This window comes from Frankia nepalensis (assembly GCF_016786325.1).
Taxonomy (GTDB): Bacteria; Actinomycetota; Actinomycetes; order Frankiales; family Frankiaceae; genus Pseudofrankia; species Pseudofrankia nepalensis.
This window is the reverse complement of record NZ_JADWYU010000084.1, coordinates 18,279-75,949: the sequence shown is the minus strand read 5'-3', so window position 1 is coordinate 75,949 and position 57,671 is coordinate 18,279. Positions and strand designations below refer to the sequence as shown.

51 protein-coding genes are annotated in these 57,671 nt (G+C 73.4%); 22 read left to right on the top strand and 29 right to left on the bottom strand.

Features of this window, described 5'->3' with window-relative positions; translation table 11 throughout:
• Window positions 1-312: 312 nt before the first annotated feature.
• From I6A81_RS04555 to I6A81_RS04545, 3 genes are all read right to left on the bottom strand, one after another.
• Window positions 313-1,281, bottom strand: coding sequence for an ADP-ribosylglycohydrolase family protein (locus I6A81_RS04555; RefSeq protein WP_203001102.1), 969 nt, complete (start codon window positions 1,279-1,281; stop codon window positions 313-315).
• 249 nt (window positions 1,282-1,530) lie between these two features.
• Window positions 1,531-2,478: a PLP-dependent cysteine synthase family protein gene (locus tag I6A81_RS04550; protein WP_203001100.1), complete on the bottom strand. Its 948-nt coding sequence runs from the start codon at window positions 2,476-2,478 to the stop codon at window positions 1,531-1,533.
• 23 nt (window positions 2,479-2,501) lie between these two features.
• Window positions 2,502-2,774 (bottom strand): MoaD/ThiS family protein, encoded by a 273-nt coding sequence (locus tag I6A81_RS04545; protein ID WP_203001098.1) that lies wholly within the window; start codon window positions 2,772-2,774, stop codon window positions 2,502-2,504.
• Between I6A81_RS04545 and I6A81_RS04540 the strand changes: the two genes are divergently transcribed.
• Window positions 2,773-3,072 (top strand): hypothetical protein, encoded by a 300-nt coding sequence (locus I6A81_RS04540; RefSeq protein WP_203001096.1) that lies wholly within the window; start codon window positions 2,773-2,775, stop codon window positions 3,070-3,072. The two genes, I6A81_RS04545 and I6A81_RS04540, sit on opposite strands and share 2 nt — an antisense overlap.
• On the opposite strand, the gene I6A81_RS44695 is transcribed toward I6A81_RS04540, so the two are convergent.
• From I6A81_RS44695 to I6A81_RS04520, 5 genes are all read right to left on the bottom strand, one after another.
• Entirely contained in the window at window positions 3,057-3,179 is a 123-nt protein-coding gene (locus I6A81_RS44695) for a hypothetical protein (RefSeq protein WP_285222642.1), read from the bottom strand. The genes I6A81_RS04540 and I6A81_RS44695 overlap by 16 nt on opposite strands.
• A 211-nt stretch (window positions 3,180-3,390) precedes the next feature.
• Window positions 3,391-3,795 carry a Mov34/MPN/PAD-1 family protein gene (locus I6A81_RS04535; protein WP_203001094.1) on the bottom strand — a complete coding sequence of 135 codons (405 nt, stop codon included), beginning with the start codon at window positions 3,793-3,795 and terminating at the stop codon, window positions 3,391-3,393.
• A 53-nt stretch (window positions 3,796-3,848) separates the two neighbouring features.
• Window positions 3,849-4,439, bottom strand: a complete 591-nt coding sequence (locus I6A81_RS04530; RefSeq protein WP_203001092.1) for a DUF2017 domain-containing protein — start codon at window positions 4,437-4,439, stop codon at window positions 3,849-3,851.
• Between the two features lie 62 nt (window positions 4,440-4,501).
• Window positions 4,502-4,792: an ATP-dependent Clp protease adapter ClpS gene (clpS, locus tag I6A81_RS44690; protein ID WP_203001090.1), complete on the bottom strand. Its 291-nt coding sequence runs from the start codon at window positions 4,790-4,792 to the stop codon at window positions 4,502-4,504.
• A 312-nt stretch (window positions 4,793-5,104) separates the two neighbouring features.
• Window positions 5,105-5,782, bottom strand: a complete 678-nt coding sequence (locus I6A81_RS04520) for an NUDIX hydrolase (protein ID WP_307874476.1) — start codon at window positions 5,780-5,782, stop codon at window positions 5,105-5,107.
• 250 nt (window positions 5,783-6,032) lie between these two features.
• Here I6A81_RS04520 and I6A81_RS04515 point away from each other — a divergent pair, with 250 nt between their 5' ends.
• From I6A81_RS04515 to I6A81_RS04475, 9 genes are all read left to right on the top strand, one after another.
• Entirely contained in the window at window positions 6,033-7,382 is a 1,350-nt protein-coding gene (locus I6A81_RS04515) for a nicotinate phosphoribosyltransferase (RefSeq protein ID WP_238428498.1), read from the top strand.
• A gap of 571 nt (window positions 7,383-7,953) precedes the next feature.
• On the top strand, window positions 7,954-8,148 hold the full coding sequence (locus I6A81_RS04510; protein WP_203001089.1) for a hypothetical protein: 195 nt from the start codon (window positions 7,954-7,956) through the stop codon (window positions 8,146-8,148).
• Between the two features lie 204 nt (window positions 8,149-8,352).
• Window positions 8,353-9,846 carry a helix-turn-helix domain-containing protein gene (locus I6A81_RS04505; protein ID WP_203001087.1) on the top strand — a complete coding sequence of 498 codons (1,494 nt, stop codon included), beginning with the start codon at window positions 8,353-8,355 and terminating at the stop codon, window positions 9,844-9,846.
• Complete coding sequence (locus I6A81_RS04500) at window positions 9,847-10,890, top strand: NAD-dependent epimerase/dehydratase family protein (protein WP_203001085.1); 1,044 nt, start codon at window positions 9,847-9,849, stop codon at window positions 10,888-10,890.
• 80 nt (window positions 10,891-10,970) lie between these two features.
• Window positions 10,971-11,528: a hypothetical protein gene (locus tag I6A81_RS04495; RefSeq protein WP_203001083.1), complete on the top strand. Its 558-nt coding sequence runs from the start codon at window positions 10,971-10,973 to the stop codon at window positions 11,526-11,528.
• Between the two features lie 215 nt (window positions 11,529-11,743).
• Window positions 11,744-12,316: a hypothetical protein gene (locus I6A81_RS04490; protein WP_203001081.1), complete on the top strand. Its 573-nt coding sequence runs from the start codon at window positions 11,744-11,746 to the stop codon at window positions 12,314-12,316.
• A 4-nt stretch (window positions 12,317-12,320) separates the two neighbouring features.
• Window positions 12,321-14,537: an ABC transporter permease gene (locus I6A81_RS04485; protein WP_203001079.1), complete on the top strand. Its 2,217-nt coding sequence runs from the start codon at window positions 12,321-12,323 to the stop codon at window positions 14,535-14,537.
• Complete coding sequence (locus tag I6A81_RS04480) at window positions 14,534-15,301, top strand: ABC transporter ATP-binding protein (protein WP_203001077.1); 768 nt, start codon at window positions 14,534-14,536, stop codon at window positions 15,299-15,301. The genes I6A81_RS04485 and I6A81_RS04480 overlap by 4 nt, the downstream gene beginning before the upstream one ends.
• 2 nt (window positions 15,302-15,303) lie before the next feature.
• Window positions 15,304-16,110, top strand: coding sequence for an ABC transporter ATP-binding protein (locus I6A81_RS04475; protein WP_238428502.1), 807 nt, complete (start codon window positions 15,304-15,306; stop codon window positions 16,108-16,110).
• A 272-nt stretch (window positions 16,111-16,382) separates the two neighbouring features.
• Here the strand turns inward: I6A81_RS04475 and I6A81_RS04470 are convergent, their stop codons facing one another.
• The 4 genes from I6A81_RS04470 to I6A81_RS04455 all read right to left on the bottom strand — a co-directional run bounded on the left by I6A81_RS04470 (window position 16,383) and on the right by I6A81_RS04455 (window position 20,725).
• Window positions 16,383-17,738: an ABC transporter substrate-binding protein gene (locus tag I6A81_RS04470; protein WP_203001075.1), complete on the bottom strand. Its 1,356-nt coding sequence runs from the start codon at window positions 17,736-17,738 to the stop codon at window positions 16,383-16,385.
• A 287-nt stretch (window positions 17,739-18,025) separates the two neighbouring features.
• Complete coding sequence (locus I6A81_RS04465; protein WP_203001073.1) at window positions 18,026-18,817, bottom strand: MarR family transcriptional regulator; 792 nt, start codon at window positions 18,815-18,817, stop codon at window positions 18,026-18,028.
• A 218-nt stretch (window positions 18,818-19,035) separates the two neighbouring features.
• Window positions 19,036-19,557: a hypothetical protein gene (locus I6A81_RS04460; RefSeq protein ID WP_203001071.1), complete on the bottom strand. Its 522-nt coding sequence runs from the start codon at window positions 19,555-19,557 to the stop codon at window positions 19,036-19,038.
• A gap of 310 nt (window positions 19,558-19,867) precedes the next feature.
• Window positions 19,868-20,725, bottom strand: a complete 858-nt coding sequence (locus I6A81_RS04455; protein WP_203001149.1) for an ABC transporter ATP-binding protein — start codon at window positions 20,723-20,725, stop codon at window positions 19,868-19,870.
• 290 nt (window positions 20,726-21,015) lie between these two features.
• Here I6A81_RS04455 and I6A81_RS04450 point away from each other — a divergent pair, with 290 nt between their 5' ends.
• Window positions 21,016-21,714 (top strand): dienelactone hydrolase family protein, encoded by a 699-nt coding sequence (locus tag I6A81_RS04450; RefSeq protein WP_307874470.1) that lies wholly within the window; start codon window positions 21,016-21,018, stop codon window positions 21,712-21,714.
• Between the two features lie 33 nt (window positions 21,715-21,747).
• On the opposite strand, the gene I6A81_RS04445 is transcribed toward I6A81_RS04450, so the two are convergent.
• Window positions 21,748-22,236 carry a DUF2752 domain-containing protein gene (locus I6A81_RS04445; RefSeq protein ID WP_203001069.1) on the bottom strand — a complete coding sequence of 163 codons (489 nt, stop codon included), beginning with the start codon at window positions 22,234-22,236 and terminating at the stop codon, window positions 21,748-21,750.
• A 253-nt stretch (window positions 22,237-22,489) separates the two neighbouring features.
• Between I6A81_RS04445 and speB the strand changes: the two genes are divergently transcribed.
• Complete coding sequence (gene speB / locus I6A81_RS04440; protein ID WP_307874469.1) at window positions 22,490-23,542, top strand: agmatinase; 1,053 nt, start codon at window positions 22,490-22,492, stop codon at window positions 23,540-23,542.
• A 100-nt stretch (window positions 23,543-23,642) separates the two neighbouring features.
• Here speB and I6A81_RS04435 read toward each other — a convergent pair whose 3' ends face one another.
• Window positions 23,643-24,512: a TrmH family RNA methyltransferase gene (locus I6A81_RS04435; RefSeq protein WP_203001067.1), complete on the bottom strand. Its 870-nt coding sequence runs from the start codon at window positions 24,510-24,512 to the stop codon at window positions 23,643-23,645.
• Between the two features lie 35 nt (window positions 24,513-24,547).
• Here I6A81_RS04435 and I6A81_RS04430 point away from each other — a divergent pair, with 35 nt between their 5' ends.
• Together I6A81_RS04430 and add are read left to right on the top strand one after the other, a co-directional pair.
• A complete protein-coding gene (locus I6A81_RS04430) occupies window positions 24,548-25,999 on the top strand; it encodes an 8-oxoguanine deaminase (RefSeq protein ID WP_203001065.1) in 1,452 nt (483 codons plus the stop codon).
• A 45-nt stretch (window positions 26,000-26,044) separates the two neighbouring features.
• Window positions 26,045-27,133 (top strand): adenosine deaminase, encoded by a 1,089-nt coding sequence (add, locus tag I6A81_RS04425; RefSeq protein WP_203001063.1) that lies wholly within the window; start codon window positions 26,045-26,047, stop codon window positions 27,131-27,133.
• 10 nt (window positions 27,134-27,143) lie between these two features.
• Here add and I6A81_RS04420 read toward each other — a convergent pair whose 3' ends face one another.
• On the bottom strand, window positions 27,144-27,632 hold the full coding sequence (locus I6A81_RS04420; RefSeq protein WP_203001060.1) for a beta-class carbonic anhydrase: 489 nt from the start codon (window positions 27,630-27,632) through the stop codon (window positions 27,144-27,146).
• Window positions 27,633-28,245: 613 nt separating this feature from the next.
• Here I6A81_RS04420 and I6A81_RS04415 point away from each other — a divergent pair.
• Window positions 28,246-28,755, top strand: a complete 510-nt coding sequence (locus I6A81_RS04415) for a GNAT family N-acetyltransferase (RefSeq protein WP_203029991.1) — start codon at window positions 28,246-28,248, stop codon at window positions 28,753-28,755.
• A gap of 56 nt (window positions 28,756-28,811) precedes the next feature.
• On the opposite strand, the gene I6A81_RS04410 is transcribed toward I6A81_RS04415, so the two are convergent.
• Together I6A81_RS04410 and I6A81_RS04405 are read right to left on the bottom strand one after the other, a co-directional pair.
• The gene (locus tag I6A81_RS04410) at window positions 28,812-29,993 is read right to left on the bottom strand and encodes a hypothetical protein (RefSeq protein WP_203010110.1); all 1,182 of its coding nucleotides are present in this window, start codon (window positions 29,991-29,993) and stop codon (window positions 28,812-28,814) included.
• A gap of 13 nt (window positions 29,994-30,006) precedes the next feature.
• Window positions 30,007-31,053, bottom strand: coding sequence for a helix-turn-helix domain-containing protein (locus tag I6A81_RS04405; RefSeq protein WP_203002489.1), 1,047 nt, complete (start codon window positions 31,051-31,053; stop codon window positions 30,007-30,009).
• Window positions 31,054-31,586: 533 nt separating this feature from the next.
• Between I6A81_RS04405 and I6A81_RS04400 the strand changes: the two genes are divergently transcribed.
• Window positions 31,587-31,880 carry a hypothetical protein gene (locus tag I6A81_RS04400; protein WP_203002484.1) on the top strand — a complete coding sequence of 98 codons (294 nt, stop codon included), beginning with the start codon at window positions 31,587-31,589 and terminating at the stop codon, window positions 31,878-31,880.
• 146 nt (window positions 31,881-32,026) lie between these two features.
• Here the strand turns inward: I6A81_RS04400 and I6A81_RS04395 are convergent, their stop codons facing one another.
• Both I6A81_RS04395 and uraH read right to left on the bottom strand, forming a co-directional pair.
• Window positions 32,027-33,310, bottom strand: a complete 1,284-nt coding sequence (locus I6A81_RS04395; protein WP_203002483.1) for a DUF6986 family protein — start codon at window positions 33,308-33,310, stop codon at window positions 32,027-32,029.
• A 205-nt stretch (window positions 33,311-33,515) separates the two neighbouring features.
• Window positions 33,516-33,842, bottom strand: a complete 327-nt coding sequence (gene uraH, locus I6A81_RS04390) for a hydroxyisourate hydrolase (protein ID WP_203002482.1) — start codon at window positions 33,840-33,842, stop codon at window positions 33,516-33,518.
• A 375-nt stretch (window positions 33,843-34,217) separates the two neighbouring features.
• Between uraH and I6A81_RS04385 the strand changes: the two genes are divergently transcribed.
• A complete protein-coding gene (locus I6A81_RS04385) occupies window positions 34,218-37,487 on the top strand; it encodes an AAA family ATPase (RefSeq protein WP_203002481.1) in 3,270 nt (1,089 codons plus the stop codon).
• Between the two features lie 483 nt (window positions 37,488-37,970).
• On the opposite strand, the gene I6A81_RS04380 is transcribed toward I6A81_RS04385, so the two are convergent.
• From I6A81_RS04380 to I6A81_RS04360, 5 genes are all read right to left on the bottom strand, one after another.
• Window positions 37,971-39,521 (bottom strand): allantoicase, encoded by a 1,551-nt coding sequence (locus tag I6A81_RS04380; RefSeq protein WP_203002480.1) that lies wholly within the window; start codon window positions 39,519-39,521, stop codon window positions 37,971-37,973.
• 217 nt (window positions 39,522-39,738) lie between these two features.
• Window positions 39,739-41,133 carry an allantoinase AllB gene (allB, locus tag I6A81_RS04375; protein WP_203002479.1) on the bottom strand — a complete coding sequence of 465 codons (1,395 nt, stop codon included), beginning with the start codon at window positions 41,131-41,133 and terminating at the stop codon, window positions 39,739-39,741.
• The gene (gene pucD / locus I6A81_RS04370) at window positions 41,123-43,579 is read right to left on the bottom strand and encodes a xanthine dehydrogenase subunit D (RefSeq protein WP_238428879.1); all 2,457 of its coding nucleotides are present in this window, start codon (window positions 43,577-43,579) and stop codon (window positions 41,123-41,125) included. Before pucD ends, allB begins: the two co-directional genes overlap by 11 nt.
• Window positions 43,576-44,268, bottom strand: a complete 693-nt coding sequence (locus I6A81_RS04365; RefSeq protein ID WP_407661247.1) for a (2Fe-2S)-binding protein — start codon at window positions 44,266-44,268, stop codon at window positions 43,576-43,578. The genes pucD and I6A81_RS04365 overlap by 4 nt, the downstream gene beginning before the upstream one ends.
• Before the next feature lie 22 nt (window positions 44,269-44,290).
• Window positions 44,291-45,214 (bottom strand): FAD binding domain-containing protein, encoded by a 924-nt coding sequence (locus I6A81_RS04360; protein WP_203002478.1) that lies wholly within the window; start codon window positions 45,212-45,214, stop codon window positions 44,291-44,293.
• Between the two features lie 633 nt (window positions 45,215-45,847).
• Here I6A81_RS04360 and I6A81_RS04355 point away from each other — a divergent pair.
• Window positions 45,848-46,957 (top strand): aromatic ring-hydroxylating oxygenase subunit alpha, encoded by a 1,110-nt coding sequence (locus I6A81_RS04355; RefSeq protein ID WP_203002477.1) that lies wholly within the window; start codon window positions 45,848-45,850, stop codon window positions 46,955-46,957.
• Window positions 46,958-47,065: 108 nt separating this feature from the next.
• Window positions 47,066-48,406, top strand: a complete 1,341-nt coding sequence (locus I6A81_RS04350; protein WP_307874468.1) for an ATP-binding protein — start codon at window positions 47,066-47,068, stop codon at window positions 48,404-48,406.
• A 160-nt stretch (window positions 48,407-48,566) separates the two neighbouring features.
• Here I6A81_RS04350 and I6A81_RS04345 read toward each other — a convergent pair whose 3' ends face one another.
• The 5 genes from I6A81_RS04345 to I6A81_RS04325 all read right to left on the bottom strand — a co-directional run bounded on the left by I6A81_RS04345 (window position 48,567) and on the right by I6A81_RS04325 (window position 54,317).
• Window positions 48,567-50,213, bottom strand: a complete 1,647-nt coding sequence (locus tag I6A81_RS04345; RefSeq protein ID WP_203002476.1) for an adenine deaminase C-terminal domain-containing protein — start codon at window positions 50,211-50,213, stop codon at window positions 48,567-48,569.
• Window positions 50,214-50,414: 201 nt separating this feature from the next.
• A complete protein-coding gene (locus tag I6A81_RS04340) occupies window positions 50,415-51,317 on the bottom strand; it encodes an ABC transporter permease (protein WP_203002475.1) in 903 nt (300 codons plus the stop codon).
• Window positions 51,314-52,147, bottom strand: a complete 834-nt coding sequence (locus tag I6A81_RS04335) for an ABC transporter permease (protein ID WP_203002474.1) — start codon at window positions 52,145-52,147, stop codon at window positions 51,314-51,316. Before I6A81_RS04335 ends, I6A81_RS04340 begins: the two co-directional genes overlap by 4 nt.
• Window positions 52,148-52,214: 67 nt before the next feature.
• On the bottom strand, window positions 52,215-53,105 hold the full coding sequence (locus I6A81_RS04330; protein WP_203002473.1) for an ABC transporter ATP-binding protein: 891 nt from the start codon (window positions 53,103-53,105) through the stop codon (window positions 52,215-52,217).
• A gap of 153 nt (window positions 53,106-53,258) precedes the next feature.
• Window positions 53,259-54,317 (bottom strand): ABC transporter substrate-binding protein, encoded by a 1,059-nt coding sequence (locus I6A81_RS04325; protein WP_307874467.1) that lies wholly within the window; start codon window positions 54,315-54,317, stop codon window positions 53,259-53,261.
• A gap of 378 nt (window positions 54,318-54,695) precedes the next feature.
• On the opposite strand from I6A81_RS04325, the gene I6A81_RS04320 reads away from it, so the two are divergent.
• The 3 genes from I6A81_RS04320 (at window position 54,696) to I6A81_RS04310 (ending at window position 57,566) form a co-directional block, all read left to right on the top strand.
• Window positions 54,696-54,998, top strand: coding sequence for an urease subunit gamma (locus I6A81_RS04320; RefSeq protein WP_203002471.1), 303 nt, complete (start codon window positions 54,696-54,698; stop codon window positions 54,996-54,998).
• Window positions 54,999-55,349: 351 nt separating this feature from the next.
• A complete protein-coding gene (locus I6A81_RS04315) occupies window positions 55,350-55,691 on the top strand; it encodes an urease subunit beta (protein WP_238428876.1) in 342 nt (113 codons plus the stop codon).
• Between the two features lie 147 nt (window positions 55,692-55,838).
• The gene (locus I6A81_RS04310) at window positions 55,839-57,566 is read left to right on the top strand and encodes an urease subunit alpha (RefSeq protein WP_203002470.1); all 1,728 of its coding nucleotides are present in this window, start codon (window positions 55,839-55,841) and stop codon (window positions 57,564-57,566) included.
• The last annotated feature ends 105 nt before the right edge of the window (window positions 57,567-57,671 follow it).

The following is a 57,671-nucleotide window of genomic DNA, read 5'->3' as shown; positions in this document are numbered from 1 at the left end:
CCGTGCGCGCGGACACCGCCCTGTTGACCCAGGTCAGGGTCCAGCCTCCGTCGTTGACCTTGAAGTCCTGTCATAGCTGATCGTTTGGCGCGAGATCTCGCGGAATAGGCTGGCAGTCGAGACCGACTTTTCGCGGGGTTTGCGGGGCATGTGGAGGCGCGGAAACGCTGGTAGCGCGTCTTGATCTTGGACGAGACCTTCCTAGATCTGCCGCCCTAGGACCTGGGTTCACATCCCGCGCCCGGACACGGGTGGGCCGGACCTCATGGCTAAGGCATTAGGGATCGGTCCGATGGCTGTGCGCGGAGGGTTTTACGTCGGGAGCGGACGCGCTCGCAGTTCGGCCAGGCCGTCCGCGAGGGTTCTCACGGAGTCCGGTGGTGGGAGCAGGACATGCCTGTTCCAGGTCAGCTCGGCGCATATCTGGTCGGAGGTGCGCCCGCGGGCGAGAATGCCGCCGACCAGGGCGGCGACCGTGTCCGTATCCCCGCCGAGGCCCACGGCCGTCAGCATCGCCGATTCCAGCGTCGACGTGGCGCTGACGCAATGCAGCACGGCACCGACGGTCTCCAGCGGATCAAGGCTGACGCCCGTGGTGGGCGGTGTCCACGCGCCCTGATCGATCGCCCGGATCAGTTCCTCCAACGAGGCGTTCATTCCGGCTTTTCGCAGCGCCGACGCCTCCGCCAGCGCCACCGCCAGAAGGGCCCGCCCGTCAACGCCCTCGATCGCCCAGGACGCGCATGCGGCGACGACGCACGCGGCGGCCTGTGCGTCAGGGCTGGGATGGGTCGCCGAGGACAGCGTGACGACCCACCGGCGGCGCAGCTCGGCGGCGTCCGCGGGGGTCGCCCAACCGGCCGGCAGAGCCCGCATCGCCGCGCCGTTGGTCCGGCCGCCCTCCGCTGGCAATTGACCGGACCGCTGGAAGTGCCGGATTGCCGCGACCGTGCTGGGTCCAAGTCCAAAGATCGACTCGGCTCGCCCGGCCAGCGTCCGCAGCAGATCGGCCGGGTCGCCCGCCCCGCCGCACGCGATCAGATGCTCCGCCACGAGCAGGGTCAGGGCGGTGTCGTCGGACGTGCCGCCGCGCGGCCACCGCGCACGAGCCGGGATCTCGATCGCGCGATCCGGCTCCGCCGCCCCCGGCGCTGATCCTTCCCACGGAAGTCCGAAGGCGTCACCACAGGCATACGCCGTCAGCGCCCCCGCGATCGCCGGGCCGGCCGGCGGTCGCCCCGTCCCACCGGCATCATCTCCGTCACGACCCCGCGCGGTCACCCTTGAAGCGCCCCAGTCATGATCACAGTGTATGGAAACAGGCTTTCCCGGTTGTTCGACTCCGGCTATTGGCCGCTTTCCAACACCGAAAGACGGCTCTGAAGGCCACCGGAGGACGTGGCGAACGCCCGGATCGGCCGGCGCGCCGCTCCTCGACCAGCGTGTCGCGGCCGACCAGCTCGACGGGGACGGACCCGGCACCGCCGGGAGCCCCGGCGGCACCGGTCAGGCGGTCAGGCGGTCAGGCGGTCAGGCCCAGAGCTGGCCTTCGAGGGCGGCTTCGGCCTCCTCGAGGGTGCCGGCGTACGCGCCGGTGGACAGGTACTTCCAGCCGCCGTCACAGACGATGAAGGCGATGTCGGCGCGCTTGCCGTCCTTCACCGCCTTGTCCGCCTGGGCGAGGGCGGCGTGCAGGATCGCGCCGGTGGAGATGCCGGCGAAGATGCCCTCCTCGGTGACCAGCTCGCGGGTGCGCCGCAGCGCCTCGCGCGGGCCGACCGAGTAGCGCGACGTCAGCACCGACGGGTCGTAGAGCTCGGGCACGAAGCCCTCGTCGATGTTGCGCAGGCCGTAGACGAGCTCGCCGTAGCGCGGCTCGGCGGCGACGACCGTGATGCCCGGGACTTGCTCCTTGAGGTAGCGGCCGGTGCCCATCAGCGTGCCGGTGGTGCCGAGGCCGGCGACGAAGTGGGTGATGCTCGGCAGGTCCTCGAGGATCTCGGGCCCGGTCGTCTCGTAGTGCGCCTGCGCGTTCGCCGGGTTGCCGTACTGGTAGAGCATCACCCAGTCGGGATGTTCCGCCGCGAGGCGCTTGGCCACCGCGACCGCCTCGTTCGAGCCGCCGGCCGCCGGCGAGAAGATGATCTCGGCGCCCCACATCGTCAGCAGCTGGCGGCGCTCGACCGAGGTGTTCTCGGGCATGACGCAGATCAGGCGGTAGCCCCGCTGGCTGCAGACCATGGCCAGCGAGATCCCGGTGTTGCCGGACGTCGGCTCGAGCACGGTCGCGCCGGGGCTGAGGACGCCGCGCTTCTCGGCGTCCTGCACCATCCACAGCGCCGCCCGGTCCTTGATCGAGCCGGTCGGGTTGTTCTGCTCCAGCTTGGCCCACAGCCGGACGTCCGCGGACGGCGACAGCCTCGGCAGGCCGACCAGAGGGGTCCGGCCCACCGAGCTCACCAGGGAGTCGTAACGCATGATCTGCTACCGCCGACTTCCGATCAGCCGCCGGCGACGGCGGGGAGAATAGTCACGTTGTCGCCGTCGGAGAGCTTGGCGTCGAGGCCACCGAGGAAGCGGACGTCCTCGTCGTTGATGTAGACGTTCACGAAACGGTGCAGCCCCTCGTCGGCGACGAGGCGGCCGCGCAGCCCGGCGTGGCGGGTGTCGAGGTCCTCGAACAGCGCGCCCAGGGTCTCACCCGCGCCCTCCACGACCTTCGAACCGCCGGTGTAGTTGCGCAGGATGGTCGGCACGCGGACCTGGACTGCCATGGTGCTCCTCGTCTCCCTCGGTTTCGTGTCGCGCCCTTCGCCCGGCGGGCGACGGCGGCGCGCCCGGCGCATCCGGGCGCGAAACGTGTTCGTCTCGACCAAGTCCATGCTCGCGGCCGGGCCGGTCGGGCTGGCCGGCCCCGCGAGCAGTCTCCAGTGTTTCAGGCTTCACAGCGTCCGCGCGCGCGTCCATGAGCATGGCCGCGCCTCCGGGGGCCGCATCGGCTACAACGCCGGCCACGCCGCGAGCGCTTCCCGACGGCGCGCGGGCAGCGAAGAAGATCAGCGGATGTCGTGACAGCGGGTGTCGTGACAGCGCGCGTCGTGACAGCGGGCGCTGGCGACCCGGAGCAGGTCGACGTGCAGGCGCGCGAACAGGCGCAGCTCCGGGATGCCCTCGGCCATCGCGGCGCGGACCTTCCAGATCGCCGACCTCCCAGATCGGCTACGCCGATCCGGCAGGGACCCTGTCGCCGATCCGGAAGGAACCCCGGGCCGCGTCGGGTGGCGGGGGGCGGTCATAGCAACCATCGTTGCACAGATGTGACACCGGCTCCGAGCACAACCGCTGTGACCCCGCGCCGAAGACGGCCGCTGGCCGGAGGCGACGGCACCCTCAGCCGATCTCGACCGGCTCCTCGGTGACCGCGCCGTCGATGATCCGGAACGAGCGGAACTCGGTCACGTCGGGCTCACGGGTGGAGACCAGCACATAGTGCGCACCGGGCTCGGAGGCGTAGGAGATGTCGGTCCTCGACGGGTAAGCCTCGGTCGCGGTATGCGAGTGATAGATCACGACAGGCTCCTCGTCCCGGTCGTCCATCTCCCGCCAGACCTTCAGCTGCTCCATCGAGTCGAACCGGTAGAAGGTCGGCGACCGCTCCGCGTTCTCCATCGCGATGAAACGGACCGGGTTGTCCGAGCCGGCGGGACCGGCGACCACGCCGCATGCCTCGTCCGGGTGGTCACGCCGGGCATGGTCGATGATCGCCTGGTGGAGGGCAGGGTCGATGCGCAGCACGCCGACCACCGTATGAGATGCCCGGCCTTCGAGGTGCCGGTCGGTGGAGGGCGTCAGTAGAGAGCGCGGATGAGGTTGTCCACCAGGGCCGTGAGCAGCTCGTACATCTGGATGACCGGGAGACGCTCGTCGTCGGGCGTCAGCTCGCCGAGCTCGTCGAAGTAGCGCTCGTCGGTGATGCCGAGCCTGGTGCCAAGGACCAGCCGCAGGTCGTTGAGCGTGGTCAGCCAGTCCTGCGCCGCTTCGTCGTCGAGGAGCAGCACCTCGCCGGGGGCGGGCACGGTCGCGAGCACCCGGTGGGCCGCCGCCCGCTTGTGCGCCAGCGCGTCGTCGGTGCGGCGGCGGCGGAAGTCCCCGGAGGCCAACGGGTCCTCCGGGTACGGGTCGGGCAGGAGCCGGGCCAGCGCCGGGTCGTCCGGCGGCGGCGGGGCGGTGTCGCGCAGGCCGACCAGGGCTTCCAGCGGGTCGTCCACCGGCGGCGGCTCGAGCATTCCGTCCATCAGCCGCACGAGCTCGGTGAGCAGCGTCCCCTCCCAGCGGGGCAGCCGCAGCTCGACCCCCTTGCGGGTCCGCCGGAAACAGTTACCGAACCCTCTGTACAACTCGTCCGCCACGTCCCCGTCGTCGTCCCGCGGTGCGCTCATACCGGCGTCGCACATCCATCCCAGCTCGTATGGCCCTGTCGGCGCGCCCCCGCCGCGCACGGCTAATCCTGGCGGACGGTCGCCCAGAGGCCGTAGGTGTGCAGGCGCGCGGCGTCGCGCTCCATCTCGTCGCGGGTGCCGCTGCTGACGGAGGCCCGGCCCTTGTGATGGACGTCGAGCATGAGTTTGCGCGCCGTTGCCCGGTCATAGCCGAACAGCTTCTGGAAGACATACGCGACGTACGACATCAGGTTGATCGGGTCGTTCCAGACGACCGTGACCCAGGGCCGGTCGTCGCTGAGCGCCTCATCGATCTCCTCGATGTCGGCGGGTGAGACGGTGGTGGCAGTCACGGTGCCTATTGTTACGCATTCCACGGACCTCTTCCCGTCGGGCACCGGCCACACTCGGAAGTCGGCCACGACGGGGCCTGGCCCGGCCACGCTTCCTGTCCCAGCGGCCATCCCCGCCCCCAGGGGCCCGGCGGGAGCCGGGCGCGCCCACCGCCGCCGGCCCGCGGCGCGGCCCGCCGGGACGAACCGCGCCGGGTCATTCCGCCCTCGGCCGGTTCCCGCCCGGACGGGCGGCTTCGCGGTCCCGTCGATCCGCCCCTGCCCGTCACCCCGCCGGCTGACCGGCGCGCGGGAACGCGCCGGTGCCGACGCCTATACCGAGCGGCGCAGGAGCGGGGGGTGCAGAGCGGTGGCGGTGCCCCGGCGGTAGAGCTGGGCGGGGCGCCCGCCGCCGCGCGGCGAGCTGACGGCGCCGACCGGGACGACGAAGTCCGGCGTGGACAGCACCTTACGGCGGAAGTTCGGCGGGTCGAGGCCGACGCCCCAGGCAGCTTCGTAGACCCGGCGCAGATCGGCGAGGGTGAACGGCTCCTCGCAGAACGCGGCCGCCATCGGCGTGTACTCCAGCTTCGAGCGGGCCCGCTCGACGCCGTCCGCGACGATGCGCGGGTGGTCGAACGCCAGCGTCGGCCCGTCCGGGGGGCCCAGGTCCTCGACCGGCCACCAGCGCGCCTGCTGGCCGCGTTGCCCGGGGCCGGGCTGGGGCAGGTTCGGCAGCAGCGCCAGGTAGGCGACGCTGACCACGCGGGTGCGCGGGTCGCGGCCCGGGTCGCCGTAGGTGTAGAGCTGCTCCAGGTGGCCGGCGGTCGTCACGCCGGTCTCCTCGGTGAGCTGGCGGCGCGCCGAGGAGTCCAGGTCCTCGTCGGCGCCGACGAAGCCGCCGGGCAGCGCCCAGTAGTCCTCGAACGGGGCCTCGTTTCGCTGGATGACCAGCACGCACAGCCGCCCAGCCCGCAGCGTGAGCAGCACGACGTCCACGCTCACGCTGATGCTCGGGACGCCCGGCGCGCCCGCTGGGCCGCGCCGCGCCCCGGCGACGCTGCCTTCACCGCGGGTCGACGCTCGGCTCACAGATCTAGCTTCTCGCACCCGGCCCGCCCCGGACGGCGCGGGTTACGCGGCTGTTGGGTGCGTGCCGGGGCGCGCCGCGCCGGACACGCCGAACGGCGCGTTGGCACGGTTGCCACCATTTCGGACTTTTGCCGCGCGCCGGGTCGCGCGCGTCCCTAGGCTGGTCCGGATGTCCACGGCGCTTCTCACTGACCACTATGAGCTGACCATGCTCCGCGCGGCTCTGCGGTCCGGCGCGGCGCATCGGCGCGTCACCTTCGAGGTGTTCGCCCGGTCGCTGCCGCCCGGTCGCCGCTACGGCGTGGTCGCCGGCACCGGCCGGCTGTTGGCGGCGCTCGCCGACTTCCGGTTCGGGCCGGACGAGCTGGCGCTGCTCACCGGCACCGGCGTCATCGACGCCGCCACCGCCGGCTGGCTGGCCGGCTACCGCTTCCGCGGCGACATCCGCGGCTTCGCCGAGGGCGAGCCCTTCCTGCCCGGCGCGCCGGTGCTGGCGGTCGAGGGCACGTTCGCCGAGTGCGTGCTGCTGGAGACGCTGACGCTGTCGGTGCTCAACCACGACAGCGCGATCGCCGCGGCCGGTGCCCGGATGGTGCAGGCCGCCGCCGGCCGGCCGGTGATCGAGATGGGCTCCCGGCGCACGCACGAGGAGGCCGCGGTCGCCGCCGCCCGGGCGGCCTACCTGGTCGGCTTCGACGCCACGTCCAATCTGGAGGCGGCCAGGCGCTGGGGAGTGCCGACCACCGGCACCGCGGCGCACGCCTTCACGCTCGCGCACCCGACCGAACACGACGCGTTCGCCGCCCAGGTCGCCGCCCTCGGCGTCGACACGACGCTGCTGGTCGACACCTACGACACCCGGGAGGGCATCTCCACGGCGGTCGCCGCCGCCGGCCCCGGCCTCGGCGCCGTCCGGATCGACAGCGGCGACCTCGCCGCCGGCGTGCGCGCGGCCCGCGCGCAGCTGGACGCGCTGGGCGCCACGGGAACCCGCGTCGTCGTCACCGGCGACCTCGACGAGCACAGCATCGCCCGGCTCGCCCGCGTCCCCGCCGCCGGCTACGGCGTCGGCACCAGCCTGGTCACCGGGTCCGGCGCGCCCACCGCCGGCTTCGTGTACAAGCTCGTCGAGGTCGACGGCCGGCCGGTCGCGAAGTCCTCGGTCGGCAAGGCCACCCGCGGCGGGCGCAAGGACGTGCTGCGCCGGCACGACGCCGACGGGATCGCCGTCGCCGACCTGGTGCTGCCCGCGGGGTCGACCGACGGACCCGTGCCCGTCGAGCTCGACGGCCCGGCGCCCGCGCCGGGCCGGCCGGCGGGCACCAGCCGCGACCGGCCGCTGATGGCGCCGCTGGTCCGCGGCGGCATCCTGGCCGACGCCACGCTGGCCGGCCCGGAGGGCCTGCGCCGGGCCAGGGACCACCATCGGGCCGCCCTCGCAGACCTGCCCGCGCACGCCCGCGACGTCACCTTCGGTCACCCCTGCATCCCGGTCATCACAGCCCTGACCCACCCATAACGTCCCACCTCCGCCAAAACCGGACCACAACCACAACCACAGGCACGGCCCGACCCCAGGTCCTCGGTCCCGCGCCGCGGGCCGGTGCCGGTGCCGGTGCCGGTGCCGGTGCCGGTGAAGTGTCCGCGGTAGCGCGGTCCCTGGCTCGCGTTCTGGCGGACACTTCGGGGCCGCCGCTCACGGACGGGTGGCCAGCGGCCGGCGAACGTCGCTGGGTACGGCCCCGACAGCCCGGCTCTGGCCGGCCCGTTGGTGTGGGGCCCGGACGCGCCAGGCCGGGCCAGCGCGGATGCCGGGGTGTCCTGGAATGCCAACGGGCACAGGTAAGCCGGCCGCGTTGGCGCCGGTTGCCGCCGGTGGAGCACACAGGCAGATCACGCCCAACGAGTCCCGGCTATGTCGAAAGCCAACCGGGATCGGGCAGGCTAGGACGTGCGCGAGCGCACCGGACGTGGGCTGATGAACGGGTCAGACCATTCGAGCCCCGTCCGTTCACCGCCCCCCGGAGCCGAGCGGAGCCCCGGCTCCGGGCGGCGCGGATGGGGGGCAGTCGGCGTGCGATCGTGACTGTGTGCAAGGTAACTATGCGGGGGTTTTCCTGCTGGTCGTCGGCGGAGCGCTGTTCGCCCTTCTGGTACTCGGCGGCCGGGCAGGCAGAGGCCTGGTGCGGGAGATCTGGGGCCGGATGGGCCTGCTGCGGTGGATCGCGGTGGCAATCGTGATCATCGCCTTCCTCGACCTCGCGGACGGCGTCTCGAACGGATAAGACAACGAAATAACAACAACATGGCCGTTTTGTGCGACGGAAAGACATCGATCGACCAACTGTCGGACGGCCGACAGATGGAACCGCTGGGCGTTTTCCGCCTTCGGCGCCGGCCGGAGAGGCTTTGCTCCGGTGAAGGGTGCCAAATGCCCCACTAGCTAGGCTTACGTCCTGTAATGCCGCTTCGACCCGAGAGGAAGCCGGGTGACCGGTCAGTCCTGGCTTTGGACGCCTCCAAGGCCGACCCCCGCGCCCGTCGGGGTCGGCCAGCTGCTCCGGGCCTATAGACAGGCACATGGCCTCACCCAGCAGCAGCTCGCCGACCAGCTGGGTTTCGACCAGTCCTACGTGTCCAAGGTCGAAAGTGGCCGACGTGCGATCCATGACATCTCGACGCTGCGTCACATCGCCCGCCACCTCGACCTCGCCCCGGAGGATGTCGGCCTCGCGCCGGGCGCGCTGGCCGACCGGCGGCGCGAGATCGGCCGGGACACCCTCGCCGAGCAGGCGACCGCCAGCCAGCGCGCGTGGCGGGTCACCAGGGACACCCTCAACCGCAACCGGATCAAGCTCGCGAAGGCCGCGGCGGGGCTCTACCCGGACACCTACCGCCTGCTCGGCTCGGGCCTGCTGACCCGGTCGGACTGGACCTGGCAGCGCCCGCTGGACATCTCCGAGATCGGGCTGCGCTGGTCCGACGAGCTCGCGGAGCCGACCATCACGGGCGGCGAGCCGGAGACCGACGGCGCGCGCCCGCTGATCGCCGACGGCGGCCCGTTCGTGCGCTACCAGCGCTACACCCGCGCGATGCGCGACCTGGACCGGCCAACCCTGTTCGAGAACCGGCTGAGCTTCCGGCTGCTGGACGTCACGCGAGACGACCGGGGCGTGGGCGGCGACGCCGGGCGCCCGGTGCTCACCTTCGGCCACACCACCTATTTCGACGCCGTCGACGTCTGCGAGACCGTGGCGCACGAGACCGCCACGGCGATGATGGCGGGCGGGCTGTCCTGGCCGGCCCTCCCGTTCCGCCGCCGCATCGGCGACCCGTTCGACCTCGCCGCCCGGCCCGTGCTGCCGTCGATCAACACGCTGACCATCCGGGCGGACCGCGACTCGGCCAGCTTCCTGCTGCACCGGCGCAGCGCGGGCTCGGTGGCCACCGCCGGCGGCGTCTACCACGTGATCCCCGCGGGGGTCTTCCAGCCGTCCGGGATCACGCCGTTCCACCACCGCGCCGATTTCGACCTGTGGCGCAACATCATGCGCGAGCTGTCCGAGGAGCTGCTCGGCAACACCGAGCACGACGGCAACTCTTCCAACCCGATCGACTACGAGGCCGACGAGCCGTTCCGCGCCTTCGAGCAGGCCCGCAACGACGGCCGGATACAGATCTCCTGCTTCGGGGTGGGGCTGGACGCGCTCACGCTGTTCAGCGAGATCCTCACCGTCGTCGTCATCGAGGCCGACGCCTTCGACGCCATGTTCGCGGAGATGGTCCACAGCAACGCGGAGGGCTCCGTGGTCTCCGCCGGCCCGAACCATCCCGTCGCCGACGGCATCCCGTTCACCTACGCCACCCTGCGCCGGCTGGTCGACAGCGAGCCACTGGCGCCCGCCGCCGCCGCCTGCCTGGAGCTCGCCTGGCGCCACCGCGAGCTGCTGCTGCCGGGGCTGCGGCTGCGAGCGGCGTCCTGAGTGCGACCCCACGGGGGCGGCTCGCGGGTCCTGGTCACCGGAGCGGGCGGGTTCATCGGCGGCGTGCTCGCCGACCTGCTGGCGGCGCGCGGCCACCGGGTCACCGCGCTGGTGCGCGGGCACGGCCCCGTGCGAGGCGGGCACGCGCTGGCCGGTGACGTCGAGGTCGTGACCGCGGACCTGCTCGACCCGCGCTCGCTGGCCGCGGCCCGCGTCGACCGGGGCTTCGACGCCGTCTGCCACCTCGCCGCGCTGACCAGGGTCCGCCAGTCCCGCGACGAGCCGCTGCGCTACTTCGAGACCAACGTCACCGGCACCATCAACCTGCTCGCCGCGCTCGACCGGGGATTCGACGCCAGCGGCCGGGCGCCAACCGTGGTCCTCGGCTCCACCGCGGCGGTCTACGGCGACCCGGACGCGGGCCCGATCCCGGAGTCCCGGCCGCCCGACCCGCGCCACCCGTACGGGGCGTCGAAGCTCGCCGCCGAGCAGGTCATCGCCCACCAGGCGGCGACCGGGCGGATCGGCGCGGTCGTGCTGCGCTCGTTCAACGTCGCCGGGGCCGCGCCCGGGCACGTGGACCGCGACGCGACCAGGATCATCCCGGCGGCGCTGCGGGTCGCGGCCGGCGAGGCCGACGCCTTCCGGATCAACGGCGACGGCGCGTCGCTGCGCGAGTACGTGCACGTCGACGACGTCGCGGCGGCCTACGCGCTGGCGCTGGAGGCCACGCGGCCAGGCGACCGGCGGGTCTACAACGTCGGCAGCGGGACGGGGGTGAGCGTCAACGACGTGCTCGCCGCCGTGGAGCGGGTGACCGGTCGCCCGGTGCGCCGCGTCAGCGGGCCGCCGGTGGCCGAGCCACGGGCGCTCGTCGTCGACAGCCACCGCATCCGCGCCGAGCTGGGCTGGGAGCCTCGCCGGTCGGCGCTCGACCGGATCATCACCGACGCCTGGCGCTGGTCGCACCAGCCGACGGTCGAGGCGGCGGCGAACGGGGGGCCGCCGAGCCGGACGGATGTGACAAATACCGCACCCCTATGACGTGAGGGCCTTGGACCGTCACGGGCCGCGACCGTGAGTCTGGACGATGTCCGGGTAGCGCCGACGGAAGCGGGTCCCAGATGGCTGACTGCCCCTGGCAGCGCGCGGAATCCAAAGATCAGGACTTCGCGGGTGGCCCGGGCCGTCCGCTCCACGTCTACGACCACGAGGGCACGCACCTGGGCTCCTTCGCCGCCTGGGAGACCGCCCACGAGTGGGCCCACCTGCAGGTGGCCCTGACCAGCCTGCCCGGGCCGCTCGAGATCGAGGACCGCCGCCGGGGCACGCGCCGCCGCGTCTGGGCCGACCACTGCGAGCCCTTCCCCGCCGCCGCCCCGCACACCGGCGCCCAGCACATTGGTGCCCCGCACACGGACACCCAGCACACCGCCGCCCACGCACGGGACACGCACACGCTGGAAACCCACGCGCGGGACACCGACACCGCCGCCCGCGCCGGCGGCCCCCGCGCGCGAGCCACGACGCCCACCCCGCCGGGCCTGCTGACGACGGCCCCCGAGGAGGATCCGGCCGCGGGCGCCAAGCCGCGGCGCTCCACCGCGACGGTCACGATGACGACGGCCACCACTGCAACACCGGGCGGTTTCACCCCACCCAGGCCGCGCGACCCGAGCTGAGCCGCCCCGCTCGAGCCGGCGGTTGAGCCGGCAGTCGTCACCGCGATATGTCTCCCGGCCCCCCAAGGGCACACATCGCCAGCTCCGCACACTAATCTGGCGTCTAACGGCTGGCGATCTCTTCGCGTGTTCACGCGTGTCGGAGATCGCCTTGGCGGAAACGGACGGGGTGCGCCCGCCCGGCTTCCGGATGAACAGGTTCCTGGGGGAACACAGTGGACGAACAGAGCGCTGGCGCGACCGGGTCGCGTTCCACCTCGCGGCTCGTGGTGGACGTCGTCCGGGCGCTGCGGGGCTGGGTGGTGATCGCGGCTGGCGTCGTCCTGCTGCTGAGCTGCTACCTGGGGGTGTCGGCCGAGACCGAGGCCGGGCTCCAGTTGCCCTACCTGGTATCGGGTGGGTTCGGCGGGCTCGCGGCGGTGCTCATCGGCAGCGCCTTGCTCATCGCCGACCGGATCGAGTCGTCGCGGGCCGGCCAGGTCACGGCCGCGCAGGCGCGGCTGGCCGAGCAGGTCGACGACCTGCACGCGCTGGTCGTGGCGGCCACCCAGGGGGCACCCGCCGTCCCGGCCCCGGCCGCGCCCTCGCTGGCGAAGCCCGCCGCCCAGGAGCCCGCGGAGCCGGTCGTCGACGACGGCTCGGTCTACGCGGTGCCCGGCGGGCGCACCTTCCACCGGCCTGGCTGCGACCTGCTGGCCGGCAAGGCCGCGCAGCGGGTCGAGGCGTCGCAGGTGAGCGGGCGCGGCCTGTCGCCGTGCTCGGTCTGCGCGCCGGTCCCGGTCGCCTAGTCCGGTGGTCAGCGTCGAGCTCGCGATCGCCGGCCTCGCCATCGGCGCGGTCGCGGCGCTTTCCGGCATCGGCCTGCTGGTCACCTACCGCACGAACGGCGTCCTGAACCTCGCGCACGGCGGTATCGCGACCCTGGTCGCCTATGTCTATCGGGAAATGACGGTCGAGTGGGGCTTCCCCGTCTGGCTGTCGGCCGTGATCGCCATGGCGTTCCTCGCCCCCGGGCTCGGCCTCCTGCTAGAGCGGCTGGTCTTCCGCCCGCTCGCGCGCCGGCGCGCGTCCGCCGCCGAGACACTGGTCGCCAGCCTCGGCGTGCTGGTGCTCTCGCTGGGCATGTGCGCCGGCATCTGGGGCCTGGGCACCCGCAACGACACTCCGTCCATCTTCCCGGACGAGCGGGTGGGCTCGGGTTCCTGGTCCATCGAGGTCGACACGCTGAGCACGCTCGCGCTGATCCTGGTCGCCTGCGTGTTCCTCGGGGTGGTGCAGAACCGCACCCGGTTCGGCCGGCAGGTGCGCGCGGTCGTCGATGACCGCGAGCTCGCCGAGATGTCCTCGATCCCCGCCGACCGGGTGGCCGCCGTCGGCTGGGCGTTCGGCACGACGCTCGCTGGTTTCACCGGCGTGCTGCTCGCCCCCCGGTTCGGGCTGAGCCCCTATGGGCTGTCGCTGGTCGTGCTGACGACGTTCGCCGTGATCGTCGCGGCCCGGCTGTCCAGCCTGCCGGTCGCGGTGCTCACCGGTCTCGCGATCGGCATCGCGCAGAGCGAGCTGACGCAGTTCAGCGTGACCGGCGTGTTCGCCGACACCTACCGCACGCTGACCTCGAGCCTGTTCGTGGTCGTCCTGCTGGTGCTGCTGCTGTTGAGCCCCAAGCTGCGGGAGCTCGGTGGCGACGCGGGCTCGGCCGGCCGGCTCTCCAGCCGGGAGGCGCCAGAGCGCGGCACGCTGGGCGAGCGGCACAAGAACCTGATCATCATCTTCGCCGGCATCGTCATGTTGATGGCCCCGCTCTTCTTCGGGGCGGCCGACCTGCGCAAGGCCTTCCTGGTGCCCGCGCTCGCGCTGATCTTCCTGTCGCTGGTGATCGTCACCGGCTACAGCGGCCAGGTCTCGCTCGGCGTCGCCGGCTACGCCGGCCTCGGCGCGCTGTTCTCGCTCAAGCTCGAGGCCGGCGAGTTCCCCGGCCTGCCCGAAATGCCGGGCCTGCTCGCGATCCTTATCGGCGCGCTGCTCGTCGCGCCGATCGGCCTCATCACCGGCTACCCGGCGATCCGCCGCCGCGGGCTCGCGCTGGCGCTCACGACGTTCGCCGTCGGCGCCACCGTCACCGTGTTCGTCTTCAACCAGCCCGACCTGTCCGTCGGCGTGTACGCCGAGCCGCTGTACCTGGGCGGCTGGATGCTGAACGACAAGGCCTTCTACATCGTAGAGATGGTCGGTCTCGGCCTCGGCCTGCTCGCGGTGTACAACCTGCACCGCGGGCGGCTCGGCCGGGCCCTGGTCGCCGTCCGCGACCACACCGAGGGCGCGGCCGCGGTCGGCGTGGACGTGCGCAACCTCAAGCTGCTGGCGTTCACGGTGTCCTCGGTGGTCGCCGGCCTCGGTGGCGCGCTGCTTTCGCACAGCACCGGGTCGTTCAGCTCGACCCAGTTCGAGCCGATGCAGAGCCTGCTGTGGTTCACCGCCGTCGTCGTGTTCGGCGCGGACAGCGCCGTCGGCGCGATCATCGCCGCCGCGTTCATCGTGTCCATCAACGTGTTCTTCCCGGAGGGCTCGTCGACACTGGCGGTCGGCATTCTCGCCCTCTCACTCGGCTGGCTGCCCGGCGGGCTCGCCTCCGCGGTCCGTGGGCTGGTCCGGTTCGTCGCGCTGCGGCTCGCCGACGAGTTCGTCGAGCCAGAAGGCACCGCGCCGCGGCCACGGATCCCGTCCCAGGCCGGCGTCCTGACGCCGGCGGCCCAGCCGACGACTGGCCGCTCCCCGGCCGCCGTCGCGCCAGGCGGCGGCGTGACCGTCGACCTGACCGCCGTCGACCGGGTCGCCGCGGCCCGCGGACTCACGCTCACCCCGTTCGGCCGGTCGCTGCTCGGGCGCCTCGGCGGCGGCGCGCCCGCCGCCGCGCTGCCCGTGGCCGCGAGCCTGCCCGGGCCGAACGGCGCGAGCCCCGTGACGGCCGGGACCGGCACGCTCAACCATCCGGAAGGGGGCCGGCCGTGAGCCGCGCCGAGCTGCGCGCCGTCGGCCTCGTCCGCCGCTACGGCGGGCTCACGGCCGTCGACCACGTCGACATGTCCGCCCCACCCGGGATGATCACCGGGCTGATCGGGCCGAACGGCGCCGGCAAGTCGACGCTGTTCAAGCTGCTCACCGGCGTCGAGCAGCCCGACGAGGGCGCGGTGCTGCTGGGCGACCGGGACATCAGCAAGCTGCGGCCGGACAAGCGCTCCCGGCTCGGGCTGGTGCAGACGTTCCAGGTGCCGTCGCTGTTCACCAGCATGACCGTGCGGGACAACCTGCTGGTCGGCGTGGAGAACCGGCGCCGGGACTACGGCGGCGGCCTGTTCGGCCTCGGCGTGCGCAAGAACCCCTCGCACGAGCAGGTCGTCGACGACATGCTCGCCTCGCTCGGCCTGAGCGACCTCGCCGACTTCGTCGCGGGCTCGCTGCCGACGGGCGCGCTGCGGCTGGCCGAGTGCGCCAGGGCGCTGTGCGCCCATCCGGACGTGCTGCTGCTCGACGAGCCCGCGAGCGGCCTGGACGCGGTCGAGACCGAGCGGTTCTCCGCCCTGCTGCGCCGGATCGCCGACGCCGGCGTGGCGATCGTCCTCGTCGACCACGACGTCGACCTGGTCTTCACCGTGTGCGACCAGGTGTACGCCATGGTCGGCGGCAAAGTGGTCGCTCACGGCGACCCGGCCACGGTCCGCGCGAACCCGACCGTCCAGTCCGTCTACCTCGCCCAGGGATCGGTGGCGGCGTGAGCATGTTCCCCTCGAAGGACAGGGCTCCGTCGAATGCCGGAGCCGGAGCCGGCCCCTCAGCCGAGATCGCGGCTGGCTCCTCGGCCAGCGCCCTGGCCGCCGCCGCGGCGGCCACCCGCAGGGGCGGCACGCCGGCGTCGGACGGCATCGAGCTGCGGCTGACCGGTGGCCGGGCCGGCTACGGAAACGTCGAGGTGCTGCACGGCCTGGACCTCGTCATCCCGTCCGGCAAGGTCGTGGCCATGCTCGGCGTCAACGGCGCGGGCAAGAGCACCACGCTGCGGGTACTCGCCGGCCTGGTGCCGCTGCGCCAGGGCACGCTCACCTGGCGAGGCGAGGTCATCACGAAGATGTCCGCGCTCGACCGGTCGCGGCGCGGCCTGCTGCTCGTGCCGGACGAGCGGGCGGTGTTCGCGAGCCTGTCGGTCCGGGACAACCTGATGGTGGTCGCCGAGGCGGCCGGCTACCCGGACATCACCCCCGCGCTGGACGCGTTCCCGAAGCTGCGTGACCGGCTCCCCCAGCGGGCCGGCTCGATGTCGGGCGGCGAGCGGCGGATGCTCGCGCTCGCCCGCGCGCTGCTCGCCCGGCCCAGCGTGCTGATGGTCGACGAACTCTCCCTGGGACTGTCGCCGAAGGTGGCCGCCGAGCTGTTCGAGTGGCTCGCGACCATCGCCGCGGGCGGAACGACGGTCATCCTGGCCGACCAGTACACCGAGGCGGCGCTCGGCATGGCCGACCTCGTCTATGTCCTGCACCGCGGCGAGCGCTCGTTCGTCGGCGACCCGGCCGAGCTCGCGCACGCCTGAGCGACCGGAGGGGCGGGGCCGGTCTGGCCGGGCCGCTCCGTCGTTTCTTCCAGTCCGTCCGGCGCCTTGGGGCGGGCGGCCTGCCCAGCCTCACGTGGCCTCCGCACGCCGCATGGCCTTCCTGGCTCACTCACGCCCCGAGCCCACGGGACAGCCGCCCGGCTCGCGCCGTCGACTGCCCCAGCTGACACCGTCGCGTCCCGGAACGACCGAGGGCCCCGCCCCGGCGAGTAGCTCGCCGGGGCGGGGCCCCTTCTGGTCTTGGCCGGAGGTCAGCCGGCGTCGAAGCTGAAGGTCGGGACCTGGAAGCAGTTCGTCGTCATGTCGTCGGTCTGTGAGGTCCAGCCAGCCTTGCCGGTCGGAGCGCTCGAGGTCCAGCGGACGACGTTCAGGCAGTCCTTGGCGCTGGTCGGCGGCGGGTTGTCGACCTTGAAGTCCCGCGGGATCAGCAGCCCTTCGGCGTCATAGGTCTCGGTCGTCATGTAGTTCTCGACGCATTCACGGGTCAGGTCCGCGCCACAGGACGACATCGCGTCCGTGAGCCACTTCGCCGAGATGTAGCCCTCGAACATCCACTGGTTGAGCTTGTTCACGCGGTCCGGCGTGTACTTCGCGACGTCGTCGCGGTACTGCTTGACCAGCGGGTCGTCGATGTCGTTGTAGTTCTTGGCGGTGCTGATCGCGTACAGGTTGTTCAGGCAGGTCGGCGACTTCGCGTAGATCGTGGCGGCGGAGTCCGAGAGGCTCTGCGTGGTGGTGACCTTGGCCTTCAGCGGCATCTGTCGCGACTGGATGGCCTCGCACAGCTGGCCGTTGAAGTCGTCGGTCAGCGCGTCGAAGACGACCTCGACGCCCTTGTTCTTCATGTCGATGACGGCCGCGTCCCAGTTACGCAGGGCGAGGTCGACCTGCTCGGAGACGACCGTGTAGCCCTCCTTCTGGAGGCCCAGCGCGATCGAGGACGCGTACTGCTGCGACTGCGGGACGTTCAGGAAGACGACGGCCGCCGTCTTGGCGTTGAGCTTCTCCTTGAACCAGCGGTAGTTCCCGGTCGGGGCGTAGAGCTTGCCGTCGTAGCCCGGCGCCTTGCCGTCCCGCGGGTAGCCGAAGCCACCGTAGATCGAGAACATGTGCGGGTACTGGTAGTAGGCGTCGCCGACCGGCTGGCCGCCGATGTCCGGGACACCCTGCGAGTCGAGGTACTGCGCACCGGCGTAGTCGAAAGCCGTGGTGCCGGCGAGCGCGAACACCTTCTCGTCGTCGGCCAGCGTGTGCGCGCATTCGACGTTGCCGTCGCCCGTGCCCTTGTCGTCGCACGGGACGAGCTTGACCTTGCGGCCGTTCACGCCACCCTTGTCGTTGAGCGCGTCGAAGTAGGCCTGCGCGCCGTACAGCGACGCCGAGAACGTGTCCGGACCGAGCCCGCTGGTCTGGCCGCTGATCAGGCCGACCTTGATCTCGGTGGGGCTCACCCCCGTGTCGGACGCCGTGTTGTTGGACGCCTGCGTGGTGCCGCCGCCGTCCGGATTGCTGGGCTGGTCGTCAGAGTTGACCCTGCTGCCGCAGGCAGTCAGCGCCAACGACGTCAACGCCACAGCGGCGACGAGCGCTCGGGCTCGGATGGACATGCTCTCCCCTGATTGAGTTCCGTGACGCTGCCACGCTATGCCGGGCCGATTCCCCGCCGGTAGCCGCCCGACGGGACACACCTAACACCTTCGGCAACCAGATTGGTAACCGTAGTGGCTCCCCGGCCGCGCGGCTGTCGGGCCGGCGATACCCACCGCGAACCGCTCCGGGGCATTGCCGAACGACCTCCCAGGACCTCCGGGCCGCCGAAAGCGAGATCCGGACTGGCTTTTCCGATCCGGCGCGGATCCCGGCGGCGCGGATCACCGGCGGATCGCGCCGGGAGCTAACGCAACGGCAACAGGCGCCGCCACCATGGCCGGCGGGGACCGGACGGCGACGCCGACGGGTCGGGCTCGGCGGACGTCTCGGCGTCCACGATGTCGCTGTCGTCGGCCGCCTCGGCCGCGGCCGGCGCCGGCTCCACGAGCTCTCCCTCGGCCACCTCAGCGTCGGTCACCTCAGCGTCGGTCACCTCGCCGTCCGCGACGGCGCCGGCGGGCTCCGGCTCGACGACGGCCTCGGCCTCTGGCTCGGGCTCCGCCGCGACCGGCTCGGCCTCGGCCACTGGCTCAGGCTCGGCCTCGGCCACGACCGGCTCAGGCTCGGCCTCCGGCTCCACCGGCTCCACCGGCTCAGGCTCGGCCTCCGCCACGACCGGCTCAGGCTCGGCCACCGGCTCCGCCGCGGCGGCGATCTCGTCATCGCCGGGCAGGCGGGCCGCGGGGATGCCGGGCACGTCGTCCGGGCCCGAGCGCGCGGCCGGGATCTCCGGGACGACGGCCGGCTCGTCGGCCGGCTCCGCCACGGACGCCACCGGCAGCTCGGGCTCGGGCGTGGCCGGCTCAGCCGCGGCCACCGACCCGCCTTCGGCGGGCGCGGACCCACTCCCGACCATGTTCAAGATCTTGCCGTCGGCTCCGACGGCCCGTACCAGCCGCCCCTGCTCGGCGAGCTTGCGACACGCGTTATTGACAGAGCTGCGGCTGGCGCCGATCGCCTCCGCGAGCCTGCCGTCGTCCAAACCGGCCGGCACCCCGGCCAGATGGCCAAGAATCCGGTCCGCAACAGTAGCCACGAAGCGGGACGCTATACGTTATCGGCGCCTCACCGACGAGCGGGGTGGAACTGCCCGCGCGGCGTGAACACCCTGGCGCGCGCCGCCTATACCCTTCCACACGCGCACGGGCCATCGATCACTCGATGTAACCACTCGCTACCGCCAGGTAGCGGGGCGGCCACGACCGGGAATCCCATGCCCCGCTTTGCCGGGTACACCCCCTTGGACGCCGCCCCTCAGTCGAGATGCAACGCATCCTCCTCCGGCGCGAGCGGCCAGGCCTCGCCGTCACCCTGACCTGCCAGGCCCGCCTCGCCGGTTCGGCGGAGAGTCCGGGCGTTCACCGGGCGGGCCGTCAACGGCTCCCCGAGCCCGGCCGCGTCGTCGGCGACCAGGCCCGCCAGCCGTGGGCCCGGGTTCGACTCCGCGAACGGCGTGTCGACGCCCTCGACGTCGTCGTCGAGCACCAGGCCGGTCTCGAGGCGCTCCGCCTCCAGGTAGGGATCGACGTCCGGGACCTCCTGGGCCAGCGCCTCGTCCAGCGACGCACCCGCGAGGCGCTCGTTGGCGGTCGGGCGCTGCCGGGTCTCCGCGCTCGGCGAGTCGGGGGCGTCCCAGCTGTCGTCGAGAGGGTCCAGGCCCGCGTCGGTGGTTCCCAGGTCGTCGCTGTCCAGGCTCTCCTCGACGGTCAGCGGAACGTCGTCGAGCACGTTGAACATGTCGACACCGTCAGGCCGGTACTCGGCGGGCTTGGTCATCTCTGCCTCCCGGTGGGTCTGGGTCGGGGCCCCCGCGGTGCCTCCCGTCCGCCACGTCGTTCGGGTACCTGTGCGTTCGGTACTCGTTCTCGCCTCGGGTACTTGCCTCGCCCGTTCCCGGCAGCGGCCGAGGTAATCAGGAGTGGGCGGCCCCGGGGCGGGAGCGCCGGCGGTCGGCTCCGGTGGCCGAGCACGGACGGCGCCGGGAGAACGAGCCGAAAGCGTGGAAGAAAGCCGGTCGCGGCCGGGCGGGCGTCGCCGGCGGGCCACGGCGCGGCCGGGCCCGCGCTCGACCCGCCGCGGCGGTCCTTCAGGCGGCGGGGGCGCCCGCGCCCGGGTCGTCGGCCGCGGCCAGCATCGCGTCGACGTCACCCGCCGGCAGGTCACCAGCGGGGTCGTCGTCCGCCCGGGCGCGGGCGACCGCGTCCTCGGCCGGCTGCGCCTCGAGCAGGAGTCTCCCGTTCGCGAGGACGGCGACCCGTTCGGCGACCGCGCTCGCCTCACCGGCCGACCGGGTCGCGTAGATCATGGTGATCCCGAGCTGGCGGTGCAGCGCGCACAGGTCGGCGGCGAGCCGTACGCGCAGGTCGTCGTCGTCGAGCGCGCCGAGCGGCTCGTCGAGCACGAGCACCCGCGGGCGCAGCACGAGCGCCCGGGCGATCGCCACCCGCTGCTGGTGCGCCGGGGCGAGCTGCGGTGGGCGGCGCCGGGCGTAGTCGCCCATCCGGACCAGTTCCAACGCCTCGCGTACCCGGCGGGCCGTGCCCGCCCTGCCGGCGAGCGTGGCGAGCGCCCGGCCACGCGGGTCCGGCGCGCCGGCCAGCGAGCCGCTCCCCCGCAGGCCGAGGGCGACGTTCGCCGCGACGTCGAGGAACGGGAAGAGGCTGTAGCGACCGAAGACGGCGGCGACCGGCCGGCGCGGCGCCGGCAGTCCCGCGACGTCGACGCCGTCGAGCAGCACCCGGCCCTCGACCGGCCGGTCGAGCCCGGCGACGAGCCGCAGCACCGTCGTCTTGCCCGCGCCCTCAGGGCCGACAAGCGCGAGCGATCCCCCGGAGGCGACGGTGAGGTCGACGTCCGCGACGGCGGCCGCCTCGGCGCCGGGATGATGATGCGTCAGCCCGACCAGCCTGACCTCACCCGCTCGCCGGCACGCGCCCTGCGCCATCCTCACCCCCTGCGTCCTGAGGCCGCATACGGCCTGGGGTTACCGTTGCCCGCACGAACTGTAGCGAAGCCACCTAAGCCACCGGCCGCCGCTTCCCTCAGCAAGCAGGGACGCCGATCAACCGCGCTGATCCCGATGCCGCCACCGGGTGATGCTTGGCTGGCAGGCTCCGGACCGGGGCGAACCGTCGCGGCGCCGGCCATGGGTACGGCATCATCGTCTGCTGGCGCCGGATGGCGCCCGCTGGCTGGAGCAAGCGCCCCGCAGCGCCCCGCGAGGAGGCCGCCATCGTGGACGTCAAGGTTCCCGGCGCGGCGACCGCCGCCGAGCTGGACGGCTACCTCGCCACACCGCCGGCCGGATCCGGGCCGTGGCCGGGCGTCGTCGTGCTGCACGACGCCTTCGGGCTGACGGCCGACACCCGCCGCCACGTCGACCGGCTGGCCGCGGCCGGTTATGTCGCCCTCGCGCCCAACCTGTTCAGCGCCCGCGGCCCGCGGTGCGTGACCGCGACGATCCGGGCCGCGATGTCCGGGCGAGGGCCGGCGTACGACGATCTCGAGGCGGTCCGGCGCTACCTCGCCGGCCGGGACGACTGCGCCGGCCGGGTGGGCGTCGTCGGCTTCTGCATGGGCGGTGGGTTCGCGCTGGTGGCCGCCACCCGCGGCTTCGACGCCGCGGCGCCGAACTACGGCATGATGCCCAAGGGCGATCTCGCCGCGGTGTTCGCGGGCGCCTGCCCGATCGTCGCCAGCTTTGGCGCCCGGGACGTCTCCCTGCGCGGCGCCGCCGCCAGGCTCGACGCCGCTCTCACCGAGGCGGGCGTGCCACACGACGTCAAGGAATACCCGAAGGTAGGCCACTCCTTCATGAACAAGCATCCGGTGTATTCGGCCGTCGGAAAGGTCCTCGGAGTCGGCCACGACGAGGCAGCCACGAACGACGCGTACGCGCGCATCCTGGACTTCTTCGACCGCCATCTCCGGTAGCCCGCCGTGCGGGGCAGGTCCGCCGGCGCGAGGCTACGAGTGCAGCCAGTCGCCCACAGGACCTGGGGTGTTGCGCACGATCCAGTAGGCGACGACGAGTACCGGCAGCGCCCGGTAGATCGCGACCGGCATGCGTGGCGTCCGGATCGGCAGGCCGAGCAGCCGGCCCACGGCGACGAACCAGCCAAGCAGGAGCAGCGGCGCGGCGATCACGAAGAAGAGGTTGTAGTCCGCCGCGGCGCCGAGGTGGCCGTGCAGCGCCTGGTGCAGGCCGCGCATCGAGCCGCAGCCGGGACAGTCCAGGCCACCGGTCGCCCACTTGAACGGACACGTCGGGTAATGGCCCGGCTCGGCCGGGTCGACCAGGTAGACCATCGTCGAGCCCGCCACGGCGGCCGCGGCGACGCCCAGATACCCGCCGAGCCTGGCGCGGCGCGACCAGCGCCGCGTCGCCGCGCCGGCCGGCGGCCCACCCGCCAGGTGGGCGTCGGCGGGCGCCGTCCCCGACCCCGACCGCGGCATGGAGACCGACGGTCGCGTGGAGCCCGACGGCGAGGTGGAGCCCGACGGTGACACGGAGCCCGACGGTGACACGGAGCCCGACGGCGCCGCGAAACCAGGTGGCCTCGCGGTTTCCGGCGCCGCGACGGCGCTGGGTGCCGCCGGAAGGCCGGATTCGGCCGGACGACTCATACTGGGCAGCGTAGAACGAGGCTTCCCAGAACGAGGGCTTCTGGCACGGAGTGCCTGGACCGAGGGCGAGGAGACACCGGACGTGGCGGACGGGACGCCGGGCCGCCCGGTCCCGCCGTACGCGGCACGCGAGGCCGCGGGCGGCAAGCCGGACGGGCAGGGCTTCGCCGGGCTCGCGACGTTCTGCGGCCGGCCGTGGCTGGAGACCGAGGCCGAGCTGCTCGAGCGGCGCCCCGACGTGGCCGTCGTCGGCGCCCCGTTCGACATCTCGACGACCAACCGGCCCGGTGCCCGGTTCGGCCCGCGCGCGCTGCGCGCGCAGGCCTACGACCCGGGCACCTTCCACCTCGACCTCGGCATCGAGATCTTCGAGTGGCTCGACGTCGTCGACGCGGGCGACGCGCACTGCCCGCACGGGTTGACCGAAGCCTCGCACGCGAACATCCGGGCCAAGGTTCACGAGGTCGCGCGTAACGGGATCTTTCCGCTCATCCTCGGTGGCGACCATTCGATCACGTGGCCGGCGGCGACGGCGGTGGCCGAAGCGGTCGGCTGGGGCGAGGTGGGCCTGCTGCACTTCGACGCGCACGCCGACACCGCCGACATCATCGACGGCAACCTGGCCTCGCACGGCACCCCGATGCGCCGGCTGATCGAGTCGGGCGCGGTCCGCGGCAGCAACTTCGTCCAGGTCGGGCTACGCGGCTACTGGCCGCCGGCAGACGTCTTCGCCTGGATGCAGGAGAATGGGCTGCGCTGGCACCTGATGCACGAGATCTGGGAGCGCGGCTCGCGGGCGGTCATCGCCGACGCGATCGCGCAGGCGGTCGACGGCTGCAAGGCGCTGTACCTGTCCGTCGACATCGACGTGCTCGACCCGGGCTTCGCGCCGGGTACCGGCACCCCGGAGCCCGGCGGCATGAACCCGGCCGACCTGCTGCGCGCCGTCCGCCAGATCGCGCTCGACACCCCGCTGGTGGCGGCGGACATCGTCGAGGTCTCCCCGCCCTACGACCACGCCGACACCACGGTCAACAGCGCCCACCGGGTCGCCATGGAGGTCTTCGCCGCGCTCGCCCACCGCCGCCGCGCCGCCGCCGGAGGCGCTCCCGACCTCCCTGGCTCCCCGCCCTGACCCCCAAGCGGTTCTTCTGCCTCAACCCTGCCGCGGGGTCCCCGCCGATGGGCTACCGAGCGGCGGGGGGTCGAACGTGCCGCTGTGCGTCCAGCCCTTACTAGCCAATCGGTGGGGAAGGTGGGCGGCCGAGGGCGTAGCAGGCGATGGCGGCGGTGGCCGCCACGTTGAGGGAGTCGACGCCGGCGGCCATGGGGATACGGACGCGACGGGTGGCGGCGGCCTGGGCGGCGACCGACAGGCCCTCACCCTCGGTGCCGAGCAGGACGGCGATCCGCGCGTCCGGGGCGGGGCGCAGGGCCGCCAGGTCGGTCGCGTCGGCGGCGGGGGTCAGCGCGAGCGCCTCGAAGCCGCGGTCCGTCAGCGCGGCGAGGCTCGCGGGCCAGGGATCCAGCCGGGCGTAGGGGACCGCGAAGACCTCGCCCATCGAGACACGGACCGACCGCCGGTACAGCGGGTCGGCGCAGCGCGGGCTGAGCAGGATGGCGTCCATGCCGAGGCCGGCGGCCGAGCGGAAGATCGCGCCCAGGTTGGTGTGCGAGACGAGGTCCTCGAGGACGAGGACCCGCAGCGCCCAGGAGAGCAGTTCGGCCGGGTCGCGGTCCGGGTGGCGCGCCATAGCGGCGAGCGCGCCCCGGTGCACCTCGAATCCTGTGATCTGGGCCATGATCTCCGGGCCGGCCAGGTAAACGGGTACATCCGAGCCGATCTCCGTCGGCACCGCGTCCAACCGGTTGGGTGAGACCAGCACCGAGCGCGGCTGGTAACCGGCCCGCAGCGCGCGGTAGATCACCCGCTCTCCTTCGGCGATGAACAGGCCCTCGGCTGGCTCCCTGCGGCGCCGGAGCGCGACGTCGGTGAGCGCGAGGTAGTCGGTCACCCGCGGGTCGGCCGGGTCGTCGACGGGCACGACGGTCAGCGCCGTCGGCAGCGCGGACGCCGGCGGGACTTGTGGGATCGGCCGCGTCATGCGCGCGTAATCCCAGGCCAGCAGAATCGGCCCCCATGACCACGCACCCGGACTCTCCCTCTCCCGCCACCCTGGATGGCCAGCCGGCCGACCTGCTGGTGGCCGGAGCCGAGCTGGTCGCGACCGTCGACGCCGAACGCCGTGAGCTGCCCGGCGGCTGGGTGGCGATCACCGACGGACTGGTGACCGGCGTCGGCGCCGCCGGTGACGAGCCGCCGGCGGCCAGGCGCGTGCTGCGTGCCGACGGCTGCCTGGTCACCCCGGGGCTGGTCAACACCCACCATCACATCTACCAGAACCTCACCCGGGCCTTCGCGCCGTCGCTGCACGGCACACTCTTCCAGTGGCTGACCACGCTCTACCCGCTGTGGTCACGCCTGGACGAGGAAGCGGTGCACGTCTCCGCCTATGTCGGCCTCACCGAACTCGCCCTCGGCGGCTGCACGACCACCACGGACCACCTCTACGTGCACCCGAAGGGCGGCGGCGACCTGATCTCCGCGGAGATCGCCGCCGCCCGCGCGCTGGGCATGCGCTTTCACCCGACGCGCGGCTCGATGTCGCTGTCGAAGAAGGACGGCGGGCTGCCGCCGGACTCGGTGGTCCAGGACCCGGACGAGATCCTCGCCGAGTCGGCCCGGCTCGTCGCCGCGCACCACGACCCGGGCCACGGCGCGATGGTGCGGGTCGCGCTGGCGCCGTGCTCGCCGTTCTCGGTCAGCCCCGAGCTGATGAAGGCGACGGCCGAGCTGGCCGAGCAGCTCGACGTCCGGCTGCACACCCACCTCGCGGAGGACCCGGAGGAGGACGAGTACTGCCTCGCGGTCTACGGCCGTCGGCCCATCGACCACTTCGCCGAGGTCGGCTGGGGCGGCGACCGGTCCTGGGTCGCGCACTGCATCTGCCCGAACCCCGAGGAGGTCGCCCGGCTGGGCGCCTGGGGCACCGGGGTGGCGCACTGCCCGAGCAGCAACATGATCCTCGGCGGCGGCCTCGCGCCAGTCGCCGAGCTGCGCGCCGCCGGGGCACCGGTGGGCCTTGGCTGCGACGGGTCGAGCTCGGCGGACGCGGCGTCGCTGTGGCTGGAGGCTCGCACGGCGATGCTGCTGGGCCGGCTGCGGCACGGCTCGGCGGCGATGTCGGCGCGGGACGCGCTCGAGATCGCGACGAGGGGCGGCGCGGGCTGCCTGGGGCGGGTCGGCGAGATCGGCGAGCTGTCCGTCGGCGCGGTCGGCGACCTGGTCGTCTGGCCGCTGACCGGGGTCGCGTTCGCGGGCGCCCTGTCGGACCCCGTCGAGGCGTGGCTGCGCTGCGGACCGGTCGCCGCGCGGCACACTGTCGTCGCCGGGCGCCTCGTCGTCGAGGACGGGGTGCCGACGCACCCCGCGCTGGACGAGATGCTGGCCCGGCACCGGACGATCGCGACGGGCATCCAGGCCGCCGTCGAGGACGCGGGACCCGTCCCGGCCGCCGCGACACGGGTCTGATCGGGGATTCGGGTCTGAGATCTTTCTAGCCGCGGAGGCGCTGGGATGGGGCAGGGCACGACAACGGGCACGACGGGCATGGAGCCGCTCGACCTGGCCACCGCGCTGGACCTGCTGCCGAAGGTGGAGCTGCACTGCCACGTCGAGGGCACGATGCGGCCGGGAACGGTGATCGAGCTGGCCCACCGGGGCGGGCTCGCCCTGCCGACCGAGAACCTCGACGAGCTGTACTCGTACGGCTCGCTCGACGAGTTCCTGTCGATCTTCTGGCTGGTCCAGTCGACGCTGGCGGGCCGGGACGACTGGGCGCGGCTCGGGTACGAGAGCGTGCTCGACGCCGCCGCCCACGGGCGGGTCTACGCGGAGATGTTCTTCACCCCCGCCCGTCACCTGGCCGGTGGCCAGCGGCTGGGCGACGTCGTCGCCGGGCTGGCCGAGGGGATCGCGGCGGCGGAGGCCCAGACCGGGTCGAAGGCGATGCTCATCGCCGACATCGACCGCGCGTTCGGCCCGGCGGCCGGGCTGGACATGGTGACGGAACTCGGCGAGCTGCGCCGCGCGGGCGCGCCCGGCATCGAGCGGGTGCTCGGCGTCGGGATGGACTCGACCGAGCTCGGCGTCGACCCGGTGTCGTTCACGGAGGCGTACCGGGCCGCCGCGGCGGCCGGGTTCCGCCTGACCGGCCACCAGGGCGAGAACTCGCCGCCGTCGGCGATCGCCGCGGTGGTCGACGTGCTGGGCGCCGAACGCGTCGACCACGGGCTCTCGCTGGTCGACGACCCGGAGCTGGTCCGCCGGTTCGCGGCCGAGCGGATCCCGCTCACCGTCTGCCCCAACTCCAACATCCGGATCGCCAACGCGTTCCCGGCGCTCGCCGACCACCCCTACCCGGCGATGCGTGCCGCCGGCCTGCTCGCGACCGTGAACACCGACGACCCGGCGATGACCGACCTCGACCTCGGCTACGAGTACACCTCGGTCGCCGAGGCCTTCGGCTACACCTTCGACGACATGGTCACCATCGCCCTCGACGGCGTCGAGGCCACCTGGCTCGACCCCGACGCCAAGCGCGCCCTGCGCACCCGCGTCACCGCCGAGGCCGCGGCCCTGGCCGCCCGTCTCGCGCCGTCCTGACCACCGAGGGTCAGACGATCTCCTTGAGCAGGCCGGTGGCGACGTCGAAGACGAAGCCCCGGACGGCGTCCCGGTGGGGGATGAACGGGCTGGCCTTGATCCGGGCGATCGACTGGCGCACATCCTCGTCGAGGTCCGGGAACGCCTCCGCGGCCCAGGCGGGCTTGATACCGGTCTCGTCCTGGATCGCGCGCTTGAAGGCGTCGTCGGTGAAGGTCACCATCCCGCACTCGGTGTGGTGAATCAGGATGATCTCCCTGGTGCCGAGCAGGCGCTGGCTGATCGCCAGCGACCGGATCGCGTCGTCGGTGACCACCCCACCGGCGTTGCGGATCACATGCGCCTCGCCCTCGGCGAGCCCGAGGATCCCGTAGACGTTGAGCCGCGCGTCCATGCAGGCGACGACGGCGACCTGCCGGGCCGGCGGCAGCGGCAGCGGACCCGCGAAGCTCTGCGCGTAGACGGTGTTGTTTGCCAGGTACTCATCCGTGACGGACACGGAGCCTCCACAGCGTCGATCGACATCCACCCAATTTCCATCGACATGATGGAGTTCTTCGCCCCACCCCCGTCAACCCCGCCCTCCACCAGACGGAACCCGGCAGGTCCACACCCCCGAAGGCGCCCACCTGAGCGGGCACGCGCCGGTCGCCGCCACCGTCTCGGCGCCGCCTGCCGTTCTGGCTGTTCTGGTGGCGATTGCGCGCGGGACGGCAGCGGACCTCGCCCGACGGCCGCACTTCCCCGTGCGCGTCCGGCCCGGGTTCCGCCGGGCAGGCCCAGCCCAGAACCCAGCCACGGGCCGCCACCTACGTGCCACGCCCGACGGCCCGGGAGACGACGACGGACCGGGCGTCTCGTCGGCGGCCGCGCTCCACGAGGCTCCAGGGCGGATAGGTACGGAACGACCAACCACGCCGTGGGCACCACCGGATGCAGAGCCGCCCGCGACGGCCAGCGATGTCCAGTGATGTCGTCTCGATTGTGCACCCGATGGGCGAGCCTCCGACGGGGACGAGTGAGCGGCGGTGCGCGGCCGTAATACAACCGCTGGTCACAGTTCACCGACCTCGGTAACAGATGAACCAGGCGGCGGACTCTGTCACCGTTGAATGGTGACCCACAGCATCGAGATCCGCACTCTCGACAAGGGGGAGTGGGCCGTACTGCGTGAGCTACGCCTACAGGCGCTGACCGATGCTCCCGCAGCCTTCGCCTCGACCGCCACGCGGGAGAGCGGCTTCGCCGAGTCCGACTGGCACACCCGGATGGAAAGCTGCTCCTGGTTCGTCGCCTGGGAGGACCAGCATCAGGTGGGCCTCGTCGCCGGCTCGGCCGAGTTCGGCGACTCCCCCGACGACCGCCACCTGCTGAGTCTCTGGGTCGCGCCTCCCTGGCGCCGTCGCGGGGTCGCCCACAGCCTGGTCGAGACTGTCGCGGCGTGGGCCGCGGATGACGCGGCCACCTCCCTGTCGCTATGGGTGGCCGACAACAACGTGCCGGCCATCGCATTGTACGAACGCCTCGGATTCCAGCGGACCGGACTAGCCCAGCCCTTTCCCACCGATTCCAGCCGCCAAGAGGTCCGAATGATCAGACATCTCGGCGATCCACCCGACTGACCGACCTTCGACCCGATTTTGTCTGGCGGGCAAGCAGCCCTTGCCGCGTGTCCCGGTCACCGGCCGCCGAGCAGCTTCGTCCGGTCCATGAGTTCCAGCGCCCTCAGTCCGTCGGCAAGCGAGGAACCGGCGACCAGCCTGGACCGGAGCCGGCGCCAACGGGCAAGGTCTGCCCGCCAGTGCTGAACATAGTCGGCCAGGTACTCGGGGCGGATCTCGGACCGGGTCAGGTCGGCGGTACGCAGCGCGCACCGGGCGGCGGCGGCCTGGGCGTGGTTCAGACCCGAGTTCGCTTCCAGCCGCCGCCGGATATCCTTGACGAACCGCCCGCGTTCCTCCAAGAACTTCGCCCAGAAATCCGGGCTCTTCGCTTCGTCGACGCTTCCGGCGTGCATCAGTGCCATATGGCCCTCAGCAAGCACGTCGCCGAACTCCTCATCGGCCGCGCGCCGCGGGTTCGCGTACGGATCGAATTCCAGCTGTCGGACGTAACCGGTGGCGCCAAGCGCGCCACGCTGGACGATGTCGAAGAGGAAGAACCAGTCCTCGTTGTAGATGCGGGGGAAGAAGCTGACATCCCTTGAGGAGTCGACCAGAAGAGCGGACCCGCTGACGAAGACGTCCTGCCGCCCGCCGGCGAGTCGGTTGGCGTGACAGACGACCGAGTTGTCCGGGAAATCACGCGCGATCATGCCGACGGCATCGAAATGACGCAGTCCCGCCGCGGCCTCGCGGACGAGCATCGGTTCGACATCCCGGATGTCGTCGTCCAGGAAGAGCAGCGAGCGCCACCCCGCCGCGGCGCCGAGCAGCAGTCCGAGATTCCGCTTGAGACTGAGGTCGCCAAGGTAGGCGGGAGCCGCGCCGAGCACATGGGCCGTCTCGAACTCGTCGAGCTTGTCGTTCTTGTATCCGTCGGCGAGGTCCACCACCGCGGCGCGCAGCCCGGGCATGGTACGCGCCTGCTCGACGACCTGGGTGGCCTCCGTTCCCCCACTGCACAGCGCGACCAGCTCGGCGCCCACCGAGACGGCCAGTTCCATCGCGCTGGTCAGGTTATGAGCCGGGCGGGAGGCGGGAACCACGATGGCGGCGAGCTGGCCGGCGGCGCCCGCGTCGCACCGGCGCAGCAGCGCGCGGTGCGACGTCCGGTGGGAGACAGCTGGAGGCTGCGCGGCGCCCTCCTCGCCAGACGACTCGCCGGAGCCGTGCTCAACCGTCGGACCGGTCCTTGTCACCGATCGGGTCCTTTCAGGGCCATTCGAAGAGACGAATGTCCGGGTCATGCAGGTCAGGCGTTATCGTCTTTCCCCTGAGCACTCGCACGCGCATCAGGATGCCGAACTCTCCAGCTTCGCCGAACCTGTCGAATATGTATTGTTCGTTCCGTTCCCTGAGGTTCGCGTCGGTGAGACAGCGGACCGCCCCCAACACGCCTCTCGAGTACACACCGTTACAGATGGTCAGTGTCCGGGAACGGTTGAACGGATTGGCTATCCGTACCAGCAGCCCGAGATCCTCGACGAGGCCGAGGTCCGGGTTGTCGGCCATTCTTGGCACATATTTGCGGCGCCCTCCGTCCCGCGTGACCTCGAAGATCTCCCCGTCAGGGAAATCGGGATCGGAGATCTGGGTGACCGGCACGTCGGCCTGCCGCGTGTACCACACCGTGGCCTGGTTCCAACCGAGGCCGCCCAGAAGGACGAGGTGGCCGGACACGTCGTCCGACCCCATGCCCGCGGAGGTGCGGAACCGGACGTCCAGGGCGGGGTTCTCCGCCCTGATGTGCCCGAACAACTCGACGAGGGCGTCAGCGTCCGCGAACGAGAACATCTCGGTGTGGTTGAGATTGTCCGGTGACGCGAGCGGCGAGCGAGCCTCCACCGGGATCTGCCCGCACACCACCCGGACGGGTGCCTCGTCGTCGAAACGCCAGGTGCGGCGAGGCGCCGCGTTGGGGAGCATGGACGCCGGCGGGTCGGGCACCGGCGCCGCGGCGCCCCGCAACGCTTTCAGTTCGTCCAGCAGGTCATCCCGAGCCGCGCGCTCCTCGTCGGTGAGCTCGTCCTCCGCGGCTAACCGTGCCCTCGCGTCCTCGTCGGCGCGAGGGGCGGCGTAGAACGTCGCGTATTTCCCAAGCCTCGTGAGCGGGATACCCCGCGCGATGTTCTCGTCGGATGAGACCGTCGCCACCGACACGCCGAGAGCCCTGGCGACCTGAGGCTGCGTGAGCCGGCCCTCGACCGCCTCTCGCTGCCGTCGGAGGCGCTGAGCCAACGTCCGGTTTGCCTCCGACATCATCCCTCCACCCGGTCCAGTGTCGACGGTGAAATTCAGCGAACCTCAAGCGTGTCGATGGACGGAAAGCGTATCAGGAGATCTCGCGGAACCGCGACCCGGGCAGTCGAGAGGCTTGTGGCGCACCGCGGGCTCCGGATTCGGCTATTTCTCTAGTCTTGTCGGCATCTTGGTCATACAGTGGGACTTGGTAGAGCACCCAGTCTCTACCGGTGGAGTTCAGAAATACAGTGTAGCTCTCTGAAGTTCAGAGAGAAGAGATGGAGGCGGCAGGCCCGAGACCACAGGAACCAGCCAAGGCGCACAACAGAACACCCCCGGCCTCGACCACACGAAGTACCGGGGGCGTCCTGTCAACCTAGGCGGGCTCCAGCCCGTCGCCCCTTGCGGCACCTCGACGCAGCGGTGCCAGAGTGCCGCCGTAGCGCCAACTACGGCGGCCGCACACCTACGCGGTAGCGCAAGTCCGAGCGGGGAGCGGAACCTACCAAATGACTAGACTAGACCTTGCTCAACATGCAGTAAATGCCCAGGTGGCGGAGTCGGACGGCCAGGGCGGCCTGTTCCTTCTGGCCCTGATCGTCGTCGTCGGGTTGAGCGTCCTGATTAGCGGACTCACCCGACACATCCGCAGCCTCTGGGGGATCGCGCAGACCTTTCTCAAGCCGATGTACGCGGCGGTGAAGACCCTCGTGCTCGTCGCCTTCGTACTCATCACCGTGCTGGTCGGCCTCGCCAGGACCTCCGGCGGTGACGACGCCTCGGCCCCGGCGGCCATCATCGTCGCGGTCAGCGGCGACTCGGTCACCACAGCGCCGCTCCCATAACCATGGAGCCGAGCCCAGAAGCGTGTCCACGATGGCCGCCCTCCGAGGAGGGCGGCCATCCCCGTGTGAGGCGGAGGCCCGACTGCCCGACCGCTTCAGCGGCGTTCCCGCCGGGCGTTCGGCGGCGGCCGCCGGTCTTGGCGAGTTCAGCCGCGGCCGCCGAGCTTCGCGACGACCGCGCGGTCGAGGTCGGCGGCGGCCAGGCCCGTGTCGTCCAGCAGGCCCGCGTCCAGCGCCCGTAGGACATGGCCGGCCAGTGCCCGGGCGGTGGCCGGCTCGTCGGCCACGGCGCCGGCGAAGCGGGCCTCCGCGTAGGCGGACAGCCGCGTGAGCGCGGCCGGCAGGCCCGCGAGCAGGTTCGCGGCCACCGCCGCGTGCCGGCTCACCAGCTGGGCGGGGTGCAGGTCCCAGCCCTGGTAGAGGCCGCGCCGCCAGGCCCGGGTGACGAGTCCGGCGTGCCGGTGCCAGCCGGCCCACACCGCCTCGGTCGCCCCGACCGGCAGCAGGTTGGACGAGCCGTCGGAGACCCGGATCCCGGTCCCGGCGGTGACCAGCTGCATGAGCGTGGTGGCATGTTCGACCGCCGGGTGGTCGCTGGCCTGGTGTTCGGCGGCGATCCCGAGCGCGGCCGAGTAGTCGTAGGTGCCGACGTGCAGCCCGGTGACCCGGCCGCGCCCGGCCTCCACCAGCGCGGGCAGGGCGAGCACCGCCGCCGGGGTCTCGATCTGCAGCTCGACGGCCGGCGGGCGCAGGTCGATCCGGGGCACCAGCTCGTCGAGGACCGCCAGGAACACGCCGACCTGCTCGGGCGCGCTCACCTTCGGCAGGGTGATCACCAGTCCTGGCGGGCCGCCGTCGTCGCCGGCGAGCGCGGTGAGGAACAGGTCGAGGCTGCGCAGGCCGCGGTCGCGCACGGCCGGGTCGAGTGACTTGGGCCGCAGCCCGTAGCTGGCCGGCAGCGCCCCGGCCGCGGCGGCCGCCCGCAGCGCCTCGGCGGCGACGACGGCGTGCTCGTCCTCCACCTCGTCCGGGCGGATGCCGTAGCCGTCCTCCAGGTCGACCCGCAGGTCCTGGATGGGTTCCATCGACAGCACGCGCAGCACGTGGGCGTACACCCGCTCGGCCAGCGCCGGGTCCGCCCCGCCCGGCTGCCTGCCCGCGGTGCCCGCCGCCCAGGGGGCGGTCGGCGTGTCGAGGCCGGTGGCCTCGGCGAGCTCGGCCGGCGAGGGCGCGTGTGCCGCGAGCGCCTCGCGGGCGGTCTCCCCCCACTCGAGCACGACGTCGAGATGCAGCCGCTCGGCCGAGACGTAGCAGGTGTGCACCGGTTGGCGGGTGCCCGGATCGCCGGGATGGCGGGCCGCGAGCGTCGCGTCGACCGGGCCGAGCGGCGCCGTCAGCCGGCCGAGCAGGTGTTCCGACAGGGTGGGCACGCCCTCCAGTGTGGACGTGGGCTCGAAGGTGCGCTTAGCGCACCGCTCGCCCACGTCCTGTCGGACGCTCCGCGCCCGACGAACCTGATACGGGCCCGGTGCATCCAGCCGAATCGGGGCAATCCGGGGACGAAAGCGGTAGCACAGGCGCGCTTGTCGGGCGCTCCGCGTCCGACCGGTCCTGGCGGCGGGCGTGGGCGCGTGGTCAGCTGCCCCGGTAGGAGGAGATGCCGAAGGGCGCGAGCAGCAGGGGTACGTGGTGATGGGCGGCCGGGTCCTCGATCTGGAAGGTGATGGTCACCTCGGGGAAGAACGCCGAACGCTGCGCGGTGTCGAACACCAGCCGCCATCGACCGGCGGCGTCCGCCGGCAGTGACGCGATCCGGCCGTCCTCGTCCGTCACGGCCTCGGTGATCAGCCGCCAGCCCATGGGCTGGCCGTCGAAGCCGAGGATGATCTTCTCCAGCCGGACGGCGACCCCGGCCGCGGGGCGGCCGGCCCCGGTGTCAAGGACATGCGTGGACAGTGACATCTGGGCCTCACGACTCGCGGACGGGAACGGGGAGGGCCGGCTGGCACCTGAGTGGTACCGGACAGGAACAGGAATGACGACCGGTGCCAGGCATGAAGGAATGCGCTGAACGGGACGAGACCCCACTAGGCGCCGCTGGAGACCGTACCTGACCAGCGGGTCGAGACGTCGCGCGTGACGGGCTCGCGCCGCTTCCCGCCCGCGCCGCCAGGTTCCGCGCGCGGGCGCCACCTCCGGGCGACCGACGGTACCGTCTCGCCGTCGTGCGACTACTATGCGCCGCAAAGCGGGTCCCAGCCTGGTCAGGGGCGCGCACCGGGGGGCGAGTCGGCACAAAGTCAACGGACTAGTCGAAAGCGGGTCGAGACAGGCGGAATGGCGCTTTTTGTCGGTCGTGAATCCGAGCTCAACCAGCTTCATGGGCAGTACGCGGCGGTGGTGTCGTCCGGTCTGCGCTGCGTGTTCCTCGAAGGCCCGGCCGGCATCGGCAAGACGACGTTGCTCGACCGGTTCCTCGGCGACCTGGCGGCCGGTGCCGCGCCGGCCGGTGCCGCGCCGGCCGGCGGTGCCGTGGTGGCGGACGACGAGGCACCTGTCGACGCGGCGCCCGGCGAGCGGGCACCGGACGAGCGGGCACCGGGCGAACCGGCGCCGCGTGGGCCGGCGGTCCACGGCGACACCCGCGGCGCCCCGGAGGGTGACACCCCGGCAGTCGGCGGTCGTCGCCGCCCGCCTCCTGGCGGTCGCCGACCGGCGGGAATCGTGCGCGTCGAGGCCTCCCAGAGCGCGCGGACGCACGACCTGGACCTGGCGAACCGGCTGATCGACGCGCTCGCGGACGGCTCGCCCCGGCGGCACCCGTCGGGCCGGGGACGCCTGGACAGCCAGCCGTTGCTGGACCTCGACCAGGTCAGGCAGGCCGGGGACGCGCTCGTGGGCGCCGTGACCCAGGCCTGCGCGCGCGGACCGGTCGTGGTGCGCGTCGACGACGTGCACTGGTGCGACTCGCCCTCACTGCGCGCTCTGAAGTACCTGATGCTGCACGCCCCGAGGCTCCCGCTGCTCCTGCTGCTCGCCGGCCGGCCGCACGAGTCGCCGTGGATCGACGGCGTGCGCCGCCTGGCCACCGCCAGCGGCGCCACGATCAACATGGCGGGGTTCGGCGTGGCGGAGCTCGCCGAGCTGTTCGCCACGGCCGGCGTGGACCCGCCCCCGCCCCGGCGGCTGTGGGCCCTCGTCGACGCCACCGACGGCAACCCGCTGTGGTTGACCAGGCTGATCGTCCCCGGCCCGCGCGCCGCCCCTGACGGCGACCGCGGAGCCGGCTGGGACGGCTACCGGGACCCCGTCAGCCAGGTTCGGGTCGGCACGCCCCCGGCCCCCGAGCCGCTGGCGGCGCTGGTGGCCCGCGACCTGCGCGCCTGCCCACCGGACGGCCGCCGGCTCGCCGCCGCGGTCGCCGTGCTCGGCCGGGCCGCCCCGCTGGCCCAGGTCGCGACGCTCGCGGGACTCGCGGACCCGGCGGGGGCGCTCGACGAGGCGTTGCGGCACGGCCTGGTCGGCACGGTCGGCCGGCCACCACGGGTGACGCCTCCGCACGCGCTGGTCCGCGCCGCCATCTACCACCGTCTCGACGTCACCGAGCGGACCGCGCTGCACCTCACCATCGCCGCGGCGAGCTCCGACCGGACGGCCGCGCTGGAACACCGGGCCGCGGCGGCGCTCGGCCACGACGACGGGCTCGCCGCGGAACTCTCGGCGTGCGCGGCGGCCGAGTCCGCCGCCGGCCTGTTCGCCAGGGCCGGCGATCATCGCCTGCTCGCCTCCCGGCTCGCCGCGGACCCGGCCGCGGCCGGCGTGCTTCGCCTGGACGCGGCGATGTCGTTCATGCAGGCGGGCGAACGCGCCGACGCGGAGGCCGCCCTGGCCGACGGCGCGGACCACACCGGTGAGCCGGCGCGGGCCACCGGCCCGGCCGGCGGGGACGACCCGCCCTCACCGCGGCGTCTCTACGTCCAGGCGCACCTGGACCTGCTGGCCAACAAGGCGCCGGAGGCCGTGTTCGGGTTCATGGGCGCCTGGGAGGCGGCCCGCGCCGCCGACGACGCCGAGACCGCCGCCCAGTGCGCGGTGTGGCTCGCCCAGGCGCTCATCCCCGCCGGCTACTACGACGAGGCGGCCCAGTGGGGCCGGCGCGCGTTCGAGCAGGCGGGCGCGCCGTCGGCGATCCAGGCTTCGGGCCTCGGCATGCAGGCCTCGGCGCTCATGGCCGCGACCGGCGACCTCGAGCGGGTGCTCGGCGAGCTGGCCGCCGGTGAGCGGCAGCTGGAGCAGATTCCGCAGCTGGGCGTCATGATGCGGATCGCCCGTGGCGTGGTGCTGCTGTGGGGAGGAGACCTCGCCGGCGCCCTCGACCGGCTGGACCCGTCGTCCTGGGCCAGCGTCGACTTCCTGCACGGGCGGTTCCTCTCCGCCGCCCACTACGCGGAGGCCGCCTTCCGCGCGGGCCAGTGGGACGAGTCGGCCGGCGCCGGCCGCGAGGTCGTGGCGATGGCCGAGGCAGCCGGGCACGAGTGGGTGATGCCGTTCGTCTACCCGATCGCCGCGCTCGCGCCGGCGGCGCGCGGTGACGCGGCGACGGCGCGCCCGCTGCTGGCCAGGGCCGCCGAGTACCTCCCCCAGGACCTGGCGGCGATGCGCGCCTACTACGCCACCGCCGCCGCCCATCTCGCGGCCGCGCTCGACGACCCCGCGGGAGTCGTCGAGGCGTGCACTCCGGTGTCGGCGCTGAGCAACCCGGCGGGCGCGCTCGCCCCCGGGCTGTTCGACTGGCGGGACCTGCACGTCGAGGCGCTGGTGAAGCTGCGCCGGCTCGACGAGGCCGAGCACGCGCTCGACCTGTTCGAGACCCAGGCGCGCGAGCGCGCCTCGCCGGACGGCACCGCTCAGGCGCTGCGGGCACGCGGCACGCTGCTGACCGCCCGCGGCCGCCTCGACGAGGCGGTCGTCGCGCTGGACGAGGCCATCGCCCGGGCCGACCAGCTGGGCATGCGGCTGCCGGCGGCGCTCGCCCGGGTGCGCGTCGCCGACGTCCACCGCCGCAGGCGACGAACACCGCGGGCGCACGAGGCCCTGACCGCGGCGTTGGAGATCTTCGAGTCGCTCGGCGCGACCACCTACGCGCGACGCTGCCGCGACCTGCGCGAGTCCCTGCGACGCCAGGCGCCGTCCAGGGGCGGCGGCCGGGCCACCGACGGCGCGGCCGAGGCGCCGACGGGCCAGGGGGCGGGCTCCGGCGCGGGTGGGCCCGGGCGCGAGGCGACGGGGCGCCGGCAGGGCCCGACGGAACGCGAACTGGCGCTGCTGGCCAGGATCCTGCGCGGCGACGACTTCGAGTCGATCGCCAAGGAGCTCTACATGTCGAAGGGCCACGCCGAGAACGTCGCCCGGGAGTTGTACCGGATGCACGGCGTCACCTCCCGCGCGGAGCTCGCTGGCATCTATCTGGGCCTACGGGACCCCGGCGCCTTCCCCGTCCATCCGCTGCCCCTTCTGCCTCCGCGCCAGGAGGAGGCAGAAGGGTCGCGGCCGGCGCCACCGCCGGCCGACAGCCTCGGCGGGCCTGGCCGGCCCCTCGGTCGCTGATCGCGCGGTCACGGCAGTCGAAGGTCACGGCAGCCAGCGGTCACGGCAGCCAAAGACGGCCGTCGACGGCGATGGGCGGCGGTCGCGACTCGGCTACGCGGCGGCCCCGTGCCGGACCGCCGCGTAACCGGCCCCGTGCCGCGCCAGAGGCGGCGGCCAGGATCCTCCGCGTCTCGAGCCGTCACCTCCCGTAATTTTGACGGATCGAGTCGTGAAGGGTGGGCACCCGGAGGAACGACCCCCCGACGACCGTCCGGGCAGCACCGATGACGATGCTAGGCCCCCCGATGAGCTCACCAACAGTGGAAAATCCCATGTAACGCCCTCTTTGAGGGGTGTCACTCCGCCCTCGACACGGGACAGCGCTGCCCGCTCGGAATGGTGGTCCCTGGCGGGAACAGGTGACGAGCCGGCACGGCCGCGTCCTGGGCGCCGCGTCGGCTTTGGGCGCCAGCCCCCAGACCTCTGGGGGCTGGCGCTCCGTCAGGAACCCGTGACCAGGCGGTGCAGCCGCATCGCGGTGATCTCCGCCTGCTGGCCGGCGGCGACCCGCAACTCGCGGCCCGGATCGTTCTCGAGGCGCTCGCGCAGCAGAGCCAGCATCTCCTCGGCGGTCCGCCCCGCGGCCCGGATCAGGAAGATGTAGCCGAAGCGCTCCTCGTAGGCCGCGTTGCCTTCGGCCATGGCCGCGCGGATCTCGGCGGCGGCCGACTCCATCGCGGCCTGCTCGCGGCGCGGCGCGTCCAGGCCGACGACGGTGGCGCGCGCCGACGTGGGGGGCGCCGACGACACGGCCGGGCGCTCGCCGATCCGCGGGTGCGCGGTGAACGCCTCCAGCCAGGCCGGCTCCGGCAGCCGCCACCACTCCTGCTCGGCGACGGCGAGCAGCTCCTCGAGGGTGCCGAACGGCCGGCGGGCGACGACGGCGTCCGCCCAGTCCTCCGAGCCGCAGCAGGCGAGCAGCTCCTCCTTGGCCGCGCCCGGCGAGAGCGCGTCCAGCCAGCTCATCGCCAGCGCCTCGCGGCCCTGGTCGGTCGGCGAGCCGAGCAGGCGCAGCCGCGCGAGCCCGCCGTCCGGGATCGCGTCGACCCGCACGTGCGTCGCCTCGACCGGGACCTCCAGGTCGAACAGGTGCCGGGTGTTCGGCTGGGTCCGCGTCGGCGGCAGCATGGGGCGCCATTCGGTGATCGCCGAGATGTCGGCGGACGAGGCCAGCTCGGGCGCGTTCGCCGCCCAGAGCGCGACGGCCCGCGGCGCGTTGCCGCGGAAGTGGCGGGTGTCGACCTCGGCGCGCACGATCCGCCCGGTGGTGGCCAGGCGCACGACCGCCCAGTCGTAGCCGGGGGTGCGCCGGCGGCGGGTCTCCCAGCCCTCCCCCATCACCCGGGCCTCACCGGAGGCGTTCAGGTTGTGCCGGTCGCCGTAGTGCATGTCGCTGGCGGCGACGACCACCCCGCCGAGGTAGGTGGCGGCCAGGTCGGAGGTGACCCGGTCCAGCAGCCGCGGGTCGGGCACGACCTCGCCGTGGGCGCGCAGCCGAGCCACGCCGCCGTCCGGGTAGATCGTGAGGCGCAGGTGGGTGATCCGCAGCCGGCCGGCCGCCTCGACGGGCAGCACGTTGACCGAGTCGGCGTTCACCGGGGTGCGCGGCACCAGCGTCACCCACTGCACCGACTCGTCGAGCAGCTCCTCCGGCGACGGGTAGCCGCCGACGGTGGCGCCCTGGATCTCGACCGCCTCGGGCGAGTTGCCGGTGAAGTGGCTCGTGTCGACGGTCACCGCGTGCACGATGCCGGGCACGCCCAGGCGGATCACCGCCCAGTCGGCGCCCGGCAGCACCCGGCGGCGCCGGGTCTCCCAGCCGTCGGTCCACTGGCCGCGCTCGGTGAACACCCCCGGGCGCACGACCGGCGGCTCGGGCAGCAGCATCCGCTCAGCGAACGCGAAGAACTCGTCGTTGACGGCCACCACCGTGCCACCGAGCCGAGCGCCGGCAAGGTCGACGAGGTTGGTCAGGTCGGGGGCGTCAGCCATCCGAGGCACTTCCTCCCAGTAGATCGGGAACCTGGCGGTCAGTGGGCGGACCGTCAGGTCCGGACACTGCCGGGTTCATCCCCCTCGGTCGAGCGATGCTTGGTGCCAAGGAGTCCGGGCCCGCTCCACGCAGTCCTCGCGGCCGCCGGATGGCCACCCCGAGGAACCCCCCGCCCGGACTGCTGGCGCGGATCGGCGGGGCCTTCACGGAACAGGACTACCCGCTTCGGCTCAGGAGCTGACCGCGTGGCGGGCGGTCACCGTCGATCCGTCGGCCGCGCAGGTACGTCGCGTGGACCACGCCGTCCAGCGTCCGTCCAGCGTAGGGGGTCAGCGGGTGGCGGTGGGCCAGGGCTGCGGCGTCCACCACAGATGAACTTTCCGGGTCGAACACCACGAGATCCGCGTCGGCGCCCACCGCGATCCGGCCCTTGTGGGCGAGCCCGGCATGGTCGGCTGGCCCGGTCGCCACCCAGCGGGCAAGGTCGGCGAGGCCGGCCGAACGCGCGCGCGCTCCGGTCCACACCGCGCGCGGGCCGAGCTGGACGGAGGCGATGCCACCCCAGGCGGTGCCGAAGTCGCCGGTGTCGACCGACTTGACGTCGGGGCTCGCGGGCGAGTGATCGGAGACGACCCCGACGAACAGCCCCTCGACGAGGCCGTCCCACAGGCGTTCCAGGTTGGCGCGCTCCCGGATCGGCGGCGCGCACTTGAACTCGGTCGCGCCGTCCGGGACCTCCTCGGCGGTGAAGCTGAGGTAGTGCGGGCAGGTCTCGACGGTCAGTGGCAGCCCCGCGTCACGGGCGGCGAGCACGTCGTCGAGCGCCTCGGCCGCCGCCAGGTGCAGCACGTGCAGCCGGGCACCGGTGGCGCCGGCGAGCGCCGCGAGCGCGGCGACCGCCTCGGTCTCGGCCGCCGGCGGCCGGGACCGCAGCCAGCTCGCGAACGCGCGCCCGGCGGCGGCCGGCGCGGCGTCCAGGACGGACGGTGACTCGGCGTGGACGACGGTGAGCGCGCCCAGGCGCGCGGTGTGTCGCGCGGCCGCGGCGAGCGCCTCCATCGACACGTGCGGGAACTCCTCGACGCCGGACGGCGCGAGGAACGCCTTGAACCCGAACACGCCGGCGTCGTGCAGCTCGGCGAGGTCACGGACGCTCGTCGCGTCGGCGCCGATGATGCCGCCCCAGAAGCCGACGTCCACCGAGATCTGCCCGGCGGCCACGGCCCGCTTGGCCTCGAGCGCCGCGACCGACGTGGTCGGCGGGATCGAGTTCAGCGGCATGTCGATGATCGTCGTCACGCCGCCGGCGGCCGCGGCCCTGGTGGCGGTGGCGAAACCCTCCCAGTGGGTGCGGCCCGGCTCGTTGACGTGCACGTGCGCGTCGACGGCGCCGGGCAGCAGCGCGAGGTCGCCCAGGTCGGTGACGGCCGCGTCCGGGCCGACCTCGTCCGGAGCGGTGATCGCGGCGATCCGCCCACCCGCCACGTGCACGGCGGCGGCGATCACCCCGCCCGGGGTGACCACCCGGCGGGAACGGACGACCTCGACCCGCTCCGGCGGCTCCCACGCCTTCGGCCGCTTCGGTGCCGCCGCGGACCGCTCAGCCGGCATGGCCGTCCTCCCCTCCGATCGTCTCGGCCTCTCCGATCGTCTCGGCCCCGCCAGGGCTCGCGGCGCCCGCGGAGGCGGTCGGGCCGGGCATCACCAGATCCGCCGGGCGGACCGGGACGCGGCGCAGGTCGCGGCCGACCGCGGCGCGGATCGCCGCCACGATCGCCGGCGTCGCGGTGCCGGTCGGCGCCTCGCCGACCCCCTTGACCCCGTACGGCGCGTCCAGCTGCGGGTAGGTGACGGCGACGAAGTCCAGATCGGGCACGTCGGCGATGGTCGGCAGCAGGTAGTCGTGGAAGGTCGGGTTGACGACGACACCGTCGACGGTCACCAGCTCCTCCATCACCGCGAGGCCCAGGCCCTGCGCGGTGCCGCCCTCGACCTGGCCGGTCAGCGACAGCGGGTTGAGCACGGTCCCGCAGTCCTGCGCGAGCGCCAGCGACACCACCCGGACCAGCCCCAGGTCGAGGTCGACGTCGACGACCGCGCGGTGCGCCGCGGCGGCGTAGGCGACGTGCGCGTCCCCCTGGCCACGCTCGTCGAGCCGCTCGGTGCGCCGGTGGTGGTGGGTGTACTCCGCCTCCACCGGCCCGTCGGCCAGCGCCTCGGCGAGCGGGATCCGCGCGCCGACCTCGGGCCCGATGATCTCCCCGTCCCGCAGGCTGAGCACCCGGCGGGGCGCCTCGACGACCGACGGCGGCAGGCCCAGCGCGCGCGCCACCCGGGCGAGCAGCCGGTCGGCGACCGCGGCGCACGCGCCGCGCACCGCGCCGCCGCTCATCCAGGTCTGGCGGGAGGCGCTGGTGGAGCCGGCACTGCCGACGGCGGTGTCCGCCGGGGCGAGCACGATCTGTTCGACGGCGAGCTCGGTGCGCGCGATCTGCCCGGCGATCGTGACGAACCCCTGCCCGACCTCGGCGCACGCGGTGTGCAGCCAGGCCCGCGGGACGCCGTCGGGCCCGAGCTCCAGGCGCGCCCGCGCGGCCGAGGAGTCGTCGGCGCCCTCGGAGAACAGCAGGTTCTTGATGCCGAGCGCGTAGCCGACCCCCCGGCGCACCCGGGCGGGGTCGGCGCCGGCCGGCCGGCCGCCGGGCAGCGCGAGGCCGCTGGCGACGCCGGGGCTCGCCGGGTCGAGCGGCGGCGGCAGCGGGCGGGCGGCGACCAGCTCGACCAGCTCGCGGGCCGGCATCGGGCCGGGGATCGGCACGCCCATCGGCAGGACGTCGCCGGCTTTCAGCGCGTTGCGGGCCCGCAGCTCGACCGGGTCCATCCCGAGCGCGTCGGCGAGCCGGTCCATCTGCGCCTCGTGCCCGAAGGTCACCTGCGGCACCCCGAAGCCGCGCATCGCGCCACAGGGCGGGTTGTTCGTCCGCACGGAGGCGCCGTAGAGGTGGGCGGCCCGCACCCGGTAGGGCCCGGCGGCGTGGGTGACCGCGTTGCCGATCACGGCCACCGAGCTCGACGCGTACGCCCCACCGTCCAGGATGACCCTGGCCTGCACCGCCACCAGCTCGCCGTCCCTGGTCGCCGAGTGCCGGAACCACATCCGCGCCGGGTGGCGGTGCGGGTGGCCGAGGAAGCTCTCGACCCGGTCGTAGGCGATCCGCACCGGCGCGCCGGTGGCCAGCGCCAGCAGCGCGCCGTGGATCTGCAGGGTGACGTCCTCGCGCCCGCCGAACGCGCCGCCGACGCCGCCCAGGGTGAGCCGCGTCAGCTCCTCCGGCAGCCCGAGACACGCGGCGATCTGCTCCCGGTCGGAGTGCAGCCACTGGGTGGCGGTCACCATGTCGATGCCGCCGTCGGCCGCGGGGGTGATCAGCGCGGCCTCCGGCGCGAGGAACGCCTGGTCCTGCATGCCGAAGACGTAGGTGTCCTCGACGACGACGTCGCCGACCAGGTCCGGGTCGTCGCCGTGGCGGATGTCGATCTGCCGGTAGATGTTGGGGTGGCCGGAGCCGGCGTGGTCACCGCCCGGGCCGTAGCCGGGGCTGTCCGGGTGCAGCGGCGCGGCTCCTGGCGCCATCGCCGCCTCGGGGTCGGTGACCGGGGGCAGCGGCTCGTAGTCGACCTGGATCGCCGCGAGCGCCCGCCGGGCGGCGCGGGCGTCGACGGCGGCGACGGCGGCCACCGGCTCGCCGGCATAGCGGGCCTCGGTGGCCGCGAAGACCGGCTGGTCGAGCCCGATCAGCCCGTACGTCGCGACCCCCGGGACGTCGGCGGCGGTGACGACGGCGGCCACCCCGGGGACCCGGAGCGCGGCCGAGGTGTCGATCCCGACGATCCGGGCGCGCGGATGGGGGCTGCGCAGCGTGCGGGCGTGCAGCATCCCGGGCAGCGCCAGGTCGCCCGCGTACGGGAAGGTGCCGGTCACCTTGGCCGGGCCGTCGGGGCGCAGGCTGGACGCGCCGATCCCGGCGCGCCCCGGCTCGGGCAGCGCGGCCGTCATGACGCCTCCTCCCCGGGAGCCGCCTCGCCGGGCCGCCCGGCCTGCCCCGCCAGGTCCTCCTGGACGGCCCGGACGGCCGCGACGATCCGGCCATAGCCGGTGCAGCGGCAGATGTTGCCCGCGAGCGCCTCGCGGACCTCGTGCTCGTCCGCGTCCGGCCGCCGGCCCAGCAGGTCGGTGACGGCGACGACGAAGCCGGGCGAGCAGAAGCCGCACTGCACGGCCCCGTGGCGCAGGAAGGCCGCCTGGACGGCGGGCGCGAGGCCGTCGTCCGGCAGGCCCGCGAGCGTCGTCACCCGGGAGTCGGCGGCGTCGGCGGCGAGCACGGTGCAGGCGGTGACCAGCTTCCCGTCGAGCAGCACCGAGCAGGACCCGCAGCGGCCCTGCTCGCAGCCGTCCTTCACGCTGGTGACCCCGAGGCGCTCGCGCAGCACGGTCAGCAGCGACTCGCCCAGCCAGGCTCCGTCGACCGTGCGCAGGGTGCCGTCCACGAGAAGGCGGTACACGCCGGCCAGCGGGCCCGCGTCGGCGCCCGGGTACCCGTCGTCACCCGCACCGGGACCAGCGCCGCCGGCGAGCACCCGCCGGACGACCGGACCCGAGGCCCTCCCCGTCCCAGCCGTCCCGACCGTCCCGGCCGTCCCAACCGTTCCGGCCGTCCCGTCCTGGCCCGTTCCCGCGACCGTCACCAGCTCCCCTCCCTCACGAGCCTCACGAGCCCGCCACGGTCCCGCCGCCGCGGCCCTCGGCCGCGGGTCCCTCGGCCCCGGCCGGCGCCGCCAGGCACCGGGCGAGCGCCCGGGCGGCCAGCACCCCGACGGCGTGCCAGCGGTAGTCGGCCGGGTCGCGCGGCCCTTCCGGCAGCTGCGCCGCGGCGGAGCGGGCCGCCTCGGTGACCAGCTCACCGAACCTGCGCGCGAGGGCCTGCGCCCGGGCACCGGTGGGGACGGCCGACCAGTCGATCTCGGCCAGGGCGAACTGTTCGGCGGCCCGCGCGCGCGGCGGGGTGGCGGCGACGCCGCCGAACGCGCAGCCGACCCGGCCGTCGGCCCGGTCGACGACCAGCGCGCACGACACCAGCGCCGGGTACGCCGCCTGCCGGCCGCCGATCTTCAGGAAGACCTGGGGGCCGTGAGTCGGCGGGATGCGCACCGCGGTCACCAGCTCGCCCCGGCGACGGCCCGCCAGCAGGAAGTCGGGCAGCGGCACGGTACGCGGACCGCGGCGGGCCGAGCAGGTCAGCACCTGGGCGTCCGCGGCGGTGAGGAAGGTGAGCAGGTCACCGCGCGGGTTCGCCGAGCCGAGCGCGCCGCCGACCGTGCCGGCGTTGCGGATCTGCGCCGAGCCGACCGCCCGGGCGGTCGCCGCGAGGCCGGGGGCGGGCGCCCAGCCCGCGAGCTCGGCGTAGGTCACCCCGGCGCCGACGACGATTCCGTCCGCCCCGACGCCGCGGGTACGCAGCTCGAGGACGCGGCGCAACGCGACGATCGCCCGCGGCCGGCGGGTACCCGCGCGCAACGCCGGGACGAGGTCCGTGCCGCCCGCGAGCAGGTCCGCGTCGCCCAGCTCGGCGAGCACCCGCGTCGCCTCGCCGACCGTGCCCGGCCGATGCAGCGCGGCAGTGGTGCCTGTCACCTGGCCTGCCTCCCGCCTGTCACTCACCGTCAATACCGCCGATGGCCTCGGGCCACGCCGCCGGAGGCGTCGGGACGCGCCGCCGGGAGCGGTCGGCCACGCCCACGGCGCGGCGCGCCGCCGGGCCCGACGGACCTGGCCGTCGCGGCCGTGCCAGGCACGGCCGGTGAAACGGCGCGGGTCGCGCGACCAGCCGCGCGACCGCCCGTCGACCATAGGACCCGCAGGTTACGAGCGTGTTGTCCGCCGCGTACCTCACTGGGGACGGCGCCGGGACGCGCCGCCCGGCCAGCCCTGGGACCCGCGCGGCCCGGCCGCGGCGGCTACTCACAGCGGGTTACGTCACGGATTCCCGAAACCGGACGGTCCCGGCGTGGAACGGTGGATGATGTGCGGGGCGACTGACGAACCGGGTCTACGGACCGTAGCCGCGATGGCGCGGCCACGGGGCCCGGACGGCGGGCGGCACGAGCCCGTCCGAAGCCCGGGAACATCCAGGCCCAGGGCACCCAGGCCCAGGACACCCAGGCCCGCGAGCACCATGGCCCGCGAGCACCAGGCCCGGGAACATCGCGCGAGCCGGACGGCCGAACCGGATGGCACCTGAACCGGATGAGTAGGAGGCGGGCAGGCGTGTCGCGCCGTATGACGAACACGGATCCAGCGCTGCGGCACGGCTGGCATCCGGTGGCGCTGTCCACCGAGCTCGGCGACGGGCCGCTCGGGGTGCGCCTCCTCGGCGAGCCCTGGGTGCTCGCCCGCCCGGACGGCGTGCTCACCGCCTTCGAGGATCGCTGCCCGCACCGGCTCGCGCCGCTGTCGGCCGGCAAGGTCGAGGGCGCGACGCTCGTCTGCCCGTACCACGGCTGGCGGTTCGCCAGCGACGGCAACTGCGTGGCGGTGCCGGCGCTGGGGCCGGGGGTCCCGGCACCACGCCGCGCCCGGGCCAGGCGGGCCTGGGGGGTCACCGAACGCCACGGGCTGATCTGGCTCGCGCCGGACGAGCCGTTCTCCGAAATCATGGATCTGCCGGAGGAGACGGACGACACCTTCGACTCGGTGTGGCTGGACCCGGCGCGCACCACCGCCGCCGCGGGACTGCTCGCCGACAACTTCCTCGACACCGCGCACTTCCCGTTCGTGCACTCCGCGACCATCGGCGCCGGCGAGGACATGGTCGTACCGCCCTACCGGGTCGAGGCCGACGGTGACGGGTTCCGCGTCACGATGGAGCAGGAGGTCGCGAACCCGGAGGACCCCGGGGTCGCCGCCGGGCTGCGCCCACTCGTCCAGCGACGGGTGTCGACGTACGTGTTCCGGCCGCCGTTCATGCTGCGGCTGCGGATGGAGTACCCGGACGCCTGCATCACCAACACGATCCACTTCTGTCTGCAGCCCGAGGACGACGGCGCGACGCGCGTCTACACCCGGCTGCTGCGCGACGACCTCGGCGCCGACCCCGCGCGCCTCGCCGCGGCGGCCCGCTTCGAGCAGGCCGTCCTCGACGAGGACCTCGCCCTGCAGGAGCGGTTCACCATCGACGGCCTGCCGCTGATCAGCGGCGACGGGGAGCTGGCCGAGGAGGTCAGCATCCGGGCGGACGCCGCCGGGGTGGCGCTGCGCCGGGTGCTCGCCGCGTTCGTCACCCGCGCCGGCCGCTATCCCCGCCACCCCGGCTTCACCCCGGTTGAAGTCGTTTCCGGTGGTTCGTCCGTGGCCGGTCGTCGCCCGGTGGCGGGATAGCCGCAATCTGACAACCGGGAGTGGCCGCGCGCGAACCCTCTCGTCCCTACGATGTTGGTTGTGCGAAGCGCTGGGGACACGTCTGGTTTGGCCGCCGGGAGCGTGCCGGTGACCGGCACGGTGGACGTCACCGGCCGGGTGGTGCCCGGCGCGACCTGGGATGATCTCGACCCGGTCGAGTTCGACCGGCTGCGCCGGCTCGTCGGCGCGGCCAGGGAGAAGGCCGACCAGCGGCTCGCCAGCCTGGGCGACCTCGCGCTCGCGACCGAGCTGGGCGTCGTGCGCGTCGTGCCCGCCGCGGGCGCCGCCGACGCGGACGGTGTCGGCGCGTCCGGCCCGGAACGCGTGGAGGTCCTGCTCGCCGGGCTGCTGTTGTTCGGGCGGCCGCAGGCGCTGCGCCGGCACGTGCCCACCCATGAGGCCGCGATCCAGGTCTTCGACCGGGTGGACAGGCTGGCGACCGGGACCAACATGTTCCTGCGGTGGCCGCTGCTGCGGCTCGTCGAGGAGTTCCTGGCCCGTTTCCGGGCGCTGAACCCGATGCGGGAGGTCCGCTTCGACCTGGTCCGCATGCGGGTGCCGGTGTACTCGGAGAGCGCGTTTCGCGAGGCGCTGGCCAACGCCCTCATCCACCGTGACTACACCGCCCCCGGCGCGGTGCACGTGCAGTGGACGACGGACCAGATCGTCGTCTCCAATCCGTCCGGGCTGCCGGCCGGGATCACCGTCGAGTCGCTGCTGACGGCCCCGCCGAGCCCGCGCAACCCGCTGCTCGCCGACGCGTTCCGCCGGGCCGGTCTCGTCGAGCGCACCGGCCGGGGCGTCAGCCACATCTGGCGCGAGCAGCTGCGCCACGGGCATGCTCCGCCGGACCACGGCCGCAGCGGCGACCACGCCGTCGTCGTGGTGCTCCCCGGCGGGCGCCCGGACCTGGGCTTCGCCCGCTTCGTGCTCAGCCACGAGCTGATCGGCCGGCCGCTGTCGCTGCCCGAGCTGCAGATCATCACCCGGATGCGCCGCCAGCCGCGGCTGCGGACCGAGGACGTCGCCCAGATGCTCGCCGTCTCCAAGACGGAGGCGCGCCGGGCGCTGTTCCGGATGGTCCGCGCCGGCCTGGTCGAGATCCAGGACGCGTCCACCCCGCGGCGCTCCTGGATGCTCAGCGACTACACGGAGCAGGCCCTGCGCGAGTCGGCGGCCGCCGTCGCCGCCGAGGCGAAGCTTCGTGCCAGCCGGGAACGGGACTCCGTCGCCGGTGACAGCGCCGTCGCCAGTGACAGGGCCGGCGACCGTGACAGGGCCGGCCGCGGTGACGTGGCCGGCGCTGGTGACGGGGCCGGCGCTGGCGACCGGGCCGCGGCCGCCGGGCGTCCCCAGCCGTCGAGGCGCGACGTCGATCCGGAGAGCCCCGGCGACGACGCGGCGGGGCCCGCGGCCGAGGCCGGCTAGCGGCCACCGGCCGGGCCCGGGTTTCCAGGAGGCGCCGCCTGACTGCCGGCGCCGCCTGACTGCCGGCGCCGTCCGACTACCGGCGCCGTCCGCCGCCGAGACCCGTTCGGCGCGGAAAGTCGTTCAGGGCCGGATGCCCTTCACCGCTCGGCGCACAGGGTCACGGCTCGGTGTACAGGGAACCGCCCAGCTCGGCCATGGTCTGCAGCGGGTTGGTGAGGCGGCAGCCGATCGCCGCGGCCGCGGCGTCGGCCGCGGCCAGCTGGCCGTCGACCGCCTCCCAGGGCGCGTCACTGACCAGGCCGGCCACCGGCAGCGGGCACGCCGCCTGCACCCAGCCCCGGTCGACGACCACGAACCCGCCGCCCATGCCTTCCAGCGCCCGGGCCGCGGTGAGCAGGTCGGCGTCGTTGGTGCCGACCAGCACCAGGTCCCCGGACGGCGCGGTCGCGGTCACGCCGATCGCGCCGCTGGTGAGCCCGAGGCCGCGCACCAGGCCGACCCGCACCGGCTCGGGGCCGGGAGAACGGTCGATGACGGCCACCTTGAGCAGGTCGCGCGCGGGATCGGCCACGACCACGCCGTCGCGCACCGTCGGCTCGACGCGCACGAGCCGCGGCGTGGCCTCGCCGGGGCCGCCCGGGTCGGGGTCGCTGATCCGGGCGGGGCTCCGGGGCGCCGCCCCCGGCTGCGCCGGCACGCCGGGCACCGCGGCGGGAAGCCCCGGGGCCATGAGCAGCGCGGACGGCAGCCCGCTCAGGCCGACCGAGCGCGACGGGACCACCGGGGTGGTGAACCGCGCCGCGACCTCGACGGCGGCCGGCAGCGGCGCCGGATGTCCCGGCCAGCGGTCGAGCGCGAACGAGCCGACGTGCAGGCTCGCCGGGAGCCGGACGGTGTCGAGCGCCCAACGGGGTGCCCGGTCGGGGTCGTCGAACAGCGGCCGGCCCTGCCCGGCGGCGATCCGGCCGCCCGCCACCACCAGGTCCGGCGGCTCGATCCCGCCGATCTCGGTGACGATGAGCAGATCGGCCAGGTGGGCGGGTGTGATCGCGCCGAGCACGTGGTCGAGCCCATGCCGGCGGGCCGGCGCGAGCGTCGCGCGCCGGATCGCCTCGGCCGGCGGCATTCCGGCCACCACCGCGCGCCGCACGGCGCAGGCCAGCTGGCCGTAGCCGACGAGGTCGGCGAGCGTTCGCTGCCCGCCGGGCCGCTCGCTGGGCAGCAGGTCGGCCGGGGCCGGCCCGGCCGCCCCCGGGCGGCGGGGCAGCACCCGCAGGGGGGTGGCCGTCGTGGTCGCGAGCGCGGCGCCGCGCGGCCCGCAGCGGGTGACCAGCGCGGTCGTGTCGGCCAGCACGGTCAGGGTGCCGCGCGGTACCAGCAGCCGCGCCGCCTCGCCGGGCAGCAGCAGCGTGCGTTCCGGGCGCAGGTGGGCGTCGACGTACGCGGGCAGCAGATAACGGCCGGACGCGTCGAGCGAGCGCCGGCCGGCGAGCGCTCCGGGCCTGGTCACCGCGGCGATGAACCGGCCGACGATCGCGACGTCGCGGCGCACCAGGTCCCCGGTCTGCACGACGACCACCGTCCCGCTGTGGACCAGCAGGTCGGCTTCCTCCTCGCCGATCGCGACCCGGCGCAGCCTCGCCAGCTCGGCCGCGCTGGGCCCGAGGCCGTAGCCGCCGCCGGCGGGTGCCCCGGCCTCCTGACGAGCCGCGACGGCCCGTCCCGCCCCCACCGCGACGTCCGGCGGACTCGCTCCAGGCAGGGCACCCAGCGCTCTCCCGAGATACGGGGTCGTCGCACTCACGTGGGCCCTCCGGTCTCCGTTACCGGCATGCCCCTAACGGCCGCCGCCGCCCTCATTGTCGCAGGCACGTACTGCACAGTCACCGATTGCTGTGAAGCATTGGTCGCTACCGCGTCGGCCTGGTCGTGGAGATGTCTCGCGGAAAGTGAAAGCACAGGTCAAACCGTGCTCGACCTGTGCTTTCGAGTCCGCGGGATCTGGTCACTTGCCCCGCGCGGGCGCCGGGCCGTAGCGGGCGAGGACAATCGTCTCGATCACACCGACCACCGCGTAGATCACGACGCTGACCGCGGTGATGACGACGACGGATGTCCAGACGCCGCTGTAGTTGAACGTCTGCTGGGCGTGCTGCATGTAGTAGCCGAGGCCCTTGCCGGTGGCGAGCCATTCGGCGAGCAGCGCGCCGATGATGGCGCCGGGCACGGCGATGCGAGCCGAGACGAACAACGCGGGCAGGGCGCTGGGCAGCGCCACCTTGCGGAGCACGGTCAGGGGGCTGCCGCCATAGGCGAGGACCAGGTCGGACGCGGCCTGGGGCGTCGAACGCAGGCCGAAGACCAGGTTAACCAGAGATGGAAAGAACACGACGATGCCGGCGATAACCGTGACACCGAGCAGGTCCCGGCCGAAGACCAGCGTGATAATCGGCGTCATCGCGACCAGCGGCACCGAACGCAGGATCATCGCGATCGGCATGAACGACTGCTCAACCGGTCGATAGAGCACGAACAGGACCGCCACGACCATCGCGGCCGCCGTGCCGGCGACGTAGCCGGCCGCCGCGTCGCCCAGGGTGTGCATCAGCTGCTCGAAGATCTCCCGCCGGTTCTCCGGCGCTTTCGGCGCGGTGAACAGATAGCGGTAGACCGCCTCCGGCCGCTTGGCGACCAGCTTGTTCAGGTCGAAGACCTCGAGGAACGCGTACCACAGGCCAAGGATGACGGCGACCGACGCGATCACGGACCCGAAGGTCCGCCCGAGCCGGACCAGCGCCGTCGCGAGCAGCCCGGAGCCCCGGCCGCCGCGCCGCCGCGCGGCGTCTGCCGGCGGCGAGACGCTCGCCGCCGCCTTCTTCGGAGCCGCCGGCGGAGCCACCGCGGTCACGAGCCACCTCCGACGTTGGTACGCGGCGCCCACGGGGTGAGCAGCCGGCCGATCAGCGCGATCAGGCCGTAGCCGATGCCGGCCGCCGCCGAGGAGATGAAGGCGAGCGCCCAGGTGCCGGCGACGTTCAGGTTCTGCTGCGCGGCGACCATCGCGACCCCGAGCCCCCGGTCCGCGCCCAGGTACTCGCCGATGATCGCGCCGAGCACGGCGGCCGGCGCGGCGATCTGCAGCGCGGCGAAGGTGCTGGGCAGCGCGGCGCGCAGCCGGACATAGCGCAGTTGGCGGATCCGGCCGCCGCCACTGGCCCGGATCACGTCCAGGGCCGCCTGGTCCGCGCCGCGCAGGCCGACCAGCGTGCCGATCAAGGTGGTGAAGAAGACCGAGATCCCCGCGAGCGCCACCTGGGGCGTGGAGCCGTCGAACACCGTGGTCAGGATCGGCCCGATCGCGATGATCGGCAGACAGTAGGACGCGACCCCGATCTGCAGGACGATCCTGTCGACCACCGGGATGCCGAAGGTCAGGATCGCGAGCCCGATCGCCAGGCCGTTGCCTATCAGGAAGCCCTTGATCGCGATCCACAGGGTGGACTTGATCGACGGGATGTACCGGTCGAAGTCGGTCACCAGCTTGACGAGCACGTCGTCGGGCGTCGGCACCGCGCCGCCGTCCCTCAGCCAGGTGAGCGCGAGGATCCACCACAGCGCGATCACCGCGACGGTGCCAACCAGGCCGCCGAGCCAGGGCGGGGCGCCGCCGAGCCGGCCGCGACGGGCGCCCGCGGCGCCACCGGCGGTGCTGGTCGCGACGTCCTGCAGCGTCGTCATCGGGCCCCCCGCCCCAGGTCCGTTCCGGCCGTCATGCGGATCATCGTCATCTCAGCGGCCTCGGCCGTCACGCGGCCTGCTCGTCCGGGTCGGCCGCGCCGCCGAACAGCAGGCCGGACAACTCGTCGTGCAGCTCGTGGAACCGCGGGGTCCGCAGCATCTCGGGGGTGCGCGGCCTGGGAAGGTCGATATCGACGATCGCGGCGATCCGTCCCGGCCGCGGGCTCATCACCGCGACCTTGTCGGAGAGGATGACCGCCTCCGGGATCGAGTGGGTGACCAGCAGGGTCGTCGTCTTGCGTTCGGCCCAGATCCGCAGCAGCTCGAAGTTCAGGCGCTGGCGGGTCATGTCATCCAGCGCCCCGAACGGCTCGTCGAGCAGCAACACCTTCGGCTCGACGACCAGCGCCCGGGCGATCGCGACCCGCTGGCGCATGCCGCCGGACAGCTGGGCCGGGCGCGCCTTCTCGAAGCCGGTGAGGCCGACCAGCGTGATCAGGTCGGCGATCACCTTCTTGTCGGCCTTGGTGCCCGCAACCTCGAGTGGGAGCCGGATGTTCGCCTCCACCGACCGCCACGGCAGGAGCGCGGCGTCCTGGAAGGCGATGCCGAGGTGGTGGTTGCGCCGCGCCGTCGACGGCGGCTCGCCGTGTACCAGCACCTCGCCCGCCGACGGCGCCTCCAGGTCGGCCAGGATCCGCAACACCGTCGACTTCCCGCAGCCGGACGGCCCGATGAGCGTGAGGAAGGAGCCCTCCTCGGTGGACAGGTTGACGTCGTCCAGGGCGATGACGGACTTGCGGCCGAGGCGGAACTCCTTGCGCAGACCGGCCACGCTCACGCCGGACCCGGGGGCCGGCGCGGCGACGGGCCGCTGCCCGTCGGACGCCAGGCCCTCGGGCGCGCCCTCGGCGGCGTCGATGGCGGGCTCGGGGACGGGCGTGGCGGAGGCACTCATGTCGGTTCCGACTTCTCCTCGCGAAGCTCGGCTTCGAACTGTCCCTGGAACTGTCCGAAGGCCCGGACGGGCCCCGGCGCGGCGGAACGGTGCCCTTGGCCCGCGCCGGGGATCGTGCTGGTGTCGTCGATCAGCTCAGGTTGCTCAGGTTGCTCAGGCGGTCAGGTCGGCCAGGGCGGTGATGAGCTCCGGGTGCTCCTCATAGACCTCGGTGAGGACCGAGAGGTCGAACAGGTCCTCGGCCTTGAGCTCGAGCCCGGCGAGCTTGAGGGTGGCGATGTTCTCCTCGATCAGCGCGGGGGTGATGGTGAACAGGCCGTTCTTCTTCGTGTCCTCGGTGAGGATCAGCTTGTTCTGGTCCTTGCTCTCCAGCGTCTGCTCCTCGACCTCGAGCGTGCCGAGGTCCTTGCCGTAGATCTCGACGGCGTACTTCGCGCCGAGGACCGGGTCCTTGAGGCTCTCCGTCCAGCCCTTGATCTCGGCGACGAGGAAGGCCTTGAGCTTCTCCCGCTCGTTCGCCAGGGTCTCGTCGGTGACGACCAGCACCTCGGACACCAGCGGGTAGTTGAAGTCGGCCAGCAGGAAGGTCACGACGTCGAAACCGGCGATCCGCAGCGCGTTCGGCTCGTTGGTGATGAAGGAGAACCAGCCGTCGGCCTGGCCGGTGGTCAGCGGCAGCGGGTCGAACTCGACCGGCACCTTCTCGATCGACGCCGGGTCGAGGTTGTTCGCCTTGAGGAAGGCGGACCACACCGACTCGTTGGTCGCCTGGACGCCGATCTTCTTGCCGACCATGTCCTGCGCGGTCTTGATCGGGTTGTCCGCCATCGAGAGGATCGCGAACGGGTTCTTCTGGTACTGAGCGCCGACGATCTTGAGCGGGAAGTCCTCGTTGAGGATCGCGGAACCGGTGATGTCCGGCGACGAGATGCCGACGAACGCCTTGCCGGTCGCCACGTCGGTGTCCTGCGGCGTCGCGCTCGGGCCGCCGGCGATCAGCGAGACCTTGTCGAAGCCGGCTTCCTTGTAGAAGCCCTTCTGGTCCGCGATGTAGGCGCCCGCGAACTCGACGTTCTTGATCCAGGAAAGCCGGTAGGTCAGCTCGCCGAACGAGCTCGCGCCGTCGCCGGACGACGACCCCTCGTCGTCGTCACCACACGCGACGAGCAGGCCGCTGCCGCCGATCGCGAGCGCGGCCGCCCCCGCCGTCACGCCGGCGCCCCTCTTCAGGAACCCCCGCCGGTTGAAACCAGTTGTCACCGAACCCCCATCGCATTACCCCGGGTGCAGTCCCCACCGGCCGGCCCATCCGGCCCGCCCGGGCGGTGCCCCGGACGTTAGAAAGCGGTCGTATCGCACCCATCGCCCCTTTGTGAACAGCAGGTAACTCCAGCCGACTGTGACCAACGCGGCTGCGCCTCGGAGCACGGATGACCTGGCGACGGCGGATACCGACGGCAAGCAGGCGACCCGATCGACGACGGAGCGTGACGGCTCTCCGGGTGGATGCCGGTTTGCGGCCCGCATAGCGAGGACTCACCCAGCGGCGGTGTTACGCCGATGTCATCTGCTGGCCCTAGGTTTGGCGCCGTGCTGCTGAGCCCGCATGAACAGGAACGGCTGCTGATCCATGTCGCGGCGAACCTCGCGAGGGAGCGGCGGGCCCGCGGCCTGCGGCTCAACTACCCGGAAGCGGTCGCGCTCCTGACCTCCTTCCTCCTCGAGGGGGCGCGCGACGGCCGCACCGTGGCCGAGCTGATGGCGGCCGGCCGCACCGTGCTGACCAGGGAGGACGTCCTGGAGGGCATCCCGGAGATGCTGGCCGAGGTACAGGTCGAGGCGACCTTCCCCGACGGCACCAAGCTCGTCACGGTCCACCACCCGATCCCGTGAGGGTGCGCTCTGTGTTTCTTGGTTCGCTCCGTCCGGGCGGCGAGCTCCGGCCCCGTCCTCGCTTCGCTCCGACGGGACCTCCGCGCGCCGTCCTCCTCCGCGAACGTGCCCTCCGGCGACCTCCGCTGCGGCCCGGCCCCTTCGCTTCGCTCGGGGACGGGCCTCCGCGGAGGCGCGCCTCCGGGCCAGCTCGATTGCGTACCGCTGGAACGGTACGAATCAAGGCTGACCCATCCGGGAGAGGCCACCTCGCTTCGCTCGTGGATGGGGCTGTGCGGAGGTGCGCCTGTGCGCCGTGTGGGTGCGACAGCATGCACGTATCTGGATCTCGGATGACACAGGAGCGAGTGGATGCCGATCATTCCGGGTGAGGTTCTGCACGACGACGACCCGATCGAGATCAATCCGGGGCGCCCGACGCTCACGCTGCTGGTGCGCAACACGGGCGACCGGCCGGTCCAGGTGGGGTCGCACTACCACTTCGCCGCCGCGAATCCGGCGCTCGAGTTCGACCGCGCCGCGGCCTGGGGCCACCGGCTCGCGGTGCCCGCGGGTACGGCGATCCGCTTCGAGCCGGGGATCGAGCGCGAGGTTCCTTTGGTGCCGCTGGCCGGCGCCCGCGACGTTCCCGGCCTGCGCCTGGAGTGGGCCGGCAGGCTCGACGAGCGCGACGCCACCCCGACGGCGTCCTGACGCCGCGGGACGCCCGCCGCTGGCCGGCGGCGAGGCCCACGGCCAGCCGCCGGCTCCCGCGCCCCCGCCTCACGGACCCTGCCACCCGAGCCCCGTCTCCCGAGTCCTCCCGGCTGAGAGGACGGACTCCCAGCTGAGAGGACAGACATGGCCACGCTGGACCGTTCGCGCTATGCCGCGCTGTACGGACCGACGGTCGGCGACCGGGTCCGGCTCGCGGACACCGACCTGGTCATCGAGGTCACCGAGGACCTCAGCCGCGGGCCCGGCGGCGCCGGCACCGGCGACGAGGCGGTGTTCGGCGGCGGCAAGGTCATCCGCGAGTCCATGGGCCAGGCGCGGGCGACCCGGGCGCAGGGCGCGCCGGACCTGGTCATCACCGGCGTGATCGTGCTCGACCACTGGGGCGTGGTGAAGGCCGATGTCGGCGTCCGCGACGGCCGAATCGTCGCGCTCGGCAAGGCTGGCAACCCGGACACAATGGACGGGGTGCACCCGGACCTGGTCATCGGTCCCGGTACCGAGATCATCGCCGGCAACGGCAAGATCATGACTGCCGGCGCGATCGACTCCCACGTGCACCTGATCTGCCCACAGCAGGTCCCCGAAGCGCTCGGCGCGGGGATCACCACGCTGATCGGCGGCGGCACCGGCCCGGCCGAGGGCACCAAGGCGACGACGGTGACGCCCGGCGGCTGGAACCTGGCCCGGATGCTGTCCGCGATGGACGACTGGCCGGTCAACGTCGTCCTGCTCGGCAAGGGCAACACCATGAGCGAGGAGTCGCTCTGGGAGCAGTTGCGCGCCGGTGCCGCCGGATTCAAGCTGCACGAGGACTGGGGCACCACCCCGGCCGTGATCGATGCCTCTCTGCGCGTGGCGGACGCGGCCGGTGTGCAGGTCGCGCTGCACTCGGACACCCTCAACGAGGCCGGATACGTCGAGAGCACGCTGGCGGCGATCGCCGGCCGGGCGATCCACGCGTACCACACCGAGGGCGCGGGCGGCGGGCACGCGCCGGACATCATCACCGTCGCCGCGGCCGGCAACGTGCTGCCCTCCTCGACGAACCCGACCCGTCCGCACACCGTCAACACGCTCGACGAGCACCTCGACATGCTGATGGTCTGTCACCACCTGAACCCGACGGTCCCCGAGGACCTGGCATTCGCCGAGAGCCGCATCCGGCCATCGACGATCGCGGCCGAGGATTTCCTGCACGACATGGGCGCGATCTCGATGATCGGCTCGGACTCGCAGGCAATGGGCCGGATCGGCGAGGTGGTGATCCGGACGTGGCAGACCGCCCATGTGATGAAGAAGCGACGCGGGACGCTGCCCGGCGACAGCCGGGCCGACAACGTACGCGCCCAGCGCTACGTCGCGAAGTACACGATCTGTCCGGCGGTGGCGCACGGCCTGGACGGCGAGGTCGGCTCGGTGGAGGTCGGCAAACTCGCCGACCTGGTCCTCTACGAGCCCGCGTTCTTCGGGGTACGCCCGTCGCTCGTCATCAAGGGCGGCTTCATCGCCTGGGCGGCGATGGGCGACGCCAACGCGTCCATCCCGACCCCGCAGCCGGTGCTGCCCCGCCCGATGTTCGGCGCGGCCCGCGGCCCCGCGGCCGCCTCGTCGCTGGCCTTCGTCGCGCCGGCCGCGCTCGAGGACGGCCTCGCCGACAGGCTCCAGCTCGCGACGCCGATGGCGGCCGTGGCCGACGTCCGCTCCCGCGGCAAGGCCGACCTGCCCGGTAACACCGCCACCCCGGACATCCGCGTCGACCCCGACACCTTCACCGTCACCATCGACGGCGACGCCATCGACCCCGACCCAGTCCGCGAGCTCCCCATGGCCCAGCGCTACTTCCTCTTCTAGCTCGGGGCGGGCGCACCGCGGAACACCGAGATCCACAGCGCACCGCGGAACACCGAGATCCACAGCGCACCGCGGAACACCGAGATCCACAGCGCACCGCGGAAC

Coding starts and splice junctions, on each gene's coding strand:
- I6A81_RS04475 (WP_238428502.1), top strand. CDS start 15,304: ATGTTCCCCTCGAAGGACAGGGCTCCGTCGAATGCCGGAGCCGGAGCC.
- I6A81_RS04385 (WP_203002481.1), top strand. CDS start 34,218: ATGGCGCTTTTTGTCGGTCGTGAATCCGAGCTCAACCAGCTTCATGGG.
- I6A81_RS04445 (WP_203001069.1), bottom strand. CDS start 22,236: ATGCCGCGGTCGGGGTCGGGGACGGCGCCCGCCGACGCCCACCTGGCG.
- I6A81_RS04315 (WP_238428876.1), top strand. CDS start 55,350: ATGCCGATCATTCCGGGTGAGGTTCTGCACGACGACGACCCGATCGAG.
- I6A81_RS04405 (WP_203002489.1), bottom strand. CDS start 31,053: ATGTCGGAGGCAAACCGGACGTTGGCTCAGCGCCTCCGACGGCAGCGA.
- I6A81_RS04435 (WP_203001067.1), bottom strand. CDS start 24,512: ATGACGCGGCCGATCCCACAAGTCCCGCCGGCGTCCGCGCTGCCGACG.
- add (WP_203001063.1), top strand. CDS start 26,045: ATGGGGCAGGGCACGACAACGGGCACGACGGGCATGGAGCCGCTCGAC.
- I6A81_RS44695 (WP_285222642.1), bottom strand. CDS start 3,179: ATGGCCGAGGGCATCCCGGAGCTGCGCCTGTTCGCGCGCCTGCACGTC.
- I6A81_RS04330 (WP_203002473.1), bottom strand. CDS start 53,105: ATGAGTGCCTCCGCCACGCCCGTCCCCGAGCCCGCCATCGACGCCGCC.
- I6A81_RS04310 (WP_203002470.1), top strand. CDS start 55,839: ATGGCCACGCTGGACCGTTCGCGCTATGCCGCGCTGTACGGACCGACG.
- I6A81_RS04515 (WP_238428498.1), top strand. CDS start 6,033: ATGTCCACGGCGCTTCTCACTGACCACTATGAGCTGACCATGCTCCGC.
- I6A81_RS04470 (WP_203001075.1), bottom strand. CDS start 17,738: ATGTCCATCCGAGCCCGAGCGCTCGTCGCCGCTGTGGCGTTGACGTCG.
- pucD (WP_238428879.1), bottom strand. CDS start 43,579: ATGACGGCCGCGCTGCCCGAGCCGGGGCGCGCCGGGATCGGCGCGTCC.
- I6A81_RS04540 (WP_203001096.1), top strand. CDS start 2,773: ATGGTGCTCCTCGTCTCCCTCGGTTTCGTGTCGCGCCCTTCGCCCGGC.
- I6A81_RS04335 (WP_203002474.1), bottom strand. CDS start 52,147: ATGACGACGCTGCAGGACGTCGCGACCAGCACCGCCGGTGGCGCCGCG.
- I6A81_RS04530 (WP_203001092.1), bottom strand. CDS start 4,439: ATGAGCGCACCGCGGGACGACGACGGGGACGTGGCGGACGAGTTGTAC.
- I6A81_RS04430 (WP_203001065.1), top strand. CDS start 24,548: ATGACCACGCACCCGGACTCTCCCTCTCCCGCCACCCTGGATGGCCAG.
- I6A81_RS04380 (WP_203002480.1), bottom strand. CDS start 39,521: ATGGCTGACGCCCCCGACCTGACCAACCTCGTCGACCTTGCCGGCGCT.
- I6A81_RS04455 (WP_203001149.1), bottom strand. CDS start 20,725: ATGGCGCAGGGCGCGTGCCGGCGAGCGGGTGAGGTCAGGCTGGTCGGG.
- uraH (WP_203002482.1), bottom strand. CDS start 33,842: ATGTCACTGTCCACGCATGTCCTTGACACCGGGGCCGGCCGCCCCGCG.
- I6A81_RS04545 (WP_203001098.1), bottom strand. CDS start 2,774: ATGGCAGTCCAGGTCCGCGTGCCGACCATCCTGCGCAACTACACCGGC.
- I6A81_RS04460 (WP_203001071.1), bottom strand. CDS start 19,557: ATGACCAAGCCCGCCGAGTACCGGCCTGACGGTGTCGACATGTTCAAC.
- I6A81_RS04550 (WP_203001100.1), bottom strand. CDS start 2,478: ATGCGTTACGACTCCCTGGTGAGCTCGGTGGGCCGGACCCCTCTGGTC.
- allB (WP_203002479.1), bottom strand. CDS start 41,133: ATGCCGGCTGAGCGGTCCGCGGCGGCACCGAAGCGGCCGAAGGCGTGG.
- I6A81_RS04415 (WP_203029991.1), top strand. CDS start 28,246: ATGGTGACCCACAGCATCGAGATCCGCACTCTCGACAAGGGGGAGTGG.
- I6A81_RS04495 (WP_203001083.1), top strand. CDS start 10,971: ATGGCTGACTGCCCCTGGCAGCGCGCGGAATCCAAAGATCAGGACTTC.